Consider the following 57671-nt stretch of genomic DNA (forward strand, 5'->3'; position numbering starts at 1 on the left):
AATAGCGCAACAATAACGGACACTAAAGCCATTATTGATCCTACCGATAAATCAATTCCACCAGTTAAAATAACAAACAGTAATCCAAGAGAAACAATACCAAGTGGCACACTCTGTCTTAGCACATTCGTAATATTTTCTAACGAATAAAATCGATCTGTTAATAATCCTGCAATTACTAACATTAAAATAAAGAACATTAATGTGGAATATTTTAAGCAAAATAAATACAGCTTTTTCATACTTCTCTCCTAGTTTATTGTTTCTCGTTTCGGAATGGCTAATTTCATAATATTCTCTTCTGTCATTTCACTTTCTTTCAGCTCACCAGTAATAGCGCCATCACTCATTACATAAATGCGGTGGCATAATCCAATAAGTTCTACTAATTCAGAGGAAATAACTAATAAGCCATATCCTAATTTTGCTAAATCCGAAATAATACGATAGATTTCTGCTTTAGCTCCTACATCAACTCCCCTTGTAGGCTCATCAAGAATAATGAAGTCACAATCTGTACTTAACCATTTTGCTAGCACGACTTTTTGTTGATTTCCACCACTTAGACTAGAAATAGGATCTGTTAATTCACCTAATTTAATCTGTAATAACTTCTCTAATTTTTCACCAGATTTTCTTTCTAAGTGATGATTAATTACCCCAGCAGTAGAATATTTATTTAATGTCGCCATTGTCATATTTTCTAAAATTGATAAATTCAACACCGCACCTTGTTCTTTTCTACTTTCAGGAACTAATCCAATACCATACTGAATTGCTGAAGCTACATTATGTACTTTAATTAGCTCTTCATTTTTATACATTTCTCCATTAGAATATTTATCAATTCCAAAAATACATCTTGCCACTTCAGTTCTTCCTGCACCAACTAACCCTGCCAAACCAACAATTTCACCTTTTTTAATGTTAAAATTAATATTTTTTAGGATTTTTTCTCGATTCAAATTAACAACTCTAAAAATATCCTTTTCTTGAGGTACATTTTTTTCAGGATATAAAGATTTTAATTCGCGTCCAACCATATAGCGAATAATATCATCTTCCGTAGAGTTTTTAGGGTTAAGTTGAGCTACTGTTTGCCCATCTTTAATTACTGTAATTGCATCAGAAATGCGAAATAACTCTTCCAATCTATGAGATATATAAATAATAGTAACTCCTTTAGCTTGAAGTTTTTTTAAATTCTCAAAAAGGATATCAATTTCAGGCTCAGCCAAGACAGCAGTAGGTTCATCAAGAATAAGAATATCAACGTTTTTAGTTAATGCTTTGGCAATTTCAACCATTTGCTGATAAGCAACAGTTAAATCTCCCAGTCGAGTCTGAGGTGAAATATCAAATCCCAATGAGCTTAATGCCTCTTTCGCACGCTCATTGATTAATTTCCAGTTAATAATTTGCTTTCCATTTCCTAAATCATCCAAAAAAATATTTTCTGCGACAGAAAGATCTGGTGATAAAGCAAGCTCTTGATGAATAATGCCAATGCCTTTTTTTTGGCTACTTTTAGGATTTGAAAAATGAACTTCTTCTCCATTTACTCGTATCGTGCCACTATCTTTAATGTAAATACCAGAAAGAATTTTCATCAAGGTTGATTTACCCGCTCCATTTTCACCAATTAAAGCATGGATACTTGCTTTCTTGACATTAAGACTAATATTAGTTAGTGCTTTCACACCGCCGAAATGCTTACTTACATTACTAATTTCTATTGCAAATTCAGACATAATTTTTCTCCTAAAACAAGGTTGTGAAATTTTCCACAACCTATGGGAAGATAATTTATTGACTAGTATAAAGAATCTGGGTTATATACCTCATCGACATTTTCTTTAGTAATTAATAACGGCTTAATATATAGATAATCAGGAAAATCACGTTTACCAGCTTGGTAAGCTTTAATTGTATCAATAGCAAGTTTAGTTAAAGCATTTGGATTATTTGAAGCTGTTGCTTGCAATGTTCCTTTTTTAATAGCTTCTAAACCGAATTTATAACCATCATGTGCATAAACTTTCACATTTTTTAATTTCCCAGCAGCTTTTAATGCTCGAATCCCCCCCAATGCCATGTCATCCATTTCTGCGTAAACAGCATTAATTTTGTTTCCGTGAGCAACTAAAGCATCTTCCATTGCTTTTAAACCACCTTGTTGATCCCAATTCCCCCAAACTTGAGAAATAACATTCACATTAGATTGGTTATATTGACGGATTTGAGCATCCATCACACCAATAAGGAAATTATTACGACGTGCTTCACCAACTAAATTACCTTGGTTACCACTAATTAAGACAAGATTAATTGGCTCTTTACCAAATTGGCTAACTGCAAACTCACCAATCATTTTATTATTTGCCGCATTATTAGCTTGAATTCGTGTAATTACAGGTGCAGAAAGTGCAATATCACTATCTAACGCAATCGTTGGTACTTTAGCTCGTTTTGCCATTTCAGTAATTTTTATTCCTGCTACAGGATCCTGTGGATTCAATACTAAATAATCAATACCTTGAGATAGCATATCTTCTACATCAGCAATTTGCTTATTAAGATCGCCACGTGCATCAGTTGTAATTAGTTCATAGCCAGCATCTTTCGCATGAATTTTCATATACTCTGTCAATCCATTAAAGAAAGCGCCATTTAGTGTTCGATTGGCAAATCCTACTTTAATTTTTTCATCTGCTACGGCTGTTGCTGCCACTGAAAGAGAAAGAGCTAATGCAGTAATTAATTTTTTCATATGAACCACCTTAATTAAGTGAATATATAATACGAAATTATGCTCAATGAAAGTTCAGGCATAATTTCCCTAAAAATGGGTTTCCCCATAATTTTTAATAACTCATTGTTTTGGCAAAATTTGCTGCTTCACGCTCGATCAATAATCCCTGTTTGTAACGCTGAATAAAAGCTTCATAACCCTTTACCCAAGTTGGATCTGGTGTTTTAACATTATCTTCTACGTTAGCAAAAACGATTTGATCAAGATACTCCGTTAATAGTAATCCTTTTTGTTGGCTGTATGCAGCAAGCAGAGCAATTCCCCAAGCTCCGCCTTCGCTTGCTGTATCAAGTAACGCAACAGGAACATCTAATGCAGCTGCAAGCACATTTTGTGTTACATCTTTACTTTTAAATAATCCACCGTGAGCAAAAATCTTTTCAATTTTTACCCGCTCTTTTTTTATTAGCGTATCCATACCTAATTTCATCGCCCCAAATGAAGTATAAAGTTGGGCAAGAATAAAATTCGCTAATGAAAAATTTGCTTTTGCAGGATGAATGAATAATGGACAACCTTCCGTCAAATCCACGCCATGCTCTCCCGAATAGAAGCAATAAGAAAGTAACCCACCAGCATCTGGTCGAGCGGTTAGAGCTTGATTAAATAATGTGCTATATAGTTTGTCAGGATCTACTTCCATGCCAAAACTCAATAGCACTTCATTAAATAAATGAAACCATGCATTAAGATCTGAGCTACAGTTTTGCGAATGAGCCATTGCAACAAGCTCACCAGCAGGTGTAGTTACCATATCTAAATCACGATAAACCTGTGAGAGTGGCTTCTCTAACACCACCATAGCAAAGGCGGAAGTCCCAGCTGAAACATTACCTGTTTTAACTTTTATGCTATTAGTTGCCATCATTCCAGTTCCAGCATCCCCTTCTGGAGGACAAAGTGGACAGCCAACCTGTAAATTACCCGTTGGATCAAGTAATACTGCCCCCTTTTCTGTTAATCTACCAGCATTCTCTCCAGCTACTAATACTTTCGGCAAAATCTGTTTTAATTTCCAATTAAAGCCTCTTGGCTCAATAAGACGCTCAAAACTTTCAATCATAGACTGATCATAATTTTTGCTACTCGAATCAATTGGAAACATTCCAGAGGCATCACCGATTCCTAGTACTTTTTCACCTGTGAGCTGCCAATGCACATAACCCGCTAATGTCGTAATATAAGAAACATCTGAAATATGAGATTCTTCATTAAGAATCGCCTGATAGAGATGAGCAATACTCCAACGTTGCGGAATATTATATTGCAACAAATTGGTTAATCTATCTGCAGCGACTGCTGTCGTGTTATTACGCCAAGTCCGAAATTCTGCAAGCTGCTGTCCTTTCAAATTAAATGCTAAATAACCGTGCATCATTGCGCTTATTCCAATTGCAGCTAAACGTTGTATAACAACACCATATTGTTTTTCTACACTGTTCGATAAATCACGATAACTTTCTGCTATACCAGACCAAACTTCATTTAAAGGATAAGTCCAAACTCCATTAATAAAATGATTTTCCCAATCAAATGAACCTTTTGCTAAAATAAAGCCCTTTTCGTCAATAAGCACAGATTTAATTCTTGTTGAACCTAATTCAATGCCTAAATAGGCTTGACCATTTTCAATTAAACTTTTTGCTGAAGGTTGCATATATCCCTCCTCTTAATACCAAATGAATAATGGCAATATATCTCAAGAATGCTCATAAATTATAATGAGCATTCCTTATATTTGATTAGAAACAAGTAAATGCACCATCAACGATAAAGTCAGAACCCGTTGTAAATGAACTTGTATCCCCTGCTAAATATACGCAAATAGATTGCAACTCCTCTGGTTTTCCTAAACGATGTAATGGCGCCATTTCATTCCAAGTTTTAATTAGTGGCTGCAAAGATTCTGAATTTAAAGTAAGTTCTGTACCAATATAGCCTGGACTTAAGCTATTGACTCGAATACCATATTTAGCCCATTCAATTGCTAAAGACTTGGTCAATTGGATTACGCCTGCTTTTGATGCGTTATAAGCACACTGCGGTTGAGGTACATTAACAATATGTGCAGACATTGATGCTGTATTAATAATTGAGCCGCCTTTCCCTTGCTCAATCATTAATTTCCCTGCAGCTTGCGCGGTTAAGAATACGCCTGTTAAGTTCACATTAATTACTTTTTGCCATTGATCTAGTGTCATCTCTTCAGCGGGAATATTCATACAAATTCCCGCATTACAAAAAGCAATATCTAATGTGCCAAATTCTTGTTTAATCACATCAATTAAATGCTTTACACTTGTCTTATCTGTTACATCAGTTTGAACAGCAATTGCTTTTACTTGCTCATTTTGAGCTATTTCAGCAGCTGTTTTTTCTGCTTCTGTAATATCAAAATCAGCGATCACTATATTTGCCCCTGCTTGAGCAAAAGCTATCGCCACACTTTTTCCAATACCTCTTGCTCCGCCAGTAACAAATGCAGTTTTTCCAGTTAATTTCATTTTTTCTAAAATACCCATAGTACACTCCCGATGTTAATAGCAATGAATACGAATTAATAAATCAACTTAAATAAAGCAACTTAAATTAAGTTAATTTATATTAATCACCTTAGTATATTTTTACAACAGACCTTGATAAAATAATCGCTGTAAAAACGTATTTTTTAACAAATTTGTGACATAGTTCACATAATATTAAAAATAGCGAAATTTTAAGAATACAACCACAACGGTGATATAAATGATTGATAATAAAGAAGTTATAGACATAAAGGAAAATAATTATCGTAATGTTTATAAATTATTTTTCGAAAATGAAATGCTAGCAAAACCACAAATTGCGAAGTTGCTAGGGCTTAGTTTGCCTACTGTAGTGCATAATATCAGTAAATTACTTTCTGAAAATAAAATTAGGGAATGCGGACTTATTCCTTCTCAAGGTGGGCGACCAGCTACAGCTTATACTCTTATCCCTGATGCCTTTATTGCTGTTGGAGTAGAAATTCAACAAAAGAGCATCAAAATATTAGCACTGAATTTACAAGGGAAAACCACCGCACTTGAAATTTTCACATTTCAATTCTCTAATTCAGAAAGATATCTTACAGAGCTTTGCCATTATATCCATTCTTTTATTATGGAACATCAATATCAGACTCAACAAATTTTAGGCATTGGTATATCAATTCAAGGAATCGTAAATCATACTGGTGACAATATTCTGTACGGCAAGGTTCTTGATTGTGAAAAATTAAATATCACTCAAATACAGCAGCATTTTAATATCCCAGTAAAATTTTTTCATGATGTAAAATGTGCCGCAGCCGCGGAACTGTGGACAGCAAAATACATTGATAATGCTATTTATGTATCTATCAGTGAACATTTGGGAGGAGCAATTATACTAAACAATAGTATTGATCTTGGTAAAAAAGGCTATTCTGGTGCATTAGAACACCTACAAATTAACCTTAATGGTAAATCTTGCTATTGTGGCAAAAAAGGTTGCTTAGAAACTTACTGCTCCGTTTCAGCACTCATTAGTCCACAAGAAAATTTGACACAGTTTTTTACAAAATTGGAACAAAAAGATCCATGTACATTAGAGCGTTGGAATAATTATCTTAACGCTCTTGCTCAAGGGTTAAACTATGTCTATTTACTACTAGAGCGCGACATTATCCTTGGAGGTGAAATTGCACAATATCTTTATCAAACAGATATTGTTGAGCAATTACAGAAACGAATTAAGATGTTAAATCCATTTCCAATAAGTGATGGATTTGTAAGGATTGCTGAGCAACATAACAATGCAACGGTAATGGGGGCTGCTTTACCATTTATTACAGCATACTTACCCTAAAAACTTATTCCTTTCTCCCGATAATTACAGTATTATTTAGCCCTTTCTAACTCAAGGTGAGGAACTGTTATGAAATGTCATCGTCTAAATGAAGTATTGGAATTATTGCAACCTTATTGGTCGCAAGATCCTGATTTGAGCTTAACCCAAATTTTGCAAAAAATCGCGGATGAAGCGGGGTTTGATAAACCTGTGGCAGAATTAACGGACGAAGTGATTATCTATCATTTAAAAATGTATGGCACAGATAAACACGAGCCAATCCCGGGAATTAAAAAAGATTACGAAGAAGATTTTAAAACCGCATTATTAAAAGCACGCGGGATAATTAAATAAGGAAAGTTGGAATGAAAAAATTTCTTATTGCGTTAGCATCACTATTTTTTGTGGCAAATGTCCACGCCGTTAATTTAACAGAGGGAAAACAATATATTGCGTTAAATACAGAACGCGCGGTTCAGCCTGAAGTGATTGAATTTTTCTCTTTTTATTGCCCTCATTGTTATGCCTTTGAAATGGATTACCACATTCCTGAAAAAGTCAAAGCTGCACTCCCTGAAGGCACTAAATTTAAACAATATCACGTGAATTTTTTAGGACTTCAATCAGAAAATCTCACCCGCGCGTGGGCTTTAGCAATGGCACTCGGCGTAGAAGATAAAGTGAAAGCCCCATTATTTGAAGCCGCACAAGCTGCGGTAAAAAGTCGAGATCAAAGCGCACCAAGTTTAAATGCGATCCGCCAAATTTTTATTAATAATGGCGTCACGGCGGAACAATTTGATGGTGGCATTAACAGCTTTGCCGTCACCGGATTATACAATCAGCAAGTGCAAGCCGCTGAGCGTTTTGATGTACACGGTGTGCCAGATTTTTATGTAAACGGCAAATACCGCGTGAACCCTGAAGGGTTATCACATAGTCAAGAAGGTTTCATTCAAGATTATGTCGAAACGGTTAAAGCCTTACTACAAAAGTAACAAATCCATTGCAAAAATAACCAAAAATTGGTTTAATGCGTGCCGATTTTGAATTCGCAATATTGAGGATATTATGGCAGAAAGTTTTAGCGTAACGCGTCGTTTTTTTGACGATAAAAACTATCCCCGCGGTTTTGCTCGCCACGGTGATTATACAATCAAAGAATCTCAAGCTTTAGAGCAATATGGTCAAGCCTTTAAAGCCTTAGATACTGGTGAACGTGCGCCAATCACAGAAGAAGAAAAAGCCTTTGTGGCATTTTGTCAAGGTGAGCGCCAAGCAGAAACTTTTTTTGAAAAAACGTGGAATAAATACCGCACATTAACCAGCACCACAAAACGTGTTTATACCTTATCTGGCGTAGTCGCCGATAACTTAGAAGATATGAGCAACGCGGATTAATCTGCCTAGTAAGATCATAAGGCTTGAGCAATCAAGCCTTTTCTTTTTGCTCGCAATAAATAATGAGAAGGATCAATGCAAGTTTTACCTATCGAAAAATATGATGAATTATTGGCAGAAAAACGCCAAAAATTAACCGCACTTTTCGCCCCGTTTAATGCACCAGAATTAGCTGTGTTTGACTCGCCAAAGCAACATTATCGTATGCGAGCCGAATTTCGCCTGTGGCATCAAGAGGACGATTTTTATCATATTATGTTCGACAAGCAAACGCGTAAACCTTATCGCATTGACTGCTTTCCAATTGCCAGCCAACTTATCAATGAAATGATGCAAGCCTTGCTGCCCCTGCTCAAACAGCAAGCCATTCTCAACCATCGTTTATTTCAAATTGATTATCTCAGCACCCTGAGCAATAAGATCATCGTGAGCCTGCTTTATCACAAAGTCTTAGATAAACAATGGCAACAGGCAGCACTCACATTACGCCAAACCTTGCAACAGCAAGGTTTTGACGTGCAGATCATCGGACGCGCGTCCAAACAAAAAATTTGTTTAGATCAGGATTATGTGGATGAAATTCTGCCCGTAAACGGCAAAGATTATATTTATCGCCAAGTGGAAAACAGTTTCACGCAACCCAATGCGGTGGTAAATAGCAAAATGTTGCAATGGGCAATTGATTGCACCAAAAACAGCCAAGGCGATTTACTTGAACTATATTGTGGAAACGGCAATTTTTCTATCGCACTGGCACAAAATTTCCGTAAGGTTCTCGCCACAGAAATCGCCAAACCCTCTGTGGCAGCGGCACAATTTAACATCGCCGCAAACCGAATTGAGAATGTGCAAATCATCAGAATGTCGGCAGAAGAATTTACCCAAGCGATGAACGGCGTGCGTGCTTTTAACCGCTTGAAAGGCATTGATTTGCAAACTTATGATTGCAACACAATTTTTGTTGATCCGCCAAGGGCTGGGCTAGATCCTGAGACAGTAAAATTGGTGCAACACTATGATCGCATTTTATATATTTCCTGCAACCCGCACACGCTGTGCGATAACCTGCAAACACTGTGTCAAACGCACCGCATTGAGCGTGCAGCCTTATTTGATCAGTTCCCTTATACTGAACATATGGAATCCGGCGTATGGTTGATCCGAAAATAGCCGTGCAACTCATTTGCGAAACCAAAAATTCACAAAATTTCACCGCACTTTGTGAACAACAAGGATTAATCCACCACCCCAACAGCTCACTTGCCTTGGTGCAAACTGAACAAAATGGCGTTGCGCGCTTGGAATTACGCAAATTAGACGAACCCAAATTAGGTGCGGTATATGTGGATTTTGTCAGTGGCACAATGGCACATCGCCGCAAATTTGGCGGCGGTCGAGGTGAAGCCATTGCCAAAGCAGTGGGAATTAAAAAAGATTATCTGCCAACCCTCATTGATGCAACAGCAGGCTTGGGAAGAGATGCCTTTGTACTCGCCGCCATTGGTTGCCAAGTGCGTTTAGTCGAACGCCACCCTGTGGTCTATTTATTATTACAAGACGGCTTACAACGTGCTTATCAAGATGCAGAAATCGGTGCAATGATGCAACAAAATATGCAATTATTACCCGTAAAACAGATTGGCGATCTGGCTCAACAAGGCATTCAAGCCGATGTGGTTTATCTCGACCCGATGTATCCCCACAAAACGAAAAGTGCATTGGTGAAAAAAGAAATGCGCGTTTTTCAGCATTTAGTGGGCGCAGATGAAGATGCAGACCAACTGCTCGCCCCCGCCTTACAAATTGCACAAAAGCGCGTTGTAGTAAAACGCCCTGACTACGCCGAATTCCTCGCCCAAAAAACACCGCACTTTAGCCGCGAAACCAAAAATCATCGCTTTGATATTTATACGGTGGTTTAGTAAGGCGATTTAATAAAATCAAAAAAGCCATCATTCACTGATGGCTCTGAGATAAGTGCTTTATTGTGGCGAACGAGCAAGTTTTAACTTTTTGATCACTGTTTTTGCTTTTTCTTCATCAATTTGTTCAAGGTTTGAACCTCCAACAAAAACGCCCATTTTTATATACTGACGAATAAAATAATTCTTCCCACCTTCCGTCATAATATGTAAGTCATTATTACCAAATTCTGACTCAGTAGAAATCTTATGTTTTCCCGCCGTAACTAATTTATAAAAATAGACTTTAGGTGCTGATTGTCCAATAAATTTATCATCAACATAAAGATTTTTTCTTAATCTTGCTCCAAATGTTGAATCACGATAAATATACAAGCCAGACATTGTGTTATTAGGGGTAACAAATTGTTTCGCTTGCACATCTTCTGCTTCTGAAGCCATAGGCACTTTTGCACAGCCCGTTAAAATTAACGTGCCAACAAGCATTAAAACGGAAAGGATCTTTTTCATCATATTCACCATTTAACCTTAACTAGAATAAATAGCTAATATTTAAACCGATCGTATTGCTTTTAAATTCAATACTATTTTTCGCTTCTAACGTGACTCTGCTATAATCAAGCCCTGCAACTAAATTATCCGTAATTTTTGTTTTCACACCAAAACCGTAACTAAATCCAAACGCGCCACTATTTTCAAAATCAACATATCTAAACGCTGGATTATCTTCATTCATCGTGAAACTGCCTGCTTCTACACCGATTTTGACATAAGGCAAGAAACGATCAAGTTGATAGCCTTGCAAATAATGTACGCCTACGCGGAAATTCTCTTTAGCGATTTCATTGCCTAAATCATCTTCTGTTTTATTATTCGGAAGACTAATTTTTCCCTCAATAATACCAACAAAATTGTTGCCATAATCAAACATATAGCCACCAACAATACCCACGCCAACAGAACGAGAGCTAGACCCCGTATAATTACCATCATCATAGTGATAACCAAGTTCTTGTACTGGCACGGAAAAAGACTGTTTATTCAAATCAAGTGCGCTACCAATATAGAAGCCAGAAAAATTTTCCGCTTGTGCAAATAATGCTGTACTAGAAAGTAGTGTCGCCATCAAATATTTTTTCATAATATTTCTCCTATTTAGATTTATAAGTTAATTTTTTGAAGTTTTCTATGCTGTTCTTTCGGCAATGTATTAATGTCAATCACAGTTAATGCGCGCTCTTTGCCATTACTTAAGGTAGCCATTACTTCCTCTGGTAAACGATACATAGCCCCTGTTAAAGGATCAATAACAATCAATCCTAATGGTCCACCTAAAGCAAAATTCCCCCAATACCAACCATCTAATGTTGCTTGAATTTCGATTGTTTCTTTTGTGAAACCTTTTTTATCAAAAGTAATGAGATATTTTTCAGGTTTGAAGTAGCTAGAACCAGATTTTAATTTAACTACCTGTGGGGTAATTCCTTGGCTGACGATTTTCCCTTCTCTATTTGTAATCGTAAAATTTGCGCCCTCAGGGACTGATTGGATAGAAACAGGATAAGTGCTTTTACTAACAATCGTAGCACACCCTGTCAAGCCTAATGTTGTGGCTAATAACGCCACTTTTAATAAATTCTTCATAGATAAACCTCATTAAAGATGTAAAATGTCTGTTTTTAGAACGATGAAATTCTACAAAACTCATATAGTAAAAAACCATATATCAAAAAGACTGTTTTCTACTCATTTTGAGCTAGAATTGAACAAATGGAGCAGACAATGGCGATACACGAGAAAATCAGATTAATACGAGAAATGAATCATTGGTCGCAAGAAGAAATGGCAGAAAAAATGAACTTATCACCAAGTGGTTATGCAAAAATTGAGCGTGGAGAAACGCAATTACATTACGAAAAATTAAAGAAAATTGCACAGATTTTTGATATGGATATTTCTGAATTAGTAAGAGATGATCGCCATATTTGCTTTTTAATTAATGAAAATAGTCATCTTAGCTCGAATTATTATGCAACAAATGAAGCGGTTACCATTGAAAATGAAAAACTCAAATTAGCATTAAGCTATAAAGATCAGTTATTAGCACAAAAAGATAAAGAGATCGCCTCGTTAAAAGAAATTATTGCATTATTGAAAGCACAACAGACTACGCAAAACTAAGTGCGGTGGTTTTTTCACAATTTTTTCTTAAATTTATTCCAGACTTTGTCTTCTTGACCGCGCCATAGGCGTTGGATGTTATCGTGGTGGCGGTAAACGAGCAGGCAGCAGACCAGTGCGACAGGAAAGGTGAATTCAGGTTTGTACCACCATACATAAAAAGGAATGGTGATGGCAGCGATAACCGCGCTTAAGGATGAATATCCCGTGAGTAAAAAGACGGCAAGCCACGTGCCAAGCATCCAAAGATCCACGCCCCAACCAATAGGGGCAATGGCGCCAAATGCGGTGGCGACGCCTTTCCCACCTTTAAATTTAAAGAATAAGGGAAAGATATGCCCTAAACAGGCAGCCAATGCAACCATACCTAATTGGAATTGGGTCAAACCGAGATAATAACCTGCCCACACAGGAAGCATTCCTTTTAGAATGTCAAAAATAAGTACCGCTAAGGCGGCCCAACGTCCGCCAATGCGTAGCACGTTGGTTGCACCGGGATTGTGTGAGCCTGTGGTGCGAGGATCAGGTAAGCCGGCAAGGCGACAAAATAAAATGGCGCTCGAAATTGAACCGAGCAAATACGCACAAAATATATAAAAAAGGGCGAAAAGGCTCATTTTACCTCCCTGAACTGTCAAGTGAAAAATTTGTTCGTCTATTGTACATAAACTTGATAGCATACGCCTAATAGTATTTCAGGAGATTGAAGGATTTTATGATAGATCGCATTTTTATTGAAGAATTGGTTGTTTTCGCTCAAATTGGCGTCTATGACTGGGAACAGCAAATCAAACAAACGTTGATTTTTGATGTGGAAATGGCGTGGGATTGTCGTCAGGCAGCGGAGACCGATGATGTTGCCTATTGCCTAAATTATGCCGAAGTCAGCGAATTTATTATCAATTATGTACAATCTAAACCTTTTTTCTTAATTGAACGCGTCGCTTATGAAGTAGCGCAGCAGCTTGAACAAAAATACGGATTAAGCTGGTTAAAAATTAAATTAAGTAAGCCCAAAGCAGTGGCACAAGCACGCAATGTTGGCATTATAGTGGAACGTGGAACAAGATGAATAAACCGTATTATGGCTATCTTTGCTTAATTTTAGCCACGTTATTTTGGGGCGGAAATTATATCTTCGGCAAAATACTAAGCCGTGACGTTGATCCCATCGTACTGACTTATCTCCGTTGGTTTCCCGCCGCTGTGCTGTTATTATTGCTGTTTGTTAAACCTGTCATTGCTTTCGTTCCCTTGATTCAAAAAACGTGGAAAATTTTAACCGCACTTTCGTTACTCGGCATTGTGATCTTCCCTTTATTTCTTTATCAAGGCTTACAAACCACCACGGCACTTAACGCGAGTATTTATCTTGCTGTAGTCCCTATTGCGGTGCTATTGCTCAATCGCCTTATTTTTGGGGATAGAATTCGTCCTTTAATGCTTGCGGGGGCAATGGTAAGTTTCTTCGGTGTATTCTGTTTATTAAGCCAAGGCGATCCACAAACCTTAGTACAATTCAATGTGAATAAAGGGGATCTATGGGCGATTGGGTCGGCATTGAGCTGGGCTGTTTATTGTTGCATTATCCGCCTACGCCCAGCAGAGTTACCCAACGCGGTGATGCTTACCTTACTTGTTGCCATTGCAATGTTGTGCTTTACCCCTGTATTTCTATGGAAAGCCTTGACTGCCAGCGAACCGATTATCAGCCAAATTTCTCCAAACCATTGGGCAATGATCGGCTATTTAGTTGTCGGCCCTTCTATTTTGTCTTACGCCTTTTGGAACTACGGCATTAATCTTGTCGGAGGGGCGAAAGGCGCAGTGTTTACCAATGTTACCCCTTTATTCGCTGCCCTGCTTGGCATTAGCGTTTTGGGTGAAAAGCTCTATTGGTATCATTTCATCAGTGGGGCATTGATTGTGCTAGGGTTACTGATGTGTAATCGAAAGGGATAAAAACACAAAAACAAAAAGTGCGGTATTTTTTACCGCACTTTTTATTATCGCTCAGAAAGATTAATCAATCGCTGGCACGTAATTACCTGCAACGATGGCCTCTTTGATGTTATCAGCGGTTTCAAGCACCTGACCAAGTAAGGCTTGTACGTTTTCCAAGGTGGCGATGGGACTAAGCGTAGTCATTTTTAAGGCTTGTACACCATTAACTTTGGTTACCCCAATATTGGCTTCGCCACGAGCAAATAATTCGTCGGCAATATTTTGATTGAGATTATCAATAAATTCCGTAGGGTAGTTCGCTGGATTTACGCGGAATAACACGGATGCGAATTGCGGTTCAACTAATAATTCTAGCCCTTTTGTTGCCTTAATGTAGTCCGCCACTTCACGAGTAAGTTTCACGCCGTGGTCAATCATTGAGCCATAAAGTTCTTCCCCTAAAGCTTCTACGGTAAACCATAATTTTAATGCATCAAAACGGCGTGTTGTTTGTAAGGATTTTGCTACCAAGTTAGGGACACCGTGTTCTTCATCGTATTCTGAATTCAGGTAGTCTGCTTTGTAATCAATGAAGCGGTAGTTTTGTGGATCTTTAAGTAAGAATGCCCCACAAGAAATACTTTGGAAAAAGTGTTTGTGGAAATCAAGGGTAACGGAATCCGCCAATTCTAAGCCGTTTAGCCAATGACGATAGTCATTAGAAAGCAATAATGCACCGCCCCACGCCGCATCAACGTGTAGCCACGCTCCATACTGATCTGCAAGCTGACGAATGTCTTGCAATGGGTCAATCGCCCCTGCATCCGTTGTTCCAGCCGTTGCCACGATACAGGCAACTAATTGCCCTTCTGCGTTGAGCTTACTGAGGATATTGGCTAATGCCGTTGTATCCATTTGTGCATTTTCATTACAAGGTACACTGATTACAGATTGAAAGCCCATTCCCATCATTGCCATATTTTTTTGCACAGAGAAGTGGGCATTTTCTGAACATAACACTTTTACCCGTTGTAATGCTTCTGCGGGTAAGCCATCTTGCTGTACAGACCATTCCTTCCCTTCAGCATTTTTCCAATGTTTAGCAATACAAGCATCGCGTGCTAATAACACGCCCATTAAATTCGATTGCGTGCCACCAGAAGTGAACACACCGGCATCACCTGCGGCATACCCCACTTTTTCGCGTAACCATTCGATTAATTGCACTTCCATTAATGACCCTGCTGGGCTTTGATCCCAAGAGTCCATAGATTGGTTAGTGGCATTAATAAACACTTCAGCGACTTGGCTAGCCACCATCGTCGGGCAATGTAAATGCGCCAAAGAATGTGGATGATGCACTTTCAGGCTTTTGTTTAAGAATAATTCAGTGAGGCGTGCTAAGGATTTTTCTAATCCGAAACCTTGTTGCGACGGCTGAAAAGCAATTTCTTTACGGAGCTGTTTAATACTTCCCCCCGTGTACATTTTATTATTTTTGAGCCAATTTCCTACCGCACTTATTGCCGTTGCCATATTTTTTTCATAATCGGCGATAGATTGTGGATCATTGCAAAGAAGGGATTGTTTGTGTTTTGCGAAATCGACCATTGAGAATTTCCTGAAAGATGATTGAGATAAAAATAGCTAAATGGGACGTTGTGCTATCCCATTTAGCTAGATTAATAATTAGCCACGCACGGCTTTTAAGGCATCTGCTACGGATTGAGTAAAGCGTTTGATTAACTCTTCACTTTCCGCTTGCGTGATGATAAGTGGGCAAAGAATACGCACTACATTACCACCACGACCACCACGCTCTAGCAATAACTTATTGTTAAAGCAGGCTTTTTGAATTGCGGCAGCCAGTTCACCATCTGCTGGATATGCCCCAATGCGATCTTGCGCTTGACGTTCATCAACGATCTCAATCCCGATCATTAAACCACGTCCGCGCACGTTACCGATACAAGGGAATTGTTGTGCTAATTTTTTCAATTCAGTTTGTAAGAAATCACCACGTTCTAAGGCATTTTGCGCTAAGTTTTGCTCACGCATAATTTTTAATGACGCATACCCCGTCGCCATTGCCATTTGGTTACCGCGGAATGTGCCTGTATGTCCTGCTGGTTGCCACGCATCAAATTCTTTACGAATGGCAAGCACTGCCAATGGCAAACTGCCCCCTACGGCTTTTGACATTACCACGATATCAGGCTCAATACCGGCATATTCAAAGGCAAACATTTTTCCTGAACGGCAGAAACCCGCTTGCACTTCATCAAGGATTAACACAATACCGTGTTTTTTCGTTACTTCACGGATTTTTTGTAACCATTTCACAGGCGCCGTTACCACACCGCCTTCCCCTTGAATCGCTTCAAGGATCACTGCCGCAGGTTTTACCACACCGCTTTCTACATCTTCAATAAAGTTTTCAAAATAATAGGTTAGTGCTTCTACACCCGCTTCACCACCTAGACCCAATGGACAACGGTATTCGTGCGGATAAGGCATAAATTGCACGCCAGCCATTAAGTTTTGTACGGCGTTTTTCGCATTTAAGTTCCCTGTCATAGAAAGTGAACCGTGGGTCATTCCGTGGTAACCACCAGAAAATGCGATAACATTACCACGTCCAGTGTAGGTTTTGGCAAGTTTTACTGCCGCCTCTGTGCCATCTGCACCAGAAGGGCCACAGAATTGCAGACGATATTGATCTTTCGGGAAGAAAGAAAGCAGTTCTTCAGTAAAAGCGTCTTTTAATGGCGTGGTTAAATCTAATGTGTGAAGCGGTAAACCGCTACTTAATACATCTTGAATCGCTTGGATCACCGCAGGGTGATTATGCCCAAGCGCTAATGTTCCTGCACCAGCTAAGCAATCAAGATATTCATTACCTTCAACATCCGTTACCCAACAACCTTGTGCTTTGGCAATGGCTAATGGCAATTTGCGTGGATAGCTACGCACATTCGATTCCATTGCATTTTGGCGGTTGAGATAATATTCATTGGTTGCGTTGTTGATTGGATTTACAGGCGTGTTTGTCATGCTAATCTATACCTTCAATAAGAGGTTAAAAAAATAAGTCGGGTGCCTTGCGGGATAACGCGATTTCTGTTGTCCTCATTCTGCGTTATTTCGCCTTGCCTGAGAACAAAATAAATACGCGTTATAAGCCTAAGCTTTCTTATTCTTAAAAATAAGATGCCATGGGGCATTTTGACTCGCTACTTATTAAAAAAAGCGTTTCAGCTTTTTTATTTTTCCTAATTGGAAAGTTGGAAGTTTGTAAAGCGGAAGCCTTACAAAAGACGGCATATAGTACCCTTTTTTGCTAGAAAGAAAAGTGATTTTTATTGATTTAGGCAAAATAATCAAAAATTACACCGCACTTGTTCTTTTCCAGTAAGTTTTCTGAGCAAAAACACATTTATTCGAGGTGTGTTTGATTTCATCAAGTTCAATTTTCCATAAGTCAGTATTCATCAAACGGGCAAAGGGATAACGCGCGTAATAGCGCTTAAGAGCAGACTGGCGGGCATTTCCATCAAGCAATATGGCACGACCTTTAAACTGCACGCCTTCAATCTCGCTTACTTGATCGGTTTGTGTAGCAATCGTACCAACGACCTGCTCACTTTGTTGCATTATTTGTGCGTGCTGCGTATTAAGAGAAGAAAAGAAAATCAGGCTGACATTCTCATTATCAAGCACATAAAAGCAGTTTGCTGCCCAAAAATCCTGTGTGTTATGAACAGCAAGGCTCATCACCGTTTGCTGTTGTAAAAATTGTGCAATCTTATGAGGAAGGGTTATCATCATATAAAAGAATGCCCTGAAAACAGGGCATTCTGCTTAGCTTAAAGGTTTTTTGTTTCTGCCGTTTCAACAAGTGCGGTAGGATTTTCTGGCGTTTTTTCATTTTCTTCAGAGGCTAAGTTTTGCACCGACATTGCGGATTTCAAACTTTCTTGCTGAAGTTGTTTAGCCAGTTCATTTTCACCGTTTTGCTCAAAGGCATAGGTTGCCATTGTAATATCATTCGGCTGAAGCTGGGTTTTATCTGCGATCACTTTCTTAAATGCTTCGCTTGCCTTAGCAAAATCGCCATTACGCACATATAAGTAACCTAAGGCACGGTTTGTGCAACAACAAGATTGCTCCTTACTTTGTTTTGCCCGTTTTTCCATAATTTTCAGCAATTTGCTGTTATCTACGGGTTGAACACGGGTAATTTGCGAGCAAAGTTGTTGTGCCAGTGGGTTGTTGTCATCCACTTTTTTCAAGGCTTCTAAGATCAATTTATAGGCGGTTTCGTGATCATCACTATCAATCAAGCGACGAATAAGCCCAATTTTGACATACAGATCATTTTGTCGTTTACGTGGTTGATCGTCCCACCATTTAAGCAAGCCATCGACGCCTTCTTCATTCATTTTTTCGTCAAGTAAGCCATCTTCTACGCGATGTTGCAAGGTCGTAAATTCTTTATCTGAATAGATCCCTGAATTTTCCACTTGATCCAGAATTTTATCTAACGCTTCAAAAGCGTGCGATTTTAAGTAGATCTCAACTGCCAGTTTTAACACTTCTTTATTGCGGTGGGTCATTACTAACAAGCTATCAATGGCACTGCGTGCGGCAGGCAATTTATTTTGCTGTAACAAAATTCGCGTACGCGCAATCTCAACAAGTAGGTTATCTGTGCCAGCCAATTCAGTGGCTTTAATTAAGTAACGATTGGCGCTAAATTCATCGCCACGCTGTTGTGCTGCTTCTGCTGCTTTAATAAAGTTTAGGATTGGCTCATCAGAATGTTTGGCATTTTTACCAATTAATTTTTCAGCTTTAGAATATTGCCCTTCGTCCATTAACATTAACCCTTCAAGCGTTTGTTTTTGTGCTTTAAGGCGTTTACGACGAGAGAACCAGCCATAAGTGCTGTTACTTAAACGACAGAATTTTGTGATGATCCACTCAATACCATATACCACCGCCATTGCAATCACGAAGAAAATCACAAGGGTGGTGATTGACATTTCAATGCTGTATGTGCTGGTTTCAATTAACACATAGCCTTGTTTGCCCGATAGATAAGGGCCTGCGATTAAGCCGGCAAGTAACACCAGCATTAAAAATAGGGTTCTAAACATTGCTATTTCCTCTACTGTTGTTGTGCTTGGTTTTGCTCAGATTTGTCTGCATTTTCCACCGCACTTTGGTTTTCCACGGCAGTTTGGTTTTCACTCGGCTTTTCACTTTGATTTTCATCGCTTTGCGTCGCATTGCTTTCTGCATTCACCGCTGAAACCTGTTGTGCTGGCGCGGCATTTTCTGTTGTGTTGCTACCTTGCGCGCTTTCCCCTTTGGCATCCTGCGCATTTTCTTTCGCCACCTCTTTATCTACGGAAAGCTCAATTTTTTGCACCTCTTGCGAAGGCTTATTAAGCAATTTATCTAATAAATTTAAACTAGTTAACTGCGTTGGCACATCAACATAAATAGACTGTTCCGCCAACTCATCCACTTCTTTAAGAAAATTTTGTACCACTTCAGTATTGGTATCAAAATAACTTCTTACCCAAGAGGCCACGGTTTCTAGAGATTGTTTATATAAATCATTTTGCTGACGTGGTACTGCCATAATCGCTAACTGTAAACGCAAACGGATATTTTCACGCAGGTAAATATCTTGATTAGGTGCTAACAATGCTTTGTTATCCGCATTTTTTGGCGTAATACGAATAAAATGATTTAAAAAAGAAGTGGCACTTTTTTCTGCATTTTCTTTCCAATCGTCCCAAGAGCCACTCAATTTATCATTATTTTCATTGGGTTCATCGAAATTCACATTGAGTACACTCAGTTCATCAACATTATTCGCAAGCTGAGACAGGTGTTGCATAATGGCATTTTGATCAATGTTATTGACTGAAAGCAACTGTTTTAAATCGCTATTAATTGCACTACGAACATTGATCACGCGTGGGTCAGAGACTTTACTTAAGGTTTCATCCGCCACTTTTAATAAAGAAATTGCGGTATCCACATCATTATCTAATACCAATTTGCGTAATGCGTTGTTTAATAAGAAATCAGCTTCGGACAGCAACCAATCATTTGGCTGCGCCGCTTTTTGCGCATTACTTAATGTGTTTACTTGATTTTGTAAGGCGGAGATTTGCTGTTCCTTAATTTCTACCATTTTTTCTAATGCGATTAATTTTTCATTGGTAGATTGGCTTGTTTGTGCAAGCTGAGCGATTTTGCTTTGATCTTGTTTTAATACACTTAAGTCAGCGTCAGTGAAAGTTTGGCTATGGGTTGAGAGTGGTTTTTGCGCTTCCAACGCCGTTAATCTTGCTTGCACACTGGTTAGATGTTGCTCTGCAAAATAATAACCCGCGCCCCCTAAACCCAATGCAACTAATAACGCTAAAATCGCCACACCTGTACCGCCTTTTTTAACAATTACGGTTTCTGGCTTAGCAGGTTCATTGTCCTTTGTAACTTTTTCTGGTGATGGTTGCATAGGTTCTTCCTTTGTTGGTTCAGGGGGGGCTTGCTCGTTTTTCACCACTTCATTTTCTTGTTCAGAATTTTCAATTTGAAGGGAATTTTCCACAGGTTCGACAGATTGTGCTGCGTTGTCCACAGCAGGGGTTTTATCTGTTTTTTTTGCGTGATGTTTAGCCATAATTTATTCCTTATGATTATTAAAACTCGTTAAATTGCAATAAAGTATCGCACAAGGTTGCATTATCTGCTCGTGGTGAAAGACTCACCTTTTCCCAGCCCATTTCAAAGGCAACGCGTTGAATTCGTTCACTTACCGTTATTAAGTGGCAAGACTTTAGCCAATTATGTTCATTTTTGGGGACAAAATCTAGCAATAAACGCAAAATTTCTTTGCTGGTCGCAATGATTGTTGTAATGCCAGCTCGCTTAAACATACTGGTTTGTTCAGCAGAATCATACTCCAACGGCTCACGACGATAACATTCTAAGGTTTGAATTGTCGCACCGCGTAAAGTCGCTTGTTCAGCAAACAATGCTCGTCCACCATTACCTCGTAAAATCAAAATGGTTTTATCTTGCACGTTTTTCATTGCTGATAAAGAAAGCAGACCTTCACTTGTTTCTTGCTGAAAAGGATAATGAATACACTGTTCTGTTTGACTACAAAATGCCTGTGCGGTTCGCTGTCCAACGGTAAAATACTGTAAATCTGCCCGCCATTGAAAGCCGGCTTGTTTAAGGCTTTCAGCGCTATAAGTTACCGCATTTTGCGATACCACGAAAACATAATCCCCCGCATTGAGTTGATTGAGCTGAGAGGGCAAATCATTAAGCTCACGTCCGGCTTGAATAGAAAAGAGCGGAAAATGAATGGCTGCGATGCCTGCCTTTGCCAGCATTTCCACCAGTTGTTTGCCCTTTTCATCAGGGCGCGTAACCAACACTGCCATTGGGTTTTCCTTATCGTTGTAAAGGTGAATAATTACACACCAAGGGCTTGTAAAATGTTATCTGCCCCTTGTTTTAATAAGCTTTCTGCGACTTGAATACCTAATTCTTGCGCATTTTCCACCGCACTTTTACTTTCTGCACGGATAATTTCACTGCCATCTGTTTTCCCCACTAACGCTCTAAGATACAGCTGATTATCAGAAATCACCGCATACCCCCCGATTGGCACTTGACAGCCACCTTGTAGGTGATTATTCATCGCACGCTCAGCTAACACACAGGCAGTGGTTTCTGGATCGGCAAGTGGTGCTAACAGGGTTTGCACTTCTACATCATCAACACGGCATTCAATGCCAACTGCCCCTTGCCCTGCTGCGGGTAAGGAAATTTCCGTATCAATGAAAGAGGCAATGCGCTCTGCCATTCCTAAACGAATTAATCCCGCTGAAGCAAGAATAATCGCATCATAATCACCATTGTCTAATTTACTTAATCGTGTCCCCACATTTCCTCGTAAAGATTGAATGGTCAAATCAGGCCGTAACGCATTAAGCTGACATTGACGGCGTAAACTTGATGTCCCCACCACAGCACCCACAGGTAATTCTTCTAAAGTGCGGTAAGAATTTGACACAAAGGCATCACGGGGATCTTCACGTTGGCAAATAACACTTAACCCTAAGCCTTGTGGGAATTGCATTGGCACATCTTTCATTGAATGCACGGCAATATCGGCTTCGCCCTTTAATAGGGCATTTTCTAATTCTTTGACGAATAAGCCTTTTCCGCCAATTTTCGCCAGTGGCGTATCTAAAATTACATCGCCTTTAGTTACCATTGGCACAAGCTCAACACAAAGTTCTGGATATAATTGCGTTAAACGATCTTTAATATAATTCGCTTGCCATAATGCTAAAGGACTACGGCGGGTTGCGATTTTGATTAGTTTTTTTGTCATCATTATGCAAAAAATAAGCGTAGAAACATTAGGGCTTATCCTATCATTGTTGCCTCAAAATGTCAGTTTTCATTTAATTTTTTTGCTTTCCGATAAGGCAAATGATAGAGTAATGCTTCAATTTCTTTGTATGAAATTCGAGGAAATTGTTCATTTATCACTCCCTCTTTCCTAGGATATAAATTGAATTACGATATTAATAGTGCGAAACAACAAGTGGAATATCTCGACAAATTACGTTTTGAACGCGCCATTTCAGGCAGTTCAGCTCAATTTAGTCAAGTTTTTCAAACGATTACCTTGTTATTGCACCTCAATCATCACACGCTGCCGGGCTATATCAAAAATGCCCCAGCAGGGATTGTTGATTTTGTTTTATCGGATTATCAACAAGCCTATCTTTCCGCGCATTTTGAGTTAAGTGAGCAAGAAATCGAAAATTCGCCATTTTCTCACCGCACTTTCTTTCCCGTGCTTGGCGTGTATGTAATGGGCAGCATCGCTTCAATTAGCCAAACATCGGCTTCAGACTTGGATATTTGGGTTTGTCACCACCCGCAAATTAGCCCAGAAGATCGCCATTTATTAAGCCAAAAAATGGACGCGTTACAGCAATGGGCATTAACCTTAGGGGTGGAAATTAACTTATATTTAATGGATCAAAACCGCTTCCGCTGTTTTCGTTACGCGGATCCGTTAACGGCAGAAAATTGTGGTTCGGCACAATATATGCTATTGCTAGATGAATTTTACCGCTCCGCCATTCGCCTTGCCGGGAAACCCTTATTATGGCTACATCTGCCCGTAGAAAATGAAAAAGACTATGAACAAGAAGTGGCACGTTTAATCAAAGAAAAACGTATCGATCCTAATGATTGGGTGGATTTTGGTGGCTTAGGGGCATTTTCTGCCAATGAATATTTTGGTGCGAGTTTGTGGCAACTCTACAAAGGGATTGATTCACCTTACAAATCCGTGTTAAAAATTTTGTTGCTGGAAACTTATTCCGCGGATTACCCAGACACTTACCTGATCGCCCAAGAATTTAAAGCGCGCTTACTGAATGGCGATAAAAAACATCACTTTGATCCTTATCTTACAATGCTTGAGCGAGTAACCAATTATTTAATCGGACTCAACGATTTACGTCGCTTAGAATTTGTTCGCCGTTGCTTTTATATTAAAGCCAATGAATACAGCCATAATGTTCCCAAACACAGTTGGCGTTTAGCCCAATTACAGAACCTAGCCAAAACGTGGGGCTGGTCAAAAGAATTGGTACAAGAGCTAAATCAGCGCGCCTGTTGGAAAATAAAACGCGTAAAAGAAAGCCATAATAACTTAATTAAGTTCTTAATGTTTAGTTATCGGCATTTAGTACAATTTGCCCGCAAATATAAGGTAAATTCCAGCATAATGCCGCAAGATATTAGCATTTTAACTCGTAAACTTTATACGGCATTTGAAGAATTACCGGGTAAAATCACCTTACTCAATGCAATGATTTCTTCTGATTTATCGGAAAAAAACATTACCTTTATTGAAGTCAAAAACAACCGTCATTTCAAAGCAGGTTGGTACTTGGTAAACCAAACGCCTGATGTCCAAGGATTTGAACAACCACGCTACATAGAATATAGCGAAAATCTCAATAAATTGGTTTCTTGGGCATATTTCAACCGTTTACTGACCCCAAAAACAGAATTACACATCTTTAGCCCAAATGTAACGCTTGCAAAATTAAGGCAATTCGTTACCGATTTACGTTTATCTCTGCCCACAGTGGTGGCCGCGGCAAGTAATGAGGAATTAAATCATAACTGCGAAATAAAAAGCTTGGTCGTTTCCATTAACCTCACCAAAGACCCAACGGCACATTTATCTGAGGCAAAAACCACCATCGTCTCCAATGATTTATTTAGTTTTGGGCCTGATGAAGAAAGCCTAGTAGGAAGTATTGATTTAACTTATCGCAATTTATGGAATGAAATTCGTACCCTGCATTTTGAAGGGCCAAATGCCATTTTATTGGCATTAAAAGTGCTTTCTAACAAAATTTATCGTGGTTCCGCCTCGCCACAAAGCGTAAATGTATTCTGTTATAGCAAATATTATCAAAAAACCTTACGAAATATTGTTACCGCATTAATCAACAAATGTATCAATATCCAAGTAGGCGTCAGTGATGTGCCACAAAATAATTTATTGCGTGTTGCAGGAAAAAACTGGCAATTTTTCTTTGAAGAACGCGGCATTAGCTTGCAAGAAATCCACACCCCACCTTTGATTAGTAACGAGGATTTCAATGTAGAGGTACAAGAAGTCATCGACAATAAAGAGGAAAACCACAAGCACAAAACATACCCCTATGAAATTGACGCCTTTGCCAGCGAAGGTTTTTTACAATTTTTCTTTGAAAATAACTTGGATAAGACATTTAATGTCTATATTTTAGACGAAGCTAACCGAATTGAGATTTATCGTAACTGTGAAGGTGAAAAAGAACAGAAAATTCATGAGATAAATCATATTTATCAATCGGCAGGCTTGGAGGGAAATAATAATCCGTATAAAATTGTGCAACGAAATTTTAACTATCCACAATTTTATCAATTATTACCAAGCGAAAGTGGCGTCAAGATTGTCCCATTTTATAGTCGTTTGGTGTCATCATAACTAGGGGAAACTTATGTTGGATACAATGAAAGTGCTGCTGATTGACGATCACCCACTGATGCGTCGTGGCATAAAACAATTATTGGAATTAGATGAAACATTTGAAATCGTTGGGGATGCCGGTAGTGGTGCAGAAGGAATTAACCTTGCCTTACAAACCTCACCAGATTTAATTGTGCTTGATTTGAATATGAAAGGGCTATCAGGGTTAGACACGCTCAAGGCATTACGTGAAGAAAATGTCGATGCTCGCATTGTTATTCTTACCGTTTCCGATGCCAAAAATGATGTTTTCACGCTGATTGATGCGGGTGCAGACGGCTATTTATTAAAAGATACCGAACCCGATCTGTTACTTGGGCAAATTAAACGTATAGCTCAAGGAGAAGTGATTTTAAGCGATTCAATTAAAGATTTACTACTAGAGCAACGCCCCGAACAAGATCCGATTTACACCCTTACGGATCGAGAAATGGATGTGCTACGCCTGATTGCAACGGGCTTATCCAATAAACAGATTGCCGCACAACTCTTTATTTCAGAAGAAACCGTAAAAGTGCATATCCGCAACTTATTACGCAAACTCAATGTTCACTCTCGTGTGGCAGCCACTGTGCTGTATTTTCAGCATAAAGGGGCATAAAATCACGCAACAAAGAGCGGTAAAAGATCCGCTCTCTTTCTTCAATACTTTACAAAAAAGTACCGCACTTACTTTTCTTACGATAAATCAAAATTATGCAAACTAATTAGTGCGGTTGAAAATTTTAGAATTTTTATTTCTGAAATTTATGGCATACAAAAGTGCTAAAGAACATTTATTGAGAAATCCATAACGGCAGTTTGATCACAACACGCAAGCCGCCAAGGTGGCTTGGTTCCGCCCATACTTTTCCTTGATGTTCACGGATAACATTAGCGACAATCGCAAGCCCCAGCCCTGTTCCCCCGGTTTCGCGGGTTCTGGCTTCATCAATGCGATAAAATGGCTTGAAAATATTTTCATATTCATTGGCTGGAATACCCGCGCCGTTATCATCAATGGCAATCACCATTGCATTCTCTTCAATAAAGATTGTTGCTTCAATTTTAGCGTGCGTATATTTCAACGCATTGCGTAAGATATTTTCAATGGCACTGCAAATTAACCCTTTATTTCCATTGAGGTAATATTGGCTCGGTTTATGAATCAGTTGTTTGACTTTGAAGGATAATTTTTTCTGTTCCGCTTCAAAACGGCTATCTTTAATAATATCGTGCCAAATTTCAGTGATGGGGAAAATTTCTCGTAGAATATGGCTATTTAGCTGCTGACGTGAAAGTAACAGCAGATCATTAATCATTTCATCAAGGCGTACCGCTTCTTTTTCGATGCGGGCAATTTCTGCGCTGCTATTGATTCGGCGACGTAATAAGGCTAGCGCCAGTTGCAAGCGGGTAAGCGGTGTTCTTAGTTCGTGTGAAATAGAGGAAAGTAGGGTTTGCTGATTAGAAAGTTGATCGTCTAAGGCTATCGTCATTCGATTGAAACTTTGTCCGACTTGACGTAACTCAATAGTGCCTTGCGTTTCAAGGGATTTATCCACTTTAAAATTGCCTAAAGCAACGGCATTTGCCGCTTGCTGTAAATGTCTCAACGGTCGCCCAATACTTCGTGAAAGCCACCAAAGTAACGGGGTGGAAATTAACATAATAAATAAAATGAGGATATAAGGGCGGTCAAAAATATAAGACAGAACTTCTTTTTGCGGATTAACACGGCTGACAAAATAGAGGGTGTAAGGCACATCATTGTCTAAATTGAGGTGTACGGTAAAAGGCCCGGCAATCTGAATGTCATAAAAGTTTTTTTTCAGCGGTTTTAATGTGCTTACGGTGTGGTACATAAATTGCTGAATAGAGGCAATTTCTTCCTTTCTTGCGCCAAGAATATTGCCATTTTTATCTGCCAAAACAGGATGAATGTCGTCAAATTTGTCCATAGGGATAACTGGCACGCCAGAAATAATATGCGCCAGTTGTTTATTCCGAATGGCGGTGGCGATTTCACCGTAATAACCCGAAACTTCTTCATTGCCAAGTTCCGTGTAAATACGCGCATCAAAATAAGGCAGTAAAAAAATCAATGCGAGGAGAAGCGCAAAGGCAAGCCAGAATAAGGCAAAAATTCGCATTGATAAGGTATTGAGAAACGTTAATTTCATTTTGCTTGAGGTTATTTCGAGGCAACAAGAAGATAGCCTTTGCCGCGCAAGGTTTTAAACCAAGGCGAATCGTCATTTCGTGGTGGGAGTTTTTTCCTTAGATTTGACATATGCATATCAATAGCACGATCAAACGGTGTCAGCGGTTTACCTAGGATTTCCATACTCAAATGCTCACGAGAAAGAATTTGCCCCGGATTTGCGATAAGGGTTTGTAATAAAGCAAATTCTGTGCCGGTAAGTTCGAGATTTTTATCCTCATAAAGCACTTGCTGACGTCCGGGATAAAGCGTGAGACCACAAAATTCAATTTGTTGATTTTCTTCTGGTTTGCTTTCATTCACGGAATTTACCAGTTCAGTACGGCGTAAAATGGCTTTAATTCTTGCCACTAATTCACGATCATTGAATGGCTTTGGTAAATAATCATCTGCACCTAACTCTAAGCCGATAACGCGATCAATTTCATCGCCTCGTGCTGTGAGCATCATTACGGGGGTAGTGAAATGCTGCCTAATTTGTTTTAGGGTTTCAATGCCGTTTAACACGGGCATCATTATATCCAATAAAACAAGGTGATAGCTGTTATCCAATTTGTCTAAGGCTTCTTTACCATTGTTTGCGGTATCTACTTCAAAGCCTTCTAGCTGAAGTAATTCCGCCAGAAGTTCCACAAGTTCAATATCATCGTCCACTAATAATAATTTAGCCATTGCGTTTGGTCCTTATAATGAAGTGCGGTGTTATTTTGCCGAGTTTTTATTTCCAGAACTGCCACCAGTGTTTGTTTTGGCTTTCTGGCGCGTCAATCACCACGTTATTGATTTCTTTTTCTCCCGCTGTTGGCAACGGTTTGTCTAAATCAAGGTGAGTGACCACATCTTGTTTATCAAAGTTTACGATAAAGGTATGTTGTTCCGGTGCTTGGTAAGCCTTTTGGATAAGGAAAACATAATACCAAGTATTATTGCTAAATGGATCGATTAACACTGGCGTCCCTAATAAGTATTGTACTTGTTGCTTATTCATTCCCACTTTGACTTGATCTACCGTGGCCGCCTCAAGGTAATTTCCTTGTGGCACATCAATACGATAGACCACTTTGCTTACGGTGGAACAGGCCGTTACGCTGAATGCTAACATTGCCGCGGTAATAAGAGTTTTTAACTGCATATTGGTTACCTTTTATTCTTTAATGATTGGGGGATAATACCTAAACTTCGTCCTATTGCCAAATTAATTCGCGCCTTTTAGCCAACGTTGTAGTTGATCACGCAAATTCGGTGGCAGCCCTTTAATGGTGAGCGTATCACCCATTTCATCCCAGATGACACGTTGGTTAATCAACTCTGCGTCAAAGCTAATGGTTACCCCTTTGCCTGAGCCAGAAAACTTGGTTAAGCCTTTCAAGGCAGAACGGACTGGGGGAATATGTTCCTCCAAGCCATAATCTTGCGTTTGCGTAAAATCCACAAAAGACTGTTCATTTAGAGTAGGCAGACTGTCGGAAAGTTCCCGCAATTCAATTTCTTCGCCCGCACTCATTTGCCCTTTGCAATACTCAAATACTTGCTTTTTCACTGCTTGGGATTGCTCATTATTTAACTCACCTTGCTCGCAATAATCGTTCACTGCTTGTAATAAACATTGATTTTGCAGTTGTGGATTTAGCCCTTCTTCTGCCTGTAAGAAATCCATAAAAAAGTCGGCAATTTTACGCCCGACTTTGCCTTTAATAAAGGTGAGATAGCGATTAGAACTGGCATCAATATGCAAATCCGTCAGGTTAATGCGTGCGGCAATATCAAATTGAGTAAGATCCAAATATTGCGTACGATGAATTTCTAGGTTTTCGTCCACCAACATACTGGCGCGGCTGTCTAGCAAGGCGATAAACAAATAATCCGTCGCTAAAAAATTGTATTGGCACAACACGAATGTGCCACTATCTGCAAAGTTATATTTCCCTAATTCCTGTGCAAGCTTTTGCGCAGATTGGTGACTAAAAGGCAGAAAATCTAAGTCATTTTCAAGAAAACGATTAAGATTTTGGGCAAATTCTGAGGCTTCTTCAAATACACCATAGGCTTTTGCTTTATTTTGATAACCTTGATGCAAATGCAGCATCATTTGTTCTACTTCAGGGCTAATTGGCAACCGTTCATTACGCAGTTGCACATCAAGTTGAATGGCATCTTCTTGTTGGTGTTTTACCAATTGGTGCAACACAATTTGCTTAACCGTAATACTCATTTTTTAATCCATATTTATAAAAATAAATTTGTACGATATTATAACCGCACTTTCGGCGAAAATATGCTAGCATACGCAAAATTATTCTCAGCCTTCAAATTTAACAACAATATTCATTATGGCGAAACAATCAAAATTCCAAGATAAACACGTTGATACCTTATTAAATGAACTGATTGCCGTGTTTGAAAAACATCAAACGCCAGTAGATTTATCCTTGGTTGTACTGGGTAATATGGTGACCAATGTACTTACCCATAATATGGGGCAACAGCAACGTATCGCGCTAGCGCAGGCCTTTTCTGATGCGTTAATGCGTTCTATCAAAGAGCAAAAATAATACGATGTTTGGCATTAAAACAAGCAAACAATATCGTGAAAACACCTCGCGAAAAATCGCTTGGGGGCATTGGTTTGCTTTTTTTAATATCCTTTGGGCAATTGTGATTGGCGCACGTTATGCCTTTTTGATCGATTGGCCAGACACGCTTTTTGGCAAACTGTATTTTTTCATCAGTTTATTAGGGCATTTTAGTTTTATTGTGTTTGCCTTGTATTTGCTGATTATTTTTCCGCTCAGTTTTATGGTAAAAAACAACCGCACTTTCCGTGGGCTAAGTGTGATTCTCACCACCATTGGGGCAACCCTATTATTAGTGGATACAGAAGTTTTTGCGCGCTTTAATTTTCACCTTTCTTCACTCGTGTGGAATTTATTGGTAAACCCAGACAATGGTGAGCTTTCTCGCAACTGGCAACTGTTCTTCGTGCCGATGCCAATTATCTTATTGATTCAAATGCTGTTTTCTCGCTGGTCTTGGGAAAAATTGCGTAGCCTTGAACGGCAAAAATGGCTTAAAGGTGTGGGGGTATTCTTTGTTTGTACCTTTATTGCCACCCACTTAATTTATGCTTGGGCAGATGCGTTTATCTATCGTCCGATCACGATGCAAAAATCTAATTTTCCGCTTTCTTACCCGATGACTGCACGCTCTTTCTTAGAAAAGCACGGTTTCTTAGATAAAAATCAATATAGTCAAACCTTAGAACAAGAGGGGCGACCTGAAGCCTTAAAGATCGATTATCCTAAATCGCCATTGCGCTTTACCCCAGTTAATCCAAGCAATATTCTGATCATTACCGTATCTGGACTACGTTATGATGCAATTAGTGCTGAAAAAATGCCACAGCTGAGCGCCTTTGCTGAGCAAGCAACGCAATATCTCAATCATTACAGCACGGGCAATAACAATAACACCGCCTTAACGGGCTTGTTCTACGGATTGACGGCGAATTATACCGATAGCTTATTAAGCAACAAAACGCCATCCGTGCTAATTAGCACGCTCAAGCAAGAAAAATTTGCTTATCAACTGGGATTATTTTCCAGCGATGGCTTTCACGCCAGTTTGTTAAGCCAGAATTTGTTTAATCAACAAAAATTAGATCACAACGTCCATAGCAACCGAACAAGCGTGCAACAATGGCATAATTGGTATGCAAAACACAATACAGAAAAACCTTATTTCAGCTATTTGAGCCTGACCATTCCGCAAGGGTTAAATGAGACAGCCTATGCGCTTCAACTGAATGAATTAGATGGCTTGCTAGATGGCGTATTACGCGAAGTCAATCGCCACGACACCCTTATTTTAATTACCGCTGAAGAAGGCTATCATTTCACCCCATTAAGTGAAAAGCAGCAAAGTCATTATTTCGCACCAGAAGAAATTCACGTCCCGCTGATTATTGCGTGGCAAGGGTTAGAACAAGGGCAGGTAAAAAAACTCACTAGCCACACAGATATTTTGCCTACATTAATGACACATTTATTTGGCGTGCAAAATCCTGCCTCTGATTATGCACAGGGAATGGATTTGTTTAACCCCGCATTACGCCGCAGTTGGGTACAGGCAGGAAATTATCGTTGGAATGTGATTGTTACCGCTGATGGCACACAATATCATCTTGATCGTCGTGGAAACTACCAAGAATACGACCGTACTTACCAAAAAACCACCTCACGCACGCCACCGCTTGGTTTGTTCTTAGAGGTATTTAATCAAGATAATGCTTTTTTTGAAAAATAAAAGGAAGAAAAATTAAGCAACCAATAGTTAAAACCAATTATATTTTTACTATTGAAGCGCTTATACTATCGCCCCAGTAAAGGCATTTCGCCTTTTTTATTATTCAAATTCATCTGGACAAAATAGAATGTTATTAAGTAAAAATCTGCGAATTTTTCATAACATTACACCACACACCACAAATCAAGAGGCTCACCACTTGAGCGCAAAGCAATTTTCTCTTAATAACACGATCCCACTGTATTGGGATTTTTTCATCTCTAGCCTATTGTCCGCCTCGCTTTCATTATTACGGAGAAAATTATGCGTAATCACGTTCGTAGCTTTAAAACCTATATTCGAGACGAAATTATCAAAAAAGGCGGCTGGGTCAATTCACACGCTCACGCTGACCGCGCGTTCACAATGACGCCAGAAAAAATCGGTATTTACCATAGCAGTAATTTGCAACAAAAATGGGATTTAGTGGACGAAGTAAAACGCACCTCCACCGTAGATGACTATTACGCCCGCTTTTGCCAAGCCATTGAATTAATGATCTCGCAAGGGGTAACCGCGTTTGGTACCTTTGTAGATATTGATCCCATTTGTGAAGATCGTGCCATCATCGCCGCGCATAAAGCGCGTGATGTGTATAAACACGACATCACTTTAAAATTCGCTAATCAAACCCTAAAAGGCGTGATCGAACCCACCGCAAAAAAATGGTTTGATATTGGTGCAGAAATGGTCGATATGATTGGTGGCTTGCCTTATCGCGATGAACTGGATTACGGACGCGGTCTTGAGGCGATGGATATTTTGCTTGATAAAGCCAAATCACTCGGCATTATGTGCCACGTCCACGTTGATCAATTTAACACCCCGAAAGAAAAAGAAACAGAGCAACTCTGTGATAAAACAATTGAACACGGTATGGAAGGGCGCGTGGTTGCCATTCACGGTATTTCCATTGGCGCACATTCACGTGAATATCGCTACAAACTTTACGAGAAAATGCGCCAAGCCCAAATGATGATGATCGCCTGTCCAATGGCGTGGATTGACAGTAATCGTAAAGAAGATTTAATGCCCTTCCACAATGCCCTCACCCCCGTTGATGAGATGATCCCAGAAAACATCACCGTTGCCATTGGTACAGATAACATTTGCGATTATATGGTGCCACTATGTGAGGGCGATATGTGGCAGGAACTTAGCCTACTTGCCGCAGGTTGCCGTTTCCCTGATTTAGAGGCGATGGTAAACATTGCCAGTATCAATGGACGAAAAGTGTTGGGCTTAGATGCGGCTTAGACGTGACTTAGGCGTTTAACCTTCACGGATAAAAATCCTCCTTGCCTAGGAGGATTTTTGCTTTATTAGCCTTGCCTATTTTTAATAGTGCGGTGGGACTTTCAAGCATTTTTACCCCGCAACGTAAATTTTTCTAGGGTGTATCCCAGAATAATGGGGTTAAAATAGACAAAATTGCCTACAATATAAGGAAAATTACTTGACAATAAGTAAAATATTCCTAAACCATTTAACCAAGTTTTGCCAGATTTTAGGATTGTTAGACTATGAAGTCGTTAGCGTACCAAATAGTGATATCCCCAAATATCGTAAGTGATTGACACAATAAAAACCTTATTCAATGACAAAGACACCGCGCCAATTTTAGAATGCACTTCTAATGATATGATCGTTTAAAATGAAAATAAGACAATACGACAACAACCGTGGTGTACAGGTAGCACATAAGAGAGCCGGTAACGCCGTATTATTTTTTATTTGAAATGACGATAAATGGGATGATGTTGGTGATGTAACGCAAAGTACAAACGACTTACTTTATTTGATCTAACCTTTCGCGTAATGCTTCTGCCGTTTGACAGGTTTTAATATACTCAAACAGCACACTGGCTTGCGGGTAAGATTTTTTCAGATATTGTAACCATTGCTTGGTGCGGGCAATATGATAAAAGCCGGTATCTTGTAGGTTTTCAATATGAGCATAATGGTGTAGCAAAGGCATAACACCTGTTTCCCAATCTAATTTAGCGTGATTAAACTTCACCACTCGGCTTAAATTTGGAATGGTTAATGCGCCACGTCCTATCATCACATCTTGGCAACCTGTTATAGCAAGGCAATCTTGTGCATCTTGCCAGTCCCAAATTTCACCATTTGCGATCACTGGAATGGTTAAACGCTGGCGAATTTCAGCAATTTTCTGCCAGTTGATTTTTTCTGCACGGTAACCATCGGTTTTGGTGCGTCCGTGAATGGTGATTTCTGTGCCACCGCCTTGTTGTACCGCATCAGCAATGTCAAAGGCGTGCGCATCGCTATCCCACCCCAAGCGTACTTTAACGCTCACCACTTGTTCTTTCGGTAATGCTTCGCGTAAGGCTTTAGTGGCTTGGTAAATCAATTCAGGTTGTTTCAGCAATGCTGCTCCGCCGTGGCTACCATTAACGGTTTTAGAAGGGCAACCACAGTTAAAATCAATGCCGTGCGATCCTAATTCTGTTGCCAATATGGCATTTTCTGCGAGCCATTGAGGATGTTGTCCGAGTAATTGCACTCGGACAGGTGTCCCCGCTGAGGTGCGCCCACCTTGCTTTAATTCTGGGCAGAGGCGATAGAATGTTTTTTCAGGTAAACGTTGATCCACCACACGCACAAATTCTGATACGCAGAGATCATAGTCATTAATTTCAGTCAGAAGTTGCCGCACAAGCGGATCAAGCACGCCCTGCATTGGTGCTAAAAAAACTCGCATTTTTACTCGTTATTAGGCTATTAGTTTGATGAAAAATAAAAAAATGCTGAATTTTTCACCGCACTTTGTTTCTTCAGCACAATAGTAAAAAATTCAGCAATTAAGAAAGGCTTATTTCCAGCCCTTCGCCTTACAAATCAGATCATAAGCGGCTTGAATTTGTTGGGTTTTCTCTTTCGCCATTTCAAGCATTTCTTCTGGTAACCCTTTGGCGACTAATTTATCGGGATGATTTTCATTCATTAAACGGCGGTAAGCACGTTTGACTGTGGAACGATCATCACTTTCACTTACGCCAAGCACATTATAAGCATCTTGCAAGGTTGGGCCAGAGCGTTGTCCTTGATAGCCATAACTGCCCTGTTGATACCCCTCTTGCTGAGAGTCTCCCTGTTGTGAGCCGTTATATTCATAATAAAATCCACCACGGCTAAATTGGCGCGCGGCAATTTCTGCCATTAAAATTTGTTGGAATTGGAAACTGGATAAGCCCAATTCTTCTGCCACCACTTGGAGAACGTCTTTTTCATTTTCGTGTAAGTGATCATCGGCAAATGCGGCTTGTAATTGAATGCGTAAAAACATTCTTAATAAATCATTACGCTGTCCACAAGCGGTGCAAAATTCACGAATGACTTGGCGTAATGGGAAATTAGGATCTTTACCCCGATTAAAGGCGTCTTGCGCTAACTTACGCCCTTTATCATCTAAATTCATTTGATTCATTAGATTGTTCGCAAGGGCGATATCATCTTGCGTAACCCGTCCTTTGGATTTAGATAAATGCCCAAGCACGGCAAATGTGGTCTGCATAAACAAGGATTGGCGGGTTTCTTTGCGTTTAAAAAAACTCGAATTGACACTACCCAGTTCGTATAATTTTTTATCGGCTAAATGTCCTAAATAAGCACCACAAAGCCCACCAAAAAAGCCGCCAAAACGGTAGCCAATAAAAAAACCTAATAACTTTCCAATAAAACTCATTCTGTTCTCCAATTTGAATAATAAAGTGCGGTGCTTTTTTAGCGAGATTTACACACCATATTGTTCACGATACGCACGCATTGCGGGCAAATATTGTTGATAATCTGCCTCTTGCTCAATAAATTGCATTAAATCGTCAAAATCAATAATCGACAGCACGTTGCATTGATAATCTCGTTCCACTTCCTGAATCGCAGAAAGTTCGCCTTTACCACGTTCTTTACGGTTTAAGGCAATCACCACCGCACTTAATTTTGCTTGATTTTGTCTAATGAGATCCATCGCCTCACGAATTGCTGTGCCAGCGGTGATGACATCGTCCACTAATAGCACATTACCGCGCAATGGGCTACCAATTAAATTGCCCCCTTCGCCGTGATCTTTCGCTTCTTTACGATTAAAACACACGGGCTTATCAATGCCATATTGCTTAAACAATGCCACAGACAGGGTTGTGCCAATTGGAATGCCTTTGTAAGCGGGGCCAAAAATCACATCATAGGCTAAGCCACTGGCTTCAATCGCAGCGGCATAAAACTCCCCTAACCGTGCTAAATCTGCCCCTGTATGAAATAACCCTGCATTGAAGAAATAAGGGCTAATACGCCCAGATTTCAAGGTAAACTCGCCAAATTTTAGCACATTACGACTTAGCGCGAATTTGATAAAGTCAATTTTATAGCCTTGCATTTGCACTCCCTTATGATTAAGGCGATGAATTAAGAATGTTGTAATGCCTCGCGTTGGGCGTTGAAAATCACTTCACAGCCTTGTTTAGCAAGATCTAATAGGGTTAATAATTCTTGGTGAGAAAAGGGTTCTCCCTCTGCGGTGCCTTGCACTTCGATCATTCTCCCATCGTCAGTCATCACCACATTCATATCGGTTTCTGCGTTACTGTCTTCCACATATTCCAAATCGCACACTGCTTCACCTTCCACAATCCCAACCGAGATAGCGGCGACAAGGCCTTTAATCGGGTTGGTTTTCAATACGCCTTTTTCCAGTAAACCATTGATGGCATCAATTAAAGCAACGCAAGCCCCTGTAATCGACGCCGTACGCGTACCGCCATCAGCTTGAATCACATCACAATCAAGTGTGATTGAACGCTCACCAAGCGCATTGAGATCCACCATTGCACGCAAAGAACGGGCAATTAAACGCTGAATTTCCATCGTGCGTCCGCCTTGTTTGCCTTTTGCTGCCTCACGTTGCATACGACTATGCGTGGAGCGCGGCAACATACCATATTCTGCGGTAACCCAACCTTGATTCTGCCCTTTTAAAAAACGAGGAACAGAATCTTCCACAGTTGCGGTGCAAAGCACTTTGGTTTCCCCAAATTCTACCAGCACAGAACCTTCAGCATATTTCGTGAAATGACGGGTGATTTTAATTGGACGTGGTTGATTTAATGGGCGATCATTCGGACGCATTGGAAATTCCTTACTCATTCATAAAATGGCGCTCATTCTAACACGCAAACTGACAGATGAGAAATTTAACGGTAGAATAGACGGCAATTTTTAGCGCACATTAAGGATTTATTATGATTTATAGTATGACGGCTTTCGCCCGTTATGAGATCAAGCAAGATTGGGGCAGTGCAGTTTGGGAAATTCGTTCCGTTAATCAGCGTTATTTGGAAACCTTCTTCCGCTTACCAGAACCATTTCGTGGCTTAGAAAACACCTTGCGAGAAAAATTACGCCAGCGTTTAACCCGCGGTAAGGTGGAGTGTAGCCTGCGTTTTGAAAGCACGCCACAAGCCAATGCTAGCCTTAATTTAAACCAACCATTCGCATTGCAAGTGATTGAATCGTTACAATGGATTAAGCAACAAGCCGGTGAGGGGGAAATCAATCTCACCGATGTTTTACGCTATCCCGGTGTCGTGGAAACCCCAGAGCAAGATTTGGATCGCATTGGCCAAGCGTTGCTCGCAGGGTTTGATCTCGCCTTAGAAGAATTTATTGCGATGCGAGGACGTGAAGGGGCGAAATTAAATGAATTAATTCAACAACGTTTAACCGCAATCGCGAGTGAAAGCGATAAAGTGCGGTCAAAAATGCCGGCGATTTTACAATGGCAACGTGAGCGTCTGCAGCAGCGTTTTGAGGAATTACAATTACAAGCCGATCCGCAACGCCTAGAACAAGAAATGGTGTTGTTAGCACAACGTATTGATGTGGCAGAAGAGTTAGATCGTTTACAGCTACACGTGAAAGAAACGCAGCGTATTTTACAAAAAGGCGGGGCGGTAGGACGTAAGCTCGATTTTATGATGCAAGAACTCAATCGTGAAAGTAACACGCTCGCTTCAAAATCCATCAACGCCGAAATCACCAATTCAGCGGTGGAATTAAAAGTGCTTATTGAGCAAATGCGTGAACAAATTCAGAATTTGGAATAATTATGGCAATCATCAATCTTTTACAATATCGTGTTATTTCCGTACAAGGCTTGGAAGCAGAAAAATTTCTGCAAGGTCAGCTCACTTGCGATGTAAACGGACTGGCTAATGGACAATCCACGCTGACTGCGCATTGTGATCCTAAAGGCAAAATGAGCAGTATTTTTCGTCTGTTGCGCGAAAATGCCGAACAGTTTTACCTGATTGTTCGCCACAGCTTATTACCTTCCGCATTGGATAATCTGAAAAAATATGCGGTCTTTTCCAAAGTGGTATTTAGTGAACAAGATTGGCAAATTATTGGTGTGCTGGATAAAGCAAAGTGCGGTGCAATTTCTGCGGATTTTTGCGTGGAAATAGGGCAATCTGAACGAGCCATATTATTAAATAAGCACGTACAACAGATTGATTTTACTGGTTCAATAGCCCAATGGGAGCTGGCTGAAATGCAAGCAGGCTACCCTATTTTATCGCCTGAAAGCCAAAATGAATTTATTCCACAAGCGTTAAATTTACAATGTATTGAGCAAGCGATTTCGTTCCAAAAAGGTTGTTATATCGGGCAAGAAACCGTGGCACGAGCGAAATATCGTGGCATTAACAAACGTGCAATGTTCCTATTGAACACACAAACTGATGATCCCGTTCAGCTTGGCTCAGAAATTGAAATGGAATTGGAAAATGGCTGGCGTAAAACGGGCGTTATTCTCAGCGCAGTGCATTTTGAGGGCATTTTATGGTTGCAGGTGGTAATGAATAATCAGTTTGAAGCAAGCACGAAATTTCGCCTTTCAGGTTCAGAAACCCGATTAAATCTCGTTGAATTACCTTATCGTCTATCATAAAAAATTGGGCATTACGCCCAATTTATCTATTCAAACCAAATTAATGACGCCATTCGCCCTGTTTGTTGATCTCGGCGGTAAGAGAAAAAGTTGTCTTTTTCAAGATAAGTGCAATGTTCGCCCCCACTAATCTGCGAAATGCCTAATTTGTTAAGGCGTAAGCGCGCGATCTGATAAAGATCGGCAAGGTATTTGCCCTGCTCGCGGGGATCAGACACAAAGGCTTGCGCCGCATTGGGATCTTGTGCGATAAATTGTTGTCGCACTTCTTCACCCACTTGGAAAGATTGAGGCCCTATTGCTGGCCCTAACCAAGCGATAATTTCTTGTGGTTGAGCTTGGAATTGTTGTACCGTTTGCTCTAACACGCCATTACATAAACCCCGCCAGCCAGCGTGCGCCGCCGCGACTTCATTACCTTGTTGATTCGTAAACAAGACAGGCAGGCAATCTGCGGTCATTACAAGGCAAACTTGGTTCGGTTGATTAGTGTAAACCGCATCAGCATCTAAATTATTGCCCTCGTAAGGTAAGCGAATCACCCTAGTGCTGTGAGTTTGATTTAGGAAAAGTGGAAACTGTGGTAAATGAAAACGTTCCACTAATAAAGTGCGGTTATTTTTTACCGCACTTTTATCATCACCGACGTGATCGCCGAGATTAAAACTATCATAAGGTGCCTGGCTCACCCCGCCTTGGCGTAAGGTGGTCAATGCGTAGATATTTGCTGATGTTTGCCAATTAGGGATAAGTGCGTCCATTTTAGTAATCCAATTCTTCTTTATGAATAAGGTAATCTGTTTTTAACGCATTCACTAAGCCAACAAAATCTTCTGGCAATGGGGCATACCATTCCATTATTTCCCCCGTAATCGGATGGGCTAAACGTAACATTATGGCGTGTAAGGCTTGACGTTTAAAATCACGCAAGGTTGCTAAGAATTCTTCACTGGCATTTTTAGGCGGACGTGGACGTCCACCATAGGTTTGATCGCCTAGTAATGGGTGGGCGATATGCGCCATATGCACACGAATTTGGTGTGTTCGTCCTGTTTCAAGGCGTAAACGCAAGCGTGTGTAATTGCGGAAACGTTCCATAATGCGATAGTGCGTTACCGCAGGCTTGCCTATTGGGTGAACCGCCATATGAGTACGCTTGGTCGGGTGGCGCGCCATCGGTTCATCGACTGTCCCCCCTTGGGTCATCACCCCATAAGCAATGGCTTCATATTCACGGGTAATTTTGCGTTTTTGTAGATCACGCACCAATTTGGTTTGAGCTGGAATGGTTTTCGCCACCACCATTAGCCCCGTTGTATCTTTATCTAAACGATGAACGATCCCCGCGCGCGGTACTTCTGCAATGGCAGGATAATGATAAAGTAACGCATTTAAAACCGTTCCGTTAGAATTGCCCGCGCCGGGGTGTACAACCAAATCTTTCGGTTTATTAATGACCAAAATATCATCATCTTCATACACTATATTTAACGGAATAGCTTCTGGCTCAAAGCGAGTTTCATCTTCGACTTCTACGGTAATAGAAATGTGTTCGCCACCATACACTTTACTGCGTGGCACATTGACCACTTCGTCATTTACTTTCACCAGATCGCTTTCGATCCAAGTTTTTAACCGTGAACGAGAATAGTCAGGGAACATTTCCGCTAAACTTTGGTCTAAACGTTGTCCCATTTGATTTGGCTGAACGTCTGCTTCTAAAGTAATGTGTGCCATAAATAAAAATCCGTGAATAATTTGCTTATTTAGCAAGGTGCTATAAAATACGGATTATTGTAACTTATTTATTATTGCTCGTAAAAAAAGGATTCATCAATGCGTAAATTAACGTCTTTTACATTCGTTGCATTAACGGCACTTGCCGTAAGTGCTTGTTCTAATTCATCAAAAGAAATAGAGCAAGGCACTGAACAAGAACTTTATGCGAAAGGGCAAACCTATTTGCAAGACGGGGACTATTCCCAAGCGGTACGCTATTTAGAAGCAGTCAAAAACCGTTTCCCTGCGGCAAATTACAGTGAGCAAACACAGTTAGATTTAATTTATGCTTATTATAAATCGCAAGATTACACCAAAACCTTGGTCGCAGCAGAACGTTTTTTACAGCAATATCCAAATAGCCCAAATGTAGATTATGTGATCTATATGGCAGGGCTAACCAATTTTGCTTCAGGCGAAAACTTCTTCCAAGATTTCTTTGGGGTTGATCGTGCTACCCGTGAAAATACCGCAATGAAAGCGGCATTTGCAAACTTCCAAACCCTTGTGGATCATTTCCCGAATAGCACTTATGCACAAGATGCCTTAGCAAGAATGGCTTATATTAAAGCTGCCTTAGCTCGCCACGAACTTGCCATTGCTAAATTCTATATGAAACGCAATGCCTATGTTGCCGTTGCTAACCGCGTAGTCGGAATGTTACAACAATACCCTGACACCCAAGCCACCCTTGAGGCATTGCCATTAATGAAGGAAGCCTATGAAAAAATGAACCTTCCTGATTTGGCAAAACAAACGGAAACCTTGATTCAAGCAAATAAAGATAAAAAATTCAGTGATGTCGAAAAACCAAAAGACGTTGAATTAAATAAGCCAAAAGCTTAACCAATGCGCAAGAGAAAATGATGAGAAAACCTCTATATTGAAGATAGAGGTTTTTTATTACTTAATTTTTAAGTGCGGTAAGTTATTAGAAAATTTCCAAAAATTTGACCGCACTTAGATTTTTTCGTCTGAGTGTAAAGTGTATGATAAATAATTTATTGGCAAATCTGAGAAATCAATATAAAGAATTATGAAGTAATTTGAAGCAGAGTGAACGATGCTGAATGATTGAAGTGGTGCCCCCAACAGGACTTGAACCTGTGACCAATCGATTATGAGTCGACTGCTCTAACCGACTGAGCTATGGGGGCGGTGAGAGTTTGCTGATTATAATGAAATCTCCTAGTAAAGTCTATCATTCACCAATTATGCGGTTTAAATTTGAACAAAAAAGCCTGATAATACATCAGGCTTTACTAAAGATAAATTCTCCTTACTCATCCAAGAAACTACGCAAAGTTTCTGAACGGCTTGGATGACGTAGTTTGCGTAACGCTTTCGCCTCAATTTGACGGATACGTTCACGGGTTACATCAAATTGTTTTCCCACTTCCTCTAAGGTGTGATCCGTGTTCATATCAATACCAAAACGCATTCTTAGCACTTTCGCTTCTCTCGGTGTTAAACCTTCTAACACTTCGTGCGTAGCGGCTTTAAGGCTTTGTGCCGTTGCGGAATCAAGTGGCAATTCTAAGGTGCTGTCTTCAATAAAATCACCTAAGTGTGAATCATCGTCATCACCAATTGGGGTTTCCATTGAGATCGGTTCTTTGGCGATTTTTAGCACTTTGCGAATTTTATCTTCTGGCATTCCCATTCTTTCTGCCAATTCTTCTGGTGAAGCCTCACGCCCCATTTCTTGCAACATTTGACGCGAAATACGGTTCAATTTATTGATTGTTTCGATCATATGAACTGGGATACGAATGGTTCTTGCTTGATCTGCGATTGAACGTGTAATTGCCTGACGAATCCACCAAGTTGCATAAGTTGAGAATTTATAGCCACGGCGATACTCAAATTTATCCACCGCTTTCATCAAACCTATATTTCCCTCTTGAATCAGATCCAAGAATTGTAAACCACGGTTGGTGTATTTTTTCGCAATAGAAATGACCAAACGTAAGTTGGCCTCAACCATTTCTTTTTTCGCTCGGCGTGCTTTTAATTCACCTTGAGAAACCGCATCGCAAATATCACGAATTTGGCTGATCGTTAAGCCTGTATCTTGTTCAATCTGTCCTAACTGGGCAATTGCCTGACGGATAGGTTCTTCATACTGCGCTAATTTTTCAGACCAATTTTTCCCAGCGTTAAGGGCTTTTTCTAGCCACGCATCTTGGGTTTCGTGTCCAATAAATTCTTTTTGAAATGTGCCTTTTGGCATTTTCGCGTTATCCACCGCCATTTTTTGAATATGACGTTCCTGCTGACGCACGCGTTTCATCATATTACGCATAGATAACACTAACGTATCAAATTGTTTTGGCACTAAACGGAATTGCGTAAAGATCTCTGCCAAAATTTGAATTTGATCTCTTGCTTGTTTTTTATGGCGACCGTGTTTTGCAATCGTTTCTAAGGTTTTTTTGTGCTGAGCCTGTAATTCTGCAAATTTTTCACGCGCCACTTCTGGGTCAATACTGTTATCAGAATCACTGTCATCGGAAGAATTACTTTCATCACTTTCTTCCTCTTCGTTTTCATCATCTTCAATTGATTCTGTTGAAACGCTTTCCTCATCTTCTTCGTCAGAAAGCATTTCGTGTTCATCTGATACAGCTTCTTCCACGACGGCATTTGGATCAACAAAACCTGTGATGAGATCAGCTAAACGCATTCCCCCCTCTTCCACCAAAGCGTATTGATGTAAAAGATCGCTCAAGGCTTCGGGATAAGCAGCTACGGCAGTTTGTACTTCATTGATCCCTTCTTCAATACGTTTCGCGATGTCAATTTCGCCTTCGCGGGTTAAAAGCTCCACGCTCCCCATTTCGCGCATATACATACGTACGGGATCAGTGGTTCGCCCTAATTCCGCTTCCACGCTAGATAATACTTGGGTGGCTTCTTCTACCGCATCTTCATCAGTGATATTTTCATTTAACATCAAATCATCGGCATCTGGTGCAGTTTCTAGCACTTGAATACCCATATCGTTAATCATTTGAATGATGTCTTCAATTTGATCTGCATCTACAAGCTCTTCTGGCAAATGGTCGTTTACTTCAGCATAAGTAAGATAACCCTGCTCTTTCCCTTGTGCGATTAACAGTTTCAATTGAGATTGTGGATTTTGTTCCATATCCATATTATATATCCGCCTCGATGTGTAATTATGGGAGATAAAATGCTTTTGATTTTATCACCGTTATGTTGGATTAACTATTTATTTTGCTGTTTTTTCAATAATAATTGTGCAAGTGTGTGCCGTTCTTGTTCATTTAAGCCTTCTGTGCGTGCTTTCGCGATAAGCATTTCGATATTTTTCTCCATTAGTTGCAAATAAAAAGAACGCAAGGTTTCACGAAATGTGTCTTCGATTTTATCCTCATCGACTAAATGATCCCACACAGCCAGAATTTCAAGGGGGCGAAAATGCTCAGTATCACGGTAATGTTCTAAAATTTGTGCTGTCGTCATCCCCACCCGTTCACGACAAAGTGCGGTGATTTTTTCAAACAAATCTAGCCCTGCCTCATTGAGTACCGACAAGGCACTTAAATTCTCTGGCACAATGTGGATCAACTCTGGATTTTGTAATAGCAAAGCAATCAGCACACGCATTGGTGTGCGTTTTACCACATTTTGCTTCGGCGTTGATGAGGTATTTTCTTTTTGTGCGGGGATTAAATGCTCAATCTGCGTTTCATTAAAGATCCCCAATTTTTGCGCCAAAAGCTGACGCAGAGATAAACGTAGCAATTCCCCGGGAATTCGGTTAATCAATGGTACCGCAAGCGCAGCCAGTTTTCCCTTGCCTTCTTTACTTGAAAAATCCACCTGTGAACTCAGTGTGGCAAATAGAAAATCACTCAGAGGCTGTGCTTGACGAATATAATCCTCAAACCCTTCTTTACCATATTGACGAATGAAGGTATCAGGATCTTCGCCATCGGGTAAGAAAATAAACTTAATTTGCCGTCCATCTTCTAAAAAAGGCAACGCATTTTCTAACGCTCGCCACGCTGCATCACGCCCGGCACGGTCAGCATCGTAACAACAAATAATCTGTTCGCTAGAACGAAATGCGAGCTGAATTTGCTCAGGCGTTGTCGCTGTGCCTAAAGACGCAACGGCATAATCTACTCCAAATTGAGCAAGCGCCACCACATCCATATAACCTTCTACCACCAGCAACATTTCAGGGCTATCATTAACTTGCAATGCTTCAAACAAGCCATAAAGCTCGTTGCCTTTGTGGTAAGTCATACTTTCTGGGGAGTTCAAATATTTTGGTTTTTCATCCCCTAACACGCGTCCACCAAACGCGATGGTTCGCCCGCGACGATCACGGATAGGAAACATAATGCGATTACGAAAACGATCATAAACATCTTGCTTTTCGTTGCGCGATAACATTCCCACATCAAACAATTTTTGGCGAGCATCTTGATTGCCCCCAAACTGTTTAAGCACCGCATTAAACTGATTCGGTGAAAAACCGATTTGAAAACGTTCAATCACCTCAGCAGATAAACCACGTTTTTGCACATAAGATTGCGCGGGAATATGATGCGCAAGTTGCTGATGATAAAATACTGCAATTTCTTGCATTAGCTGGTAAAGATCTTTCTTAGTGCGATAACTCGCTTGGGGTTTGCCTTTGTTATCCAAGTGCGGTGAGTTTTCATAAGGAATTTCCAGCCCTAAATGATTGGCAAGCTCTTCTACTGCCTCAATGAATTCGAGCTTATCATATTCCATTAAAAAATTAATCGCATTACCGTGTGCGTGGCAGCCAAAACAATGGTAAAACTGCTTTTTAGGGCTTACGGTAAAGGAAGGCGTTTTCTCGTGATGAAAAGGACAACAAGCCTGAAATTCACGCCCTGCTTTTTTCAGCTTAACCCGTGAATTAATTAATTCGACAATATCTGTTCTGGCAAGAAGATCATCAATAAATGAACGTGGAATATGGCCTGCCACAATAATTTCCTCTCATTTCAATCAATGTAGATTTAGAAAGACATACCTAAGATAATAAGAAATGACAGAGCTAAAAACAACAAAACCGTGATTCCAAAAGGTTTCACGGCCTGCTTAACTCGAGTTTAATTAAAAAATTTTTAATTAGTATAAACGTACATTACGTGCATTCTCACGAGCAACGCGTTTTGCGTGGCGTTTAGCACGAGTTGCGTTTTCACGTTTACGAATTGTTGTTGGTTTTTCGTAAAATTCACGGCTACGAACTTCCGCTAAGATTCCTGCCTTTTCGCAAGAGCGTTTGAAACGACGTAATGCTACGTCAAATGATTCATTTTCACGAACTTTAATTACAGGCATAAGCCATCACCTCAATATGGATTAAAATATTTTGCAAAATGTATTACCGTTTCGATCAAACGGCTTATTTAAATTAATAAGGGTCGCAATTTTAATCTAAAAAAAATGCAAAAGCAAAGAAAAGATCCAACTTTATTGAAATTAAGCCATTCAACAAGGCTGAATATGATGCTTAGCTGGTGAAAAAATCATAAACAGGGTAGAATTAGGCAAATTTTTTTAGCTAGTAAAAGAGAGAAAAAATGCGAATTTTAGGCATTGAAACATCTTGTGATGAAACAGGTGTGGCGATTTATGATGAAAATAATGGGCTTATCGCCAACCAACTTTACACCCAAATTGCATTGCACGCCGATTATGGTGGAGTTGTACCTGAATTAGCATCACGCGACCATATCCGTAAAACCGCTCCGTTAATTCAAGCGGCATTAGCACAAGCAAATCTAACCGCCAGTGATATTGATGGTATTGCTTATACTTGCGGGCCCGGACTGGTGGGTGCATTATTGGTTGGCTCAACCATTGCGCGTGCTTTGGCTTATGCGTGGAATGTGCCAGCCATTGGGATTCATCATATGGAAGGGCATTTACTCGCCCCAATGTTAGAAGAAAATGCACCGCACTTTCCTTTTGTTGCCTTGTTGGTATCAGGCGGTCATACTCAGCTTGTACGGGTTGATCGCGTAGGACAATATGAAGTGCTTGGCGAAAGTATTGATGATGCTGCAGGCGAAGCCTTTGATAAAACAGCGAAATTACTTGGTTTGGATTATCCGGGAGGGGCGGCATTGGCACGCTTAGCGGAAAAAGGCACGCCTAATCGCTTTACTTTTCCACGTCCAATGACAGATCGCCCCGGCCTTGATTTTAGTTTTTCTGGCTTAAAAACCTTTGCGGCAAATACCATCAATCAAACCATTAAAGAAGAAGGAACACTCACCGAGCAAAGCAAAGCAGATATTGCTTATGCGTTCCAACAGGCGGTGGTAGAAACCTTAGTGATTAAATGCCGCAGAGCCTTGAAAGAAACGGGCTTTAAACGCTTGGTTATTGCAGGTGGGGTGAGTGCTAATCAACAATTACGCCAAGCCTTGGCAGAATTAATGGCACAGTTGGGTGGGGAAGTTTTTTACCCACAACCGCAATTTTGTACGGATAACGGGGCAATGATTGCCTATACAGGATTTTTACGCCTGAAACACGGTGAACATTCACCATTAGAAATTGAAGTGAAACCACGTTGGGCGATGACAGAATTAAACGAAATTAAATAAGGAGCATTTATGCAATCTCACCAATCTAACGCAATGCGTGCCGCTGGCATCGGTTGCGTGCTTATGCTTATCGCTATCGCTGTTGTCTTGATCAAATTACCGACTGCACAGGTGATGGATCTACTTACCCTTGCAGGACAATGGGTAGGACAAGGCACTACTGTTGGCATTTTTATGCTTGCCACGCTCCCACCATTGACGGGGCTGGTATTTTACTTTATTTGGAAATGGCTAACAAAATAACCGCACTTTATTATGGCTAAACTTTATTTCTATTATTCTACGATGAATGCGGGCAAATCCACGACCCTGCTACAATCAGATTACAACTACCGTGAACGGCAAATGAATACGCTGGTTTACACCGCCGCTATTGATGATCGCTTTGGGGTGGGCAAAGTAACCTCTCGCATTGGGATTAGCCAGCAAGCAAAATTGTTTCATAAAGAAACGGATCTTTTTGCCGACATTGCCCTGCACCTTGAACAAGAAAGTCTGCATTGTATTTTGGTGGACGAAGCACAATTCCTCACCAAAGCGCAGGTTTATCAACTAAGCGATGTGGTGGATAAATTACATATACCCGTTTTATGTTATGGATTACGCACCGACTTTCAAGCGGAACTCTTTGAGGGTAGTAAATATTTACTTGCTTGGGCTGATCAGCTAGAAGAATTAAAAACCATCTGCCATTGTGGACGCAAAGCCAATTTCGTATTGCGTTTGAATGATCAGGGGGAAGTGGTTAAAGATGGCGCACAAATTCAAATCGGTGGCAATAATCATTATGTTTCCGTATGCCGTCGTCATTACAAAGAAAAAATTGAACAGGCATAAAACAGACCATTTTTTCACCGCACTTTATTTGTAAACAAGAATTGATCGCATTTAACTAGGAAGGACACAGGAAAGCTGATATAGTTGAATGATGATTAATCCTAAGGGAGGTAATATGAAAAAAGAAGAAATGGGACATAATTTTCTTGCCCGATTAGGCAAAACACGTTTACGCCCGGGCGGTCGCAAAGCCACAGAATGGTTGATTGCTAACGGCGATTTCAACGCGCATAAAAAAGTCTTAGAAGTGGCGTGCAATATGGGAACAACGGCCATTGAGTTAGCCAGTAAATTTGGCTGCCATATTGAAGGTGTGGATCTTGATGAAAACGCATTAGAGAAAGCAAGAAAAAATATCGCTGAAAAAGGGCTACAAGATAAAATTCAGGTTCAACGTGCCAACGCAATGAAATTGCCCTTTGCCGATAACAGTTTTGACATCGTTATCAATGAAGCAATGCTCACAATGCTACCAGTGGAAGCCAAAATTAAAGCGGTACGCGAATATTATCGCGTTCTCAAGCCCAACGGCTTTTTGCTCACTCACGATGTCCTTCTTACCACGGACGATGCAGACAAGGTGATCCAACAGTTACGCGAAGCCATTAACGTTACCGTAACCCCATTGACAAAACAGAACTGGAAATCACTCTTTTTAGATGCAGGATTTCGCAACGTGGAAACCTATTCGGGCAAGATGAGCTTACTTTCTCCAACAGGAATGATTTATGACGAAGGGGTATTCGGCACAGCCAAAATTATCCGCAATGCCTTAAAGCCAGAAAATCGCCCGACATTTACAAAAATGTTTAAGGTTTTCAATGATCCTGAGAAAAAATTAGGCTTTATCGCCCTATGTAGTCAAAAATAATTTAAGCGAAAATCCTCCGCCCTTATCACACTAAAGTGCGGGGATTTTTTAGTGAATTTTAGTTTTTATACAAAAAATTTATGTGCAAGTTCCCGCTTTACGGAAAATGTACCGCCTTATATTTTACGATAAAAATAAAAAATAGCCCCAAGGGGCTATTTTCAACAACTAAAATTATCTTTTTCTTGAACGAGATTTAAAACCACCTTCATCAAAAGTGCGGTGATTTTTTTCTTTAAATTTGCGTTCACCTTTGCCGCGGGCAAAACGCTCATCAGCGCGACTTTTGCCTTTTCCAGAAAAGCCTTTTCCTTTCCCCTCGCCCCCTTTCACTTCACCAAGGAAAGACATTTGCATTGCTTTGTTCATTACACGAGTTTTCGCGAAATGATTGAGCAATTCTTTCGGCATTCCTTGTGGTAATTCAATGGTGGAATGACTATCGTAAAGTTTGATATGCCCAATATAACGGCTGTTAATATCCCCTTCATTGGCAATGGCACCAACAATATGACGCACTTCAACACCATCTAAACGTCCGACTTCAATGCGGTATAAATCCATCGGCTGCGGATTACCATAGCCACGGCGTTCAGCTGAACGTGGATTCTCACGGCGGCTACGCTCCCTTGGGGTATGTTTATCAAATACAGGATCTGGTGGGAGAATTAATTTTTGTTTACCTTGTAATAGCATTAGCATTGCAGCAGCAATGTCTTCCTGATCTTGATCAGCGGTGAATAGATCTTCTAATAAGCTACGATATTGTTCTAGATCGTGATGCTCTAGCTGTTTGGTAATTTGTGCCACGAATTTTTTACGGCGGCAAGCCTGTAATGCTTCGTGGTTTGGAATTTCCACTTCTTCAATTGGCTTTTTGGTTAAGCGTTCAATATTTTTTAACAAGCGGTTTTCTCTTGGTTCAACAAAAAGTAAAGCTCGCCCTGCGCGTCCTGCACGACCGGTTCGCCCAATACGGTGAACATAACTTTCTGCATCAAGAGGAATATCATAATTTACCACTAAACTAATACGCTCAACATCCAAACCACGCGCAGCAACATCAGTGGCGACGAGTATATCTAAACTGCCGTTACGCAGACGGTCTAGAGTTTGCTCACGCAATTGTTGCGTCATATCCCCATTTAGTGCTGCTGCACGGAAGCCGTGTTTTTCCAGTAACTCAGTAATATCAAGGGTGGCAGTTTTGGTACGTGCAAAGATAATCGCCGCATCAAATTCTTCCACTTCAAGAAAACGCAATAATGCCTCGTTTTTACGAAATCCACGAACATACCAACAGCTCTGTGTAATATCCGGTGCGGTGCGTTGTGTAGATTGAATTTTCACCTCTTTTGGCTCGTGCATAAAGCGTTTCGTAATACGGCGAATAGGTTCGGGCATTGTTGCCGAAAATAAGGCTGTTTGATGCTTCTCTGGCAGTGCTGCCATTACTGTTTCCACATCGTCAATAAAGCCCATACGTAACATTTCATCTGCTTCATCTAAAACAATGGCTTTTAATTCAGAAAGATCAAGAGTGTTACGTCTAAGGTGATCTAAAATACGCCCCGGTGTCCCCACCACCACTTGCGCCCCTTGTTTTAAAGCACGCAATTGAATGTCATAACGTTGTCCACCGTAAAGGGTAACAATATTGATGCCTTTGGCATATTTCATAAATTGCTCACAAGCATCTGCCACTTGAATGGCAAGCTCGCGGGTTGGTGCCATCACTAACATTTGTGGCATTTTTTTATTTGGCTCAATTTGAGCTAAGAGTGGGAGAGAAAAAGCAGCGGTTTTTCCACTCCCTGTTTGTGCCATTCCAAGCACATCATCACCCGCTAAAAGGTGAGGGATACAAGCCTGTTGGATTGGTGAAGGGGATTCAAATCCCATATCTGTTACAGCATTAAGGATAAATTCAGGAAGTCCTAAATCATTAAAAGTGATGTTTGTTTCAGTCATTAAAATACTCGAATATAAAAGGAAAGCTCAATTACTTTCAGTTTGGCAAAGCCGAGGTGTTACTAATAGATAGCAGCTTTGCGGATAACATTGTTGAAAATTTTTACGTTTTACAACACCAAATCTAGGTAAATACCTAGCTTATTTTGCTTGCTGACGTTTTAATTTCGCCAATTCAAGCACTGCAAAACGATACTCAACAAAGTTATACACCTGATTCGCTATGGTCAGTTTAAACAGATTTTCTGCTTTTTCTTTTTGACCCAAATTGAGTTGTTGTTTTGCTAGATAAAAATAGGTTTCGGTCAATACTTCAGCATAAGGGATTTTTTGCGTTTCAGCAAATTCTCTCCCTTGCTGTTGTAGCTCTGCAAGCGATAACTGACCTAAATAATATTGCACAATATAACTGCCCCACTGCTTTTGCGAGAGTGCAGGGGCTTGTTGTGCTAACTGCTGTTTAGCCTTTTTAGGATTGATTTCTAGTTCATTGAGGTATAACCATAATGCACGGTAAGCATCGCTTTGATCTTGTTGATAAAACTGCAAAAAGTCCTGCTGTGCAAGTGGATAACGCGCTATATAATAAAAACCTAAACCTCGATTGAATAGGCTATATTCATCTTTTGGATTAAATTCCAATGCCACATTAAACGCTTCTAAAGCCTCATCATAATTTTCATTAATAAGCTGATAGACGCCTAAATAATTATAAAGTGCGGCATTTTTTGGCTGAAAAATTAAAGACTGCAAAAAGTCATAACGTGCTAATCCCCAAAGACCAAGAGCGTCATACAGCACGCCTCGCTCAAAATGTAAGGAAGCACGATCTTTTTTATCCATTCCGCCAATTTGTAATACTTGGCTAATCCGAGCAATCATAATTTCTTGCTCAAGATGGCTATTTGGTGTCTGTGTCGCAATGAGCAATTTATTTTTTGCCATAAATGGTTGCGAATCTACACAGCCGACAAGTAACAACGCAAAACACCAGATTGAAAACAATCTGAGAGATTTTATACGCCAATTACATTGCATCATTGTTTAGCCTTAGCTTTTTAGCTTAAGTATACCTGACTGACAATGTCAGCCAGTTTTCCATTAAGGAAAATAGCTCCCTAACAAGTAGGGAGCAGAGTTTGTTATTCTTGCTCGCTAACGTCAAGCACAATCTCTTCTGGTTGGCTTGTTTCTTGTTTTGGAGCAATATCTTTCATCGTTAAACGGATACGACCTTGACGATCAATCTCAACCACTTTCACGCTCACTTCCTGACCAACAGTCAAGTAATCACTTACTTTCTCTACACGTTCATCAGCAATTTGTGAAATGTGAACTAAGCCTTCTTTATTGCCTACTAATGAAACAAATGCACCGAAATCAGCAAGGCGAGTTACTTTACCTTGATAGATTGCACCCGCTTCCACTTCTGCAGTGATATCTTGAATGCGAGCCATTACTTCTTTCACCGCATTATTATCCACGGCTGCGATTTTCACTGTACCGTCATCATCAATATCAATCGAGGTACCCGTTTCTTCCGTTAATGAGCGGATCACAGCACCACCTTTACCGATCACATCTTTAATTTTCTTCGGATCGATTTTCATCGTGTGAATACGCGGTGCAAAATCTGAAATATCTTCACGCGGTGCAGGAATGGCTTGTTCCATTACACCAAGAATGTGCATTCTTGCCCCTTTCGCTTGATTAAGCGCAATTTGCATAATTTCAGGCGTAATTCCTTCAATTTTGATATCCATTTGCAGTGCAGTTACCCCTTCGCGTGTCCCTGCAACTTTAAAGTCCATATCACCTAAGTGATCTTCATCACCTAAAATATCAGAAAGCACGACAAATTTTTCGTCTTCTTTCACTAAGCCCATTGCAATACCCGCAACCGCCGCTTTAATTGGTACACCCGCATCCATTAAAGCTAATGATGCGCCACATACTGAAGCCATTGATGAAGAACCATTTGATTCGGTAATTTCAGAAACAACACGAACAACATAAGGGAATTCGCTCAAACTAGGCATTACCGCAGCCACGCCACGTTTTGCCAAGCGACCGTGACCAATCTCACGGCGTTTTGGTGAGCCGATCATACCCGTTTCACCCACAGAATATGGCGGGAAGTTGTAGTGGAATAAGAAATGATCGGTTTTTTCACCAGTTAATTCATCAATAATTTGTGCATCACGCTCTGTACCTAAGGTTGCCACTGCCAACGCTTGAGTTTCACCACGAGTGAAAATCGCTGAACCATGTGTACGTGGTAATACACCGGTACAAATATCCAACGCACGCACCGTATCCACGGTACGACCGTCAATACGAGGCTCACCATTTAAAATGCGTGAACGAACGATTTGACTTTCAAGTGCGGTAATAATATCAACAATTTTTCCTTCACTGATGGTTTCATCTTCCGCTGTGAGTTGGCTCACAACGTCTGCTTTAATCGCATCAATTTGCTCATAACGTGATTGTTTTTCGGTAATACGATAAGCATCGCCTAAACGGCTTTCGGCTAATGCTTTCACTTTATCAATCAACGCAGTATCTGGTGCTGGAGGCTGCCAATCCCAACGAGGTTTACCTGCTTCTTGAGCAAATTCTTTAATCGCTTCAATCACCACTTGTTGCTGTTGATGACCGAACACCACTGCGGCTAACATTTGTTCTTCGGTTAAAATATCCGCTTCCGATTCCACCATTAATACGGCTTTATCGGTGCCTGCTACCACTAAGTCTAAACGGCTTTGTTTTTGTTCGCTCGTGGTTGGGTTTAAAACAAATTGACCATCAATAAAACCAACGCGCGCCGCACCAATTGGTCCGTTAAATGGCACGCCTGAAAGAGTAAGTGCCGCAGAAGCCCCAATCATTGCGACTAAATCAGGGCTAATTTGTGGATTTACCGAAACCACGGTTGCCACGATTTGAATTTCGTTGAAAAAGCCTTCAGGGAATAATGGACGAATTGGACGATCGATTAAACGTGCAATTAAGGTTTCACCTTCTGATGGACGGCCTTCACGTTTGAAAAATCCTCCCGGAATACGTCCCGCTGCATAAGTACGCTCTTGATAATTTACCGTTAATGGGAAAAAATCTTGTCCTTCTTTAACCTCTTTTTTCGCTACCACAGTAACGAAAACGCTGGTATCGTCCATACTCGCCATCACTGCTGCCGTGGCTTGACGGGCAATTGCACCGGTTTCTAAGGTTACCGTGTGCTGACCATATTTAAATTGTTTAACAATTGGATTCACAATATTTTCCTTTCAATTAAATGAAATAAGTGCGGAATATTCCGCGTGAAATGCTTTTCGTAAATCAACTTTTTATCTAACCAGTTGATTTCACTACTTTTCCCAATTGCGACTAGCAAAAATCATCTCAAAAAAAGACCGCACTTAATCTCTCACCAAAGATCATTTTTGATAGCCGCACGCCAACGGGAAAATAAAAAGCCCTGCTATTATACAGGGCTTTTTCGTTTATTGATACCAATTCAACCAAATATCTTTTTCGCTGAGGAAAAATTAGTGTTCTTTGCTACCTTCAGCTTTCTCTGGAAGGAAACCTGATCTCACGTCTTTCATATTCGGTAAGTGGTGAGCAATCCCTTTATGGCAATCAATACAGGTTTTCCCTTCTTTAATCGCCATCGCGTGCATTTTCTCTGCCACTGTTTTTTGTTGCGTGAAATCCATTGCCTCAAAATTATGACAGTTGCGACATTCTTGTGAGTTATTGGCTTTCATTCTTGCCCATTCACGTTCTGCCATTTCTAGACGAGCAGCTTCAAATTTTTCTTTGGTGTCCACTTTACCTGTAAGGTGTGCATAAACTTCTGTTGCTGCTTTGATTTTTCTTACCCATTTAGGAATAAATTCGTGCGGTAAATGGCAGTTCGCACAAGTGGCTTTCACGCCTGTGCGGTTCATATAATGCACAGATTGGCGATATTCTGGCACAACATCATTCATATGACAGCTTGAGCAGAATTCTTCCGTATTGGTATGTTCAAGAGCGGTGTTAAATCCTCCCCAAAAGAGAATACCAGCAATAAACGATAGCGTGATTAAAACACCGACTGCCATACGACTCGGTGAGCGAAACCAATGCCAAAACTTTTTGATCAATTTCAACATTTTTATTCTCCGTAACCTTTCATAGGTTTAAATTCATTTGGCACGATTGGCTCGACATCAGACTGTGAAACGTGGCATTGCAAGCAGAAATAACGTCTTGGTGAGGTTTCACCGCCGACAATGTTGCCTTGGCGATCCATAAAGTGCGTTGGGCTAATGCGTGTTGCTCCTGTAATGCGTGATGCTTCAACACTGTGGCAGTTTAAGCACTGATTGACATTTTTCGTCACTTGATAATTTTTCACACTATGTGGAATTGTTGGTGGCTGATTTACATAGTTAAGTGCTGGCAGCTCACTTTGTTTTGGTACATTGTGGAAAGCTGGCTTCACATCTTCTGCCGCCCCTTGTAAATAGTTGTCAATGTTATCTTCCGCAGCCATTACGCTGGTGGCGAAAAGTGCGGTTAAAATTACTAAGGTTTTTTTAATCATTTTATTCCCCCGAATGATTAAATCTAGTGGTAAAAGTAAATACGTTTTCAGCACAAACATCAATGCAACGTCCGCAACTGATACAATCTTTAGAAAGCACGAGCTGGCTTTCGTCTTTTTTGCCGTGCAATGGGCTGCGTAACACTTGTGGCTCAGGGCAAACATTGTAGCAATCCATACAATTATCACAGCGTGTGCGATCAATGACTTTAATACGCGCAATGCTTTTCGCACCAATTAAGCCATAAGTTGCCCCGATAGGGCATAAATGCCCACACCAGCCATGCTCTGCAATCAATAAATCAAATAAAAATATCGCTAAAATTAACCAAGTTGTTGCACCAAAGCCATAAATTAACGCGCGTCCAAATGCACTCACCGGGTTGATCCATTCCCACAACATAATGCCACTCATTGCACTGCCGATAAGAATCATCAATAAAATACCGTAGCGTAATCCACGTGGGATTTTGGCATTTTGCCGAATGCCTAATTTACGTCTTAACCAAGCAGCACTGTCGGTAACAAGGTTTAACGGACAAACCCAGCCACAAAATATTTTGCTCCCTAACAAAGCATAAAGGGCGATCACAATACTCGCACCAAGTAGCGTTGTGAAGTTTGGTAAATGGCCTGTTGCAAGGGTTTCTGCGGTAATGAGGGGATCACTCATTGGGATTAAATCTAAAAATAAACTTCCACTATAATTGCCACGCAAAATCCACACACCAAGCCAAGGGCCACTTAGAAACATTGCGAGAATGCTTAACTGGGTTAAACGACGCCAAAACAAAAAGCGATTAGCACGCCATAAACCAAGCTTTTCTCTTGCTTCTCTTCCTGCATATTTCGGTGAATTTACCATTAACGCCCCTCCGGTTTGCGTACAGGTAAAGAAATCATATCCTCAGGTGCAAGAGAATGCCCAGCCTTTTCTTTTTCTTGCCAACCTAAGCGATAATGTTTACCTAACATTCCTTTTGCTAAAGAGAGAGGTAACACTTTAATTGCCGCCTCTTCCAGTACGCAGGCCTCTTCACATTTTCCGCAACCTGTGCAAGCATCAGAATGCACAGTTGGGATAAATAATGCGTGTTTACCCGTGCGATCATTACGTTGCATTTCTAACGTGATCGCTTTGTCAATAAGCGGACAAACGCGATAACACACATCACAGCGTAAGCCTTGCCAATTTAAGCAAGTTTCGTGATCTAGCAACACCGATAAGCCCATTCGAGCGTCATTAATATTATCCTGTGTAGAATCTAACGCCCCACTTGGACAGGCTTTTGCACAAGGAATATCTTCACACATTTCGCAAGGTTTCTCCCGTGCGATAAAGTAAGGTGTGCCAGCTTCCATAGGCGAAAGCAAGGAGGCAAGGTGTAACATTTCATAAGGACAGGCTTGCACACATTGTCCGCAGCGAATACAGGCGGCAGCGAATTTTTTCTCATCTTCAAGGGCAAACGGTGGACGTAATGCCACGCCTTGACGTGCAAGACTTTGCTCTTGTTGAAGTCCGAGTAAAATGCCAAGACCTGCTAATCCGCCCGCAGTACGAGCAGCGTCTTTAAAAAATTTACGGCGTTCCGGTGTTTGGGTTAATTTTTTCATCGTTTTTTCACCGCACTTTAGCTATATCAAAGTGCGGTTATTTTTTTAAGCTTTTTCCACTTTAACGGCACATTTTTTGAAGTCCGTTTCTTTAGAAATAGGATCGGTTGCATCTAACGTAAGTTTATTGGCAAGCTGACCTGCATCAAAGAAAGTGGTAAAGACTAAGCCTTCAGGACATTTATTACGTCCACGGGTATCCACATAAGAAATAATTTCACCACGACGTGAAGAAACTTTAATCTTATCACCATGACGTAATCCCCGTTTTTTCGCATCATTTGGGTGCATCCAAACGACGTTATTCGGGAATGAACGGTGTAATTCAGGAACACGGCGAGTCATTGTGCCAGTATGCCAATGTTCTAATACACGCCCCGTAGATAACCATAAATCATATTCTTCATCAGGCACTTCCGCTGGTGGCTCATAAGGAACCGCTAAGATCACGGCACGTTTGTCAGGCTGACCATAGAATGCCACGCCTTCACCAGCTTTAACATAAGGATCATAGCCTTCGCGATAACGCCATAATGTTTCTTTGCCATCAACCACAGGCCAACGTAAACCACGTGCTTTATGATAGAGATCA

At 40.4% G+C, this 57671-nt stretch carries 58 protein-coding genes and 1 tRNA gene (2 of these 59 cut by a window edge); 21 read left to right on the forward strand and 38 right to left on the reverse strand.

The annotated features are described in order from the left end of the window. From L5B90_RS05770 to L5B90_RS05790, 5 genes are all read right to left on the reverse strand, one after another. Nucleotides 1-242 carry the 5' end (the start) of an ABC transporter permease gene (locus L5B90_RS05770; RefSeq protein ID WP_265762370.1) on the reverse strand. The gene continues 694 nt to the left of window position 1, outside the view, so the window shows 242 of its 936 coding nt (coding positions 1-242); it begins with the start codon at nucleotides 240-242; the stop codon falls past the left edge of the window. Between the two features lie 9 nt (nucleotides 243-251). Then, nucleotides 252-1751, reverse strand: a complete 1500-nt coding sequence (locus L5B90_RS05775; protein WP_265762371.1) for a sugar ABC transporter ATP-binding protein — start codon at nucleotides 1749-1751, stop codon at nucleotides 252-254. Between the two features lie 62 nt (nucleotides 1752-1813). Continuing rightward, entirely contained in the window at nucleotides 1814-2770 is a 957-nt protein-coding gene (locus tag L5B90_RS05780) for a substrate-binding domain-containing protein (RefSeq protein WP_265762372.1), read from the reverse strand. 94 nt (nucleotides 2771-2864) lie between these two features. Beyond that, nucleotides 2865-4469, reverse strand: a complete 1605-nt coding sequence (locus L5B90_RS05785) for a xylulokinase (protein WP_265762373.1) — start codon at nucleotides 4467-4469, stop codon at nucleotides 2865-2867. Nucleotides 4470-4554: 85 nt separating this feature from the next. Continuing rightward, nucleotides 4555-5334: an SDR family oxidoreductase gene (locus L5B90_RS05790; RefSeq protein WP_265762374.1), complete on the reverse strand. Its 780-nt coding sequence runs from the start codon at nucleotides 5332-5334 to the stop codon at nucleotides 4555-4557. A 223-nt stretch (nucleotides 5335-5557) separates the two neighbouring features. Between L5B90_RS05790 and L5B90_RS05795 the strand changes: the two genes are divergently transcribed. From L5B90_RS05795 to L5B90_RS05820, 6 genes are all read left to right on the forward strand, one after another. Further along, nucleotides 5558-6679 carry an ROK family transcriptional regulator gene (locus L5B90_RS05795; RefSeq protein WP_265762375.1) on the forward strand — a complete coding sequence of 374 codons (1122 nt, stop codon included), beginning with the start codon at nucleotides 5558-5560 and terminating at the stop codon, nucleotides 6677-6679. A gap of 69 nt (nucleotides 6680-6748) precedes the next feature. Further along, nucleotides 6749-7015 carry a YihD family protein gene (locus L5B90_RS05800; protein ID WP_250351070.1) on the forward strand — a complete coding sequence of 89 codons (267 nt, stop codon included), beginning with the start codon at nucleotides 6749-6751 and terminating at the stop codon, nucleotides 7013-7015. Nucleotides 7016-7026: 11 nt separating this feature from the next. Then, nucleotides 7027-7659, forward strand: a complete 633-nt coding sequence (dsbA, locus tag L5B90_RS05805; RefSeq protein ID WP_265762376.1) for a thiol:disulfide interchange protein DsbA — start codon at nucleotides 7027-7029, stop codon at nucleotides 7657-7659. Between the two features lie 73 nt (nucleotides 7660-7732). Next, on the forward strand, nucleotides 7733-8062 hold the full coding sequence (locus tag L5B90_RS05810) for a DUF413 domain-containing protein (RefSeq protein WP_250351072.1): 330 nt from the start codon (nucleotides 7733-7735) through the stop codon (nucleotides 8060-8062). A gap of 75 nt (nucleotides 8063-8137) precedes the next feature. Next, entirely contained in the window at nucleotides 8138-9232 is a 1095-nt protein-coding gene (trmA, locus tag L5B90_RS05815; RefSeq protein WP_265762377.1) for a tRNA (uridine(54)-C5)-methyltransferase TrmA, read from the forward strand. Then, the gene (locus L5B90_RS05820; RefSeq protein WP_265762378.1) at nucleotides 9214-9984 is read left to right on the forward strand and encodes a class I SAM-dependent methyltransferase; all 771 of its coding nucleotides are present in this window, start codon (nucleotides 9214-9216) and stop codon (nucleotides 9982-9984) included. The genes trmA and L5B90_RS05820 overlap by 19 nt, the downstream gene beginning before the upstream one ends. 60 nt (nucleotides 9985-10044) lie before the next feature. On the opposite strand, the gene L5B90_RS05825 is transcribed toward L5B90_RS05820, so the two are convergent. The 3 genes from L5B90_RS05825 to L5B90_RS05835 are packed head-to-tail and all read right to left on the reverse strand — an operon-like array spanning nucleotide 10045 to nucleotide 11628. Then, nucleotides 10045-10494 carry a DUF2846 domain-containing protein gene (locus tag L5B90_RS05825; protein ID WP_265762555.1) on the reverse strand — a complete coding sequence of 150 codons (450 nt, stop codon included), beginning with the start codon at nucleotides 10492-10494 and terminating at the stop codon, nucleotides 10045-10047. 22 nt (nucleotides 10495-10516) lie between these two features. Beyond that, a complete protein-coding gene (locus L5B90_RS05830; protein WP_265762379.1) occupies nucleotides 10517-11125 on the reverse strand; it encodes an outer membrane protein in 609 nt (202 codons plus the stop codon). A gap of 20 nt (nucleotides 11126-11145) precedes the next feature. Then, nucleotides 11146-11628: a hypothetical protein gene (locus L5B90_RS05835; RefSeq protein WP_265762380.1), complete on the reverse strand. Its 483-nt coding sequence runs from the start codon at nucleotides 11626-11628 to the stop codon at nucleotides 11146-11148. 138 nt (nucleotides 11629-11766) lie between these two features. On the opposite strand from L5B90_RS05835, the gene L5B90_RS05840 reads away from it, so the two are divergent. Continuing rightward, entirely contained in the window at nucleotides 11767-12165 is a 399-nt protein-coding gene (locus tag L5B90_RS05840) for a helix-turn-helix domain-containing protein (protein WP_250351077.1), read from the forward strand. A gap of 14 nt (nucleotides 12166-12179) precedes the next feature. Here the strand turns inward: L5B90_RS05840 and plsY are convergent, their stop codons facing one another. After that, nucleotides 12180-12782, reverse strand: coding sequence for a glycerol-3-phosphate 1-O-acyltransferase PlsY (plsY, locus tag L5B90_RS05845; RefSeq protein ID WP_250363957.1), 603 nt, complete (start codon nucleotides 12780-12782; stop codon nucleotides 12180-12182). Nucleotides 12783-12880: 98 nt separating this feature from the next. Here plsY and folB point away from each other — a divergent pair, with 98 nt between their 5' ends. Both folB and L5B90_RS05855 read left to right on the forward strand, forming a co-directional pair. After that, nucleotides 12881-13237, forward strand: coding sequence for a dihydroneopterin aldolase (gene folB, locus L5B90_RS05850; RefSeq protein WP_265762381.1), 357 nt, complete (start codon nucleotides 12881-12883; stop codon nucleotides 13235-13237). Continuing rightward, complete coding sequence (locus L5B90_RS05855; RefSeq protein WP_265762382.1) at nucleotides 13234-14127, forward strand: DMT family transporter; 894 nt, start codon at nucleotides 13234-13236, stop codon at nucleotides 14125-14127. The genes folB and L5B90_RS05855 overlap by 4 nt, the downstream gene beginning before the upstream one ends. Nucleotides 14128-14187: 60 nt before the next feature. Here the strand turns inward: L5B90_RS05855 and L5B90_RS05860 are convergent, their stop codons facing one another. From L5B90_RS05860 to hemC, 7 genes are all read right to left on the reverse strand, one after another. After that, nucleotides 14188-15720, reverse strand: coding sequence for a pyridoxal phosphate-dependent decarboxylase family protein (locus L5B90_RS05860; protein ID WP_265762383.1), 1533 nt, complete (start codon nucleotides 15718-15720; stop codon nucleotides 14188-14190). Between the two features lie 78 nt (nucleotides 15721-15798). Then, on the reverse strand, nucleotides 15799-17163 hold the full coding sequence (locus L5B90_RS05865; RefSeq protein WP_265762384.1) for a diaminobutyrate--2-oxoglutarate transaminase: 1365 nt from the start codon (nucleotides 17161-17163) through the stop codon (nucleotides 15799-15801). 333 nt (nucleotides 17164-17496) lie between these two features. After that, nucleotides 17497-17937 (reverse strand): hypothetical protein, encoded by a 441-nt coding sequence (locus tag L5B90_RS05870; RefSeq protein ID WP_250351083.1) that lies wholly within the window; start codon nucleotides 17935-17937, stop codon nucleotides 17497-17499. 38 nt (nucleotides 17938-17975) lie between these two features. Then, nucleotides 17976-19268, reverse strand: coding sequence for a heme biosynthesis protein HemY (locus L5B90_RS05875; protein WP_265762385.1), 1293 nt, complete (start codon nucleotides 19266-19268; stop codon nucleotides 17976-17978). Between the two features lie 11 nt (nucleotides 19269-19279). Then, nucleotides 19280-20812, reverse strand: coding sequence for a uroporphyrinogen-III C-methyltransferase (locus L5B90_RS05880; RefSeq protein ID WP_265762386.1), 1533 nt, complete (start codon nucleotides 20810-20812; stop codon nucleotides 19280-19282). 19 nt (nucleotides 20813-20831) lie between these two features. After that, on the reverse strand, nucleotides 20832-21584 hold the full coding sequence (locus tag L5B90_RS05885) for a uroporphyrinogen-III synthase (RefSeq protein ID WP_265762387.1): 753 nt from the start codon (nucleotides 21582-21584) through the stop codon (nucleotides 20832-20834). 32 nt (nucleotides 21585-21616) lie between these two features. Further along, complete coding sequence (gene hemC, locus L5B90_RS05890) at nucleotides 21617-22543, reverse strand: hydroxymethylbilane synthase (RefSeq protein WP_265762556.1); 927 nt, start codon at nucleotides 22541-22543, stop codon at nucleotides 21617-21619. 183 nt (nucleotides 22544-22726) lie between these two features. Between hemC and L5B90_RS05895 the strand changes: the two genes are divergently transcribed. Together L5B90_RS05895 and narL are read left to right on the forward strand one after the other, a co-directional pair. Further along, a complete protein-coding gene (locus L5B90_RS05895; RefSeq protein WP_265762388.1) occupies nucleotides 22727-25219 on the forward strand; it encodes a class I adenylate cyclase in 2493 nt (830 codons plus the stop codon). Between the two features lie 13 nt (nucleotides 25220-25232). Continuing rightward, nucleotides 25233-25862 (forward strand): two-component system response regulator NarL, encoded by a 630-nt coding sequence (gene narL / locus L5B90_RS05900; protein ID WP_250351088.1) that lies wholly within the window; start codon nucleotides 25233-25235, stop codon nucleotides 25860-25862. A gap of 175 nt (nucleotides 25863-26037) precedes the next feature. On the opposite strand, the gene cpxA is transcribed toward narL, so the two are convergent. The 4 genes from cpxA to yejK form a co-directional block, all read right to left on the reverse strand. Next, on the reverse strand, nucleotides 26038-27423 hold the full coding sequence (gene cpxA, locus L5B90_RS05905; RefSeq protein WP_250363949.1) for an envelope stress sensor histidine kinase CpxA: 1386 nt from the start codon (nucleotides 27421-27423) through the stop codon (nucleotides 26038-26040). A gap of 11 nt (nucleotides 27424-27434) precedes the next feature. Further along, the gene (gene cpxR, locus L5B90_RS05910; RefSeq protein ID WP_265762389.1) at nucleotides 27435-28136 is read right to left on the reverse strand and encodes an envelope stress response regulator transcription factor CpxR; all 702 of its coding nucleotides are present in this window, start codon (nucleotides 28134-28136) and stop codon (nucleotides 27435-27437) included. A 46-nt stretch (nucleotides 28137-28182) separates the two neighbouring features. Continuing rightward, nucleotides 28183-28596: an outer membrane protein assembly factor BamE gene (gene bamE / locus L5B90_RS05915; protein ID WP_265762390.1), complete on the reverse strand. Its 414-nt coding sequence runs from the start codon at nucleotides 28594-28596 to the stop codon at nucleotides 28183-28185. 63 nt (nucleotides 28597-28659) lie between these two features. Next, nucleotides 28660-29676: a nucleoid-associated protein YejK gene (gene yejK, locus L5B90_RS05920; RefSeq protein ID WP_250363946.1), complete on the reverse strand. Its 1017-nt coding sequence runs from the start codon at nucleotides 29674-29676 to the stop codon at nucleotides 28660-28662. Nucleotides 29677-29794: 118 nt separating this feature from the next. Between yejK and L5B90_RS05925 the strand changes: the two genes are divergently transcribed. The 3 genes from L5B90_RS05925 to L5B90_RS05935 all read left to right on the forward strand — a co-directional run bounded on the left by L5B90_RS05925 (nucleotide 29795) and on the right by L5B90_RS05935 (nucleotide 33062). Further along, the gene (locus L5B90_RS05925) at nucleotides 29795-30016 is read left to right on the forward strand and encodes a YejL family protein (protein WP_265762391.1); all 222 of its coding nucleotides are present in this window, start codon (nucleotides 29795-29797) and stop codon (nucleotides 30014-30016) included. Between the two features lie 4 nt (nucleotides 30017-30020). Beyond that, entirely contained in the window at nucleotides 30021-31766 is a 1746-nt protein-coding gene (locus tag L5B90_RS05930) for a DUF3413 domain-containing protein (protein ID WP_265762392.1), read from the forward strand. 303 nt (nucleotides 31767-32069) lie between these two features. Further along, on the forward strand, nucleotides 32070-33062 hold the full coding sequence (locus L5B90_RS05935) for an amidohydrolase family protein (protein WP_250351095.1): 993 nt from the start codon (nucleotides 32070-32072) through the stop codon (nucleotides 33060-33062). 532 nt (nucleotides 33063-33594) lie between these two features. Here L5B90_RS05935 and dusC read toward each other — a convergent pair. From dusC to rph, 4 genes are all read right to left on the reverse strand, one after another. Next, nucleotides 33595-34533 carry a tRNA dihydrouridine(16) synthase DusC gene (dusC, locus tag L5B90_RS05940; protein WP_250363943.1) on the reverse strand — a complete coding sequence of 313 codons (939 nt, stop codon included), beginning with the start codon at nucleotides 34531-34533 and terminating at the stop codon, nucleotides 33595-33597. 111 nt (nucleotides 34534-34644) lie between these two features. Then, nucleotides 34645-35517 carry a co-chaperone DjlA gene (gene djlA / locus L5B90_RS05945; RefSeq protein WP_250351428.1) on the reverse strand — a complete coding sequence of 291 codons (873 nt, stop codon included), beginning with the start codon at nucleotides 35515-35517 and terminating at the stop codon, nucleotides 34645-34647. Nucleotides 35518-35565: 48 nt separating this feature from the next. Beyond that, entirely contained in the window at nucleotides 35566-36207 is a 642-nt protein-coding gene (pyrE, locus tag L5B90_RS05950; RefSeq protein ID WP_250363942.1) for an orotate phosphoribosyltransferase, read from the reverse strand. A 29-nt stretch (nucleotides 36208-36236) separates the two neighbouring features. Continuing rightward, a complete protein-coding gene (gene rph / locus L5B90_RS05955; RefSeq protein ID WP_250351426.1) occupies nucleotides 36237-36956 on the reverse strand; it encodes a ribonuclease PH in 720 nt (239 codons plus the stop codon). 113 nt (nucleotides 36957-37069) lie between these two features. Here rph and L5B90_RS05960 point away from each other — a divergent pair, with 113 nt between their 5' ends. Both L5B90_RS05960 and ygfZ read left to right on the forward strand, forming a co-directional pair. Further along, nucleotides 37070-37933: a YicC/YloC family endoribonuclease gene (locus tag L5B90_RS05960; protein WP_250363941.1), complete on the forward strand. Its 864-nt coding sequence runs from the start codon at nucleotides 37070-37072 to the stop codon at nucleotides 37931-37933. Then, entirely contained in the window at nucleotides 37933-38778 is an 846-nt protein-coding gene (gene ygfZ, locus L5B90_RS05965; RefSeq protein ID WP_265762557.1) for a CAF17-like 4Fe-4S cluster assembly/insertion protein YgfZ, read from the forward strand. The genes L5B90_RS05960 and ygfZ overlap by 1 nt, the downstream gene beginning before the upstream one ends. Before the next feature lie 26 nt (nucleotides 38779-38804). On the opposite strand, the gene pgeF is transcribed toward ygfZ, so the two are convergent. Both pgeF and rluD read right to left on the reverse strand, forming a co-directional pair. Then, nucleotides 38805-39539 carry a peptidoglycan editing factor PgeF gene (gene pgeF / locus L5B90_RS05970; protein ID WP_265762393.1) on the reverse strand — a complete coding sequence of 245 codons (735 nt, stop codon included), beginning with the start codon at nucleotides 39537-39539 and terminating at the stop codon, nucleotides 38805-38807. Between the two features lies 1 nt (nucleotide 39540). Next, entirely contained in the window at nucleotides 39541-40515 is a 975-nt protein-coding gene (rluD, locus tag L5B90_RS05975) for a 23S rRNA pseudouridine(1911/1915/1917) synthase RluD (RefSeq protein WP_265762394.1), read from the reverse strand. Nucleotides 40516-40614: 99 nt separating this feature from the next. Between rluD and L5B90_RS05980 the strand changes: the two genes are divergently transcribed. Continuing rightward, nucleotides 40615-41403 carry an outer membrane protein assembly factor BamD gene (locus tag L5B90_RS05980; protein ID WP_250351422.1) on the forward strand — a complete coding sequence of 263 codons (789 nt, stop codon included), beginning with the start codon at nucleotides 40615-40617 and terminating at the stop codon, nucleotides 41401-41403. Nucleotides 41404-41637: 234 nt separating this feature from the next. Here L5B90_RS05980 and L5B90_RS05985 read toward each other — a convergent pair. The 4 genes from L5B90_RS05985 to rpsU form a co-directional block, all read right to left on the reverse strand. Continuing rightward, nucleotides 41638-41714 (reverse strand) — tRNA-Ile (locus L5B90_RS05985). A gap of 122 nt (nucleotides 41715-41836) precedes the next feature. Continuing rightward, nucleotides 41837-43708 (reverse strand): RNA polymerase sigma factor RpoD, encoded by a 1872-nt coding sequence (rpoD, locus tag L5B90_RS05990; protein WP_250364526.1) that lies wholly within the window; start codon nucleotides 43706-43708, stop codon nucleotides 41837-41839. A gap of 80 nt (nucleotides 43709-43788) precedes the next feature. Next, on the reverse strand, nucleotides 43789-45552 hold the full coding sequence (dnaG, locus tag L5B90_RS05995) for a DNA primase (protein WP_250363938.1): 1764 nt from the start codon (nucleotides 45550-45552) through the stop codon (nucleotides 43789-43791). A gap of 144 nt (nucleotides 45553-45696) precedes the next feature. After that, a complete protein-coding gene (rpsU, locus tag L5B90_RS06000) occupies nucleotides 45697-45912 on the reverse strand; it encodes a 30S ribosomal protein S21 (protein WP_017805200.1) in 216 nt (71 codons plus the stop codon). A 242-nt stretch (nucleotides 45913-46154) separates the two neighbouring features. On the opposite strand from rpsU, the gene tsaD reads away from it, so the two are divergent. From tsaD to L5B90_RS06020, 4 genes are all read left to right on the forward strand, one after another. Then, complete coding sequence (gene tsaD, locus L5B90_RS06005) at nucleotides 46155-47186, forward strand: tRNA (adenosine(37)-N6)-threonylcarbamoyltransferase complex transferase subunit TsaD (protein WP_265762395.1); 1032 nt, start codon at nucleotides 46155-46157, stop codon at nucleotides 47184-47186. A 9-nt stretch (nucleotides 47187-47195) separates the two neighbouring features. Then, nucleotides 47196-47429: a hypothetical protein gene (locus L5B90_RS06010; protein ID WP_250351419.1), complete on the forward strand. Its 234-nt coding sequence runs from the start codon at nucleotides 47196-47198 to the stop codon at nucleotides 47427-47429. Between the two features lie 12 nt (nucleotides 47430-47441). Beyond that, nucleotides 47442-48023 (forward strand): thymidine kinase, encoded by a 582-nt coding sequence (locus L5B90_RS06015; protein WP_250363935.1) that lies wholly within the window; start codon nucleotides 47442-47444, stop codon nucleotides 48021-48023. Nucleotides 48024-48138: 115 nt separating this feature from the next. Then, on the forward strand, nucleotides 48139-48894 hold the full coding sequence (locus tag L5B90_RS06020; RefSeq protein WP_250363934.1) for a class I SAM-dependent methyltransferase: 756 nt from the start codon (nucleotides 48139-48141) through the stop codon (nucleotides 48892-48894). Nucleotides 48895-49068: 174 nt separating this feature from the next. Here the strand turns inward: L5B90_RS06020 and L5B90_RS06025 are convergent, their stop codons facing one another. The 8 genes from L5B90_RS06025 to napA all read right to left on the reverse strand — a co-directional run. Continuing rightward, a complete protein-coding gene (locus L5B90_RS06025) occupies nucleotides 49069-50865 on the reverse strand; it encodes a DEAD/DEAH box helicase (protein ID WP_250363933.1) in 1797 nt (598 codons plus the stop codon). Nucleotides 50866-51006: 141 nt separating this feature from the next. Beyond that, the gene (nlpI, locus tag L5B90_RS06030; RefSeq protein ID WP_250364525.1) at nucleotides 51007-51903 is read right to left on the reverse strand and encodes a lipoprotein NlpI; all 897 of its coding nucleotides are present in this window, start codon (nucleotides 51901-51903) and stop codon (nucleotides 51007-51009) included. A 104-nt stretch (nucleotides 51904-52007) separates the two neighbouring features. Further along, nucleotides 52008-54143 carry a polyribonucleotide nucleotidyltransferase gene (pnp, locus tag L5B90_RS06035; RefSeq protein ID WP_250363932.1) on the reverse strand — a complete coding sequence of 712 codons (2136 nt, stop codon included), beginning with the start codon at nucleotides 54141-54143 and terminating at the stop codon, nucleotides 52008-52010. A 273-nt stretch (nucleotides 54144-54416) separates the two neighbouring features. After that, a complete protein-coding gene (locus L5B90_RS06040) occupies nucleotides 54417-55019 on the reverse strand; it encodes a cytochrome c3 family protein (RefSeq protein ID WP_265762558.1) in 603 nt (200 codons plus the stop codon). 11 nt (nucleotides 55020-55030) lie between these two features. Continuing rightward, complete coding sequence (locus L5B90_RS06045) at nucleotides 55031-55462, reverse strand: nitrate reductase cytochrome c-type subunit (RefSeq protein ID WP_250363931.1); 432 nt, start codon at nucleotides 55460-55462, stop codon at nucleotides 55031-55033. A 1-nt stretch (nucleotide 55463) separates the two neighbouring features. Beyond that, complete coding sequence (gene napH, locus L5B90_RS06050) at nucleotides 55464-56327, reverse strand: quinol dehydrogenase ferredoxin subunit NapH (RefSeq protein ID WP_265762396.1); 864 nt, start codon at nucleotides 56325-56327, stop codon at nucleotides 55464-55466. Continuing rightward, nucleotides 56327-57079 carry a ferredoxin-type protein NapG gene (napG, locus tag L5B90_RS06055; RefSeq protein ID WP_265762397.1) on the reverse strand — a complete coding sequence of 251 codons (753 nt, stop codon included), beginning with the start codon at nucleotides 57077-57079 and terminating at the stop codon, nucleotides 56327-56329. Before napG ends, napH begins: the two co-directional genes overlap by 1 nt. A gap of 45 nt (nucleotides 57080-57124) precedes the next feature. Next, nucleotides 57125-57671: the 3' portion of a nitrate reductase catalytic subunit NapA gene (gene napA, locus L5B90_RS06060; RefSeq protein ID WP_265762398.1), read on the reverse strand. 1934 nt of this gene lie beyond the right edge of the window; 547 of the gene's 2481 nt are visible here — the last part of the coding sequence; the start codon falls outside the window, past its right edge; the stop codon is at nucleotides 57125-57127.

It is taken from the genome of Avibacterium sp. 20-129, from assembly GCF_026226845.1.
Lineage (GTDB): Bacteria > Pseudomonadota > Gammaproteobacteria > Enterobacterales > Pasteurellaceae > Avibacterium.

Coding starts and splice junctions, on each gene's coding strand:
- tsaD (WP_265762395.1), top strand. CDS start 46,155: ATGCGAATTTTAGGCATTGAAACATCTTGTGATGAAACAGGTGTGGCG.
- L5B90_RS05840 (WP_250351077.1), top strand. CDS start 11,767: ATGGCGATACACGAGAAAATCAGATTAATACGAGAAATGAATCATTGG.
- plsY (WP_250363957.1), bottom strand. CDS start 12,782: ATGAGCCTTTTCGCCCTTTTTTATATATTTTGTGCGTATTTGCTCGGT.
- L5B90_RS05810 (WP_250351072.1), top strand. CDS start 7,733: ATGGCAGAAAGTTTTAGCGTAACGCGTCGTTTTTTTGACGATAAAAAC.
- L5B90_RS05820 (WP_265762378.1), top strand. CDS start 9,214: ATGGTTGATCCGAAAATAGCCGTGCAACTCATTTGCGAAACCAAAAAT.
- L5B90_RS05855 (WP_265762382.1), top strand. CDS start 13,234: ATGAATAAACCGTATTATGGCTATCTTTGCTTAATTTTAGCCACGTTA.
- hemC (WP_265762556.1), bottom strand. CDS start 22,543: ATGACAAAAAAACTAATCAAAATCGCAACCCGCCGTAGTCCTTTAGCA.
- L5B90_RS06015 (WP_250363935.1), top strand. CDS start 47,442: ATGGCTAAACTTTATTTCTATTATTCTACGATGAATGCGGGCAAATCC.
- L5B90_RS05780 (WP_265762372.1), bottom strand. CDS start 2,770: ATGAAAAAATTAATTACTGCATTAGCTCTTTCTCTTTCAGTGGCAGCA.
- L5B90_RS06020 (WP_250363934.1), top strand. CDS start 48,139: ATGAAAAAAGAAGAAATGGGACATAATTTTCTTGCCCGATTAGGCAAA.
- L5B90_RS05825 (WP_265762555.1), bottom strand. CDS start 10,494: ATGAAAAAGATCCTTTCCGTTTTAATGCTTGTTGGCACGTTAATTTTA.
- L5B90_RS05800 (WP_250351070.1), top strand. CDS start 6,749: ATGAAATGTCATCGTCTAAATGAAGTATTGGAATTATTGCAACCTTAT.
- trmA (WP_265762377.1), top strand. CDS start 8,138: ATGCAAGTTTTACCTATCGAAAAATATGATGAATTATTGGCAGAAAAA.
- L5B90_RS06045 (WP_250363931.1), bottom strand. CDS start 55,462: ATGATTAAAAAAACCTTAGTAATTTTAACCGCACTTTTCGCCACCAGC.
- yejK (WP_250363946.1), bottom strand. CDS start 29,676: ATGAGTATTACGGTTAAGCAAATTGTGTTGCACCAATTGGTAAAACAC.
- rpoD (WP_250364526.1), bottom strand. CDS start 43,708: ATGGAACAAAATCCACAATCTCAATTGAAACTGTTAATCGCACAAGGG.
- cpxR (WP_265762389.1), bottom strand. CDS start 28,136: ATGGCTAAATTATTATTAGTGGACGATGATATTGAACTTGTGGAACTT.
- folB (WP_265762381.1), top strand. CDS start 12,881: ATGATAGATCGCATTTTTATTGAAGAATTGGTTGTTTTCGCTCAAATT.
- L5B90_RS05785 (WP_265762373.1), bottom strand. CDS start 4,469: ATGCAACCTTCAGCAAAAAGTTTAATTGAAAATGGTCAAGCCTATTTA.
- L5B90_RS05870 (WP_250351083.1), bottom strand. CDS start 17,937: ATGATGATAACCCTTCCTCATAAGATTGCACAATTTTTACAACAGCAA.
- rluD (WP_265762394.1), bottom strand. CDS start 40,515: ATGGCACACATTACTTTAGAAGCAGACGTTCAGCCAAATCAAATGGGA.
- L5B90_RS06010 (WP_250351419.1), top strand. CDS start 47,196: ATGCAATCTCACCAATCTAACGCAATGCGTGCCGCTGGCATCGGTTGC.
- cpxA (WP_250363949.1), bottom strand. CDS start 27,423: ATGAAATTAACGTTTCTCAATACCTTATCAATGCGAATTTTTGCCTTA.
- rpsU (WP_017805200.1), bottom strand. CDS start 45,912: ATGCCTGTAATTAAAGTTCGTGAAAATGAATCATTTGACGTAGCATTA.
- L5B90_RS05790 (WP_265762374.1), bottom strand. CDS start 5,334: ATGGGTATTTTAGAAAAAATGAAATTAACTGGAAAAACTGCATTTGTT.
- L5B90_RS05935 (WP_250351095.1), top strand. CDS start 32,070: ATGCGTAATCACGTTCGTAGCTTTAAAACCTATATTCGAGACGAAATT.
- L5B90_RS05875 (WP_265762385.1), bottom strand. CDS start 19,268: ATGTTTAGAACCCTATTTTTAATGCTGGTGTTACTTGCCGGCTTAATC.
- rph (WP_250351426.1), bottom strand. CDS start 36,956: ATGCGTCCGAATGATCGCCCATTAAATCAACCACGTCCAATTAAAATC.
- L5B90_RS05865 (WP_265762384.1), bottom strand. CDS start 17,163: ATGACAAACACGCCTGTAAATCCAATCAACAACGCAACCAATGAATAT.
- L5B90_RS05885 (WP_265762387.1), bottom strand. CDS start 21,584: ATGGCAGTGTTGGTTACGCGCCCTGATGAAAAGGGCAAACAACTGGTG.
- L5B90_RS05930 (WP_265762392.1), top strand. CDS start 30,021: ATGTTTGGCATTAAAACAAGCAAACAATATCGTGAAAACACCTCGCGA.
- L5B90_RS05960 (WP_250363941.1), top strand. CDS start 37,070: ATGATTTATAGTATGACGGCTTTCGCCCGTTATGAGATCAAGCAAGAT.
- napH (WP_265762396.1), bottom strand. CDS start 56,327: ATGGTAAATTCACCGAAATATGCAGGAAGAGAAGCAAGAGAAAAGCTT.
- pgeF (WP_265762393.1), bottom strand. CDS start 39,539: ATGGACGCACTTATCCCTAATTGGCAAACATCAGCAAATATCTACGCA.
- L5B90_RS05860 (WP_265762383.1), bottom strand. CDS start 15,720: ATGGTCGATTTCGCAAAACACAAACAATCCCTTCTTTGCAATGATCCA.
- nlpI (WP_250364525.1), bottom strand. CDS start 51,903: ATGCAATGTAATTGGCGTATAAAATCTCTCAGATTGTTTTCAATCTGG.
- L5B90_RS06025 (WP_250363933.1), bottom strand. CDS start 50,865: ATGACTGAAACAAACATCACTTTTAATGATTTAGGACTTCCTGAATTT.
- L5B90_RS05925 (WP_265762391.1), top strand. CDS start 29,795: ATGGCGAAACAATCAAAATTCCAAGATAAACACGTTGATACCTTATTA.
- L5B90_RS05795 (WP_265762375.1), top strand. CDS start 5,558: ATGATTGATAATAAAGAAGTTATAGACATAAAGGAAAATAATTATCGT.
- bamE (WP_265762390.1), bottom strand. CDS start 28,596: ATGCAGTTAAAAACTCTTATTACCGCGGCAATGTTAGCATTCAGCGTA.
- narL (WP_250351088.1), top strand. CDS start 25,233: ATGTTGGATACAATGAAAGTGCTGCTGATTGACGATCACCCACTGATG.
- pyrE (WP_250363942.1), bottom strand. CDS start 36,207: ATGCAAGGCTATAAAATTGACTTTATCAAATTCGCGCTAAGTCGTAAT.
- L5B90_RS05775 (WP_265762371.1), bottom strand. CDS start 1,751: ATGTCTGAATTTGCAATAGAAATTAGTAATGTAAGTAAGCATTTCGGC.
- djlA (WP_250351428.1), bottom strand. CDS start 35,517: ATGAGTTTTATTGGAAAGTTATTAGGTTTTTTTATTGGCTACCGTTTT.
- L5B90_RS05880 (WP_265762386.1), bottom strand. CDS start 20,812: ATGGCTAAACATCACGCAAAAAAAACAGATAAAACCCCTGCTGTGGAC.
- L5B90_RS05830 (WP_265762379.1), bottom strand. CDS start 11,125: ATGAAAAAATATTTGATGGCGACACTACTTTCTAGTACAGCATTATTT.
- napG (WP_265762397.1), bottom strand. CDS start 57,079: ATGAAAAAATTAACCCAAACACCGGAACGCCGTAAATTTTTTAAAGAC.
- dsbA (WP_265762376.1), top strand. CDS start 7,027: ATGAAAAAATTTCTTATTGCGTTAGCATCACTATTTTTTGTGGCAAAT.
- dusC (WP_250363943.1), bottom strand. CDS start 34,533: ATGCGAGTTTTTTTAGCACCAATGCAGGGCGTGCTTGATCCGCTTGTG.
- L5B90_RS05835 (WP_265762380.1), bottom strand. CDS start 11,628: ATGAAGAATTTATTAAAAGTGGCGTTATTAGCCACAACATTAGGCTTG.
- L5B90_RS05980 (WP_250351422.1), top strand. CDS start 40,615: ATGCGTAAATTAACGTCTTTTACATTCGTTGCATTAACGGCACTTGCC.